The organism is Paenibacillus enshidis, from assembly GCF_042136365.1.
Classification (GTDB): domain Bacteria; phylum Bacillota; class Bacilli; order Paenibacillales; family Paenibacillaceae; genus Paenibacillus; species Paenibacillus enshidis.
This window is the reverse complement of sequence record NZ_JBHHMI010000023.1, coordinates 1-57,671: the sequence shown is the minus strand read 5'-3', so window position 1 is coordinate 57,671 and position 57,671 is coordinate 1. Positions and strand designations below refer to the sequence as shown.

Genomic DNA, 57,671 nt, shown 5'->3' with positions numbered 1-57,671 from the left:
CATCAACAGCAGGGTGCCAACTGCAATAATGGCCAGCAGGCCCGTCACCAGGATTAGAGGGGGAGATGCCATCTTTGTCATTTTCACGCTGATTTTCATGTCATTCATCTCTCCATCGCAGCATAGACAAAGAGGAGCAACGCGGATTTCCGGCTGTTCCTCTTTTACTTTAATATAGTGCTGCCGATTATTCCGTGGTACGGTTGCGCATATGCGGGAACAACAGGACATCCCGAATCGACGCCGCATCCGTCAGTAGCATAACCAGACGATCCACGCCGATTCCCAATCCGCCCGTTGGCGGCATTCCGTATTCCAAAGCACGGATGAAATCGTCATCCATCTCATGCGCTTCGTCGTTGCCATGCTCTCTTTCAAGCAGTTGAGCCTCAAACCGCTGCCGCTGGTCAATCGGATCATTCAGCTCCGTAAAGGCATTGGCATGCTCACGGGCTACAATAAACAGCTCAAAGCGGTCCGTAAACCGCGGGTCCTGCTCATTCTTTTTCGCGAGCGGTGAAATTTCTACCGGATGCCCTGTCACAAAGGTCGGTTGAATCAGCGTTTCCTCTACAAATTGCTCGAAGAAGGCGTTCAGGATATGACCGAAGGTCATATGCGGCTCCACACCCCCGACTTTATGTTCCTTAGCCAGCCGATGCGCCTCTTCGTTCGTCATTTGCACACTGAAATCAACACCTGTCACTTCCTTCACTGCGTCAACCATCGATACCCGGCGCCATTGTGGAGTCAGATCAACTTCCTTGCCCTGATACATGATTTTATGCGATCCAAGCACTTCTTTCGCAATGTGAGCGATCAGATTTTCAGTCAGCTCCATAATATCCTTATAGTCGGCATAGGCCTCATAAAGCTCAATCATGGTGAATTCCGGATTATGACGGGTGGAAATCCCTTCGTTCCGATATACCCGGCCGATTTCATATACTTTCTCCAAACCGCCTACGATCAAACGTTTGAGGTGCAGCTCAATGGCAATACGCATATACAACTGCATGTCCAGCGCATTGTGGTGGGTAATAAACGGCTTGGCCGCGGCCCCGCCTGCGATCGCATGTAATGTCGGCGTTTCTACCTCCAAGTATCCGAGAGAATCCAGATAACGGCGCATGGACTGAATAATCCGCGAACGGGTGATAAACGTCTTCTGCACCTCCGGATTCATGATCAAATCCACATAACGCTGACGGTAGCGCAGCTCGACATCCTTCAAACCATGGTACTTCTCAGGCAAAGGGTACAGGGACTTGGAGAGAACCTCCAGATCCAGCACCTTCACGGTGGTTTCACCGGTTTTGGTTTTAAAGAGAACTCCTTTAACTCCAACAATGTCACCCAGATCCAGAATGGTGAACGCTTTATATTTTTCCTCGGCAACGGTATCCTGGCGAACATAAATTTGAATGCGTCCGCTCAGATCCTGAATATGGGCGAAGCTGGCTTTCCCCATACCCCGTTTAGCCATAATGCGGCCGGCAATGCTGACTTCGATATTCTTTTCCTCAAGCTCTTCCTTGGTCAAAGCATCATACTTATTCAGAAGCTCGCCCGCTTCACCTGTTCTGATATATTTGCGGCCAAACGGGTCAATCCCGAGCGCCCGCAGCTCGTCCAATTTGGCACGGCGAATCTGCAGAAGCTCACTTAATTCCTCGCGGCTTTCCTGCGGTTCCTGGTTCATGTTTTCATCCGACATTGTAAGCTTTCATCTCCTTCTTCTAAGTAGCGGAGCTATCCGCTATATATCCTAGAGAAAAAAGCTTCCCTAAGGAAGCTTTTTTTGTTAACTAAAGTCAGTTGCCTTATTTCTTGATATCCACGATTTTATATTGGATGACGCCTGCAGGCACATTTACGTCAACGATGGTTCCTTTTTTCTTGCCCAAAATCGCTTTACCGACGGGGCTTTCATTGGAAATTTTATTTTGAAGCGGATTGGATTCGGCGGTGCCGACAATCGTATATTCCACGATATCCCCGAACTCCAGATCTTCAACCGTAACGATTGCACCGACTCCTACGGTATCCGTGTCAATCTCATCGCTGTTAATAATGCGTGCGTTGCGCAGCATTTTCTCCAACGTAATAATACGGCCTTCGATAAACGCCTGCTCATTCTTGGCATCTTCATACTCGGAGTTCTCGCTGATGTCGCCGTATCCGATGGCTATTTTGATCCGCTCCGCGACTTCGCGGCGCTTAACCGATTTCAAATTCTCAAGTTCATCTTCGAGCTTCTTGAGACCTTCCTGTGTCAGAATGACTTCTTTATCGCTCATCTCAACCGATTCTCCTGTCATGGAAAAAGTTAAATGTGCACGAGCATGCACGCTGTTTACACACTATATGCCGATCTGGAAGAATGAGAACATCCCCTCTGTTGATTGGGTGATCCACGTGCATCAAAGCAGCGCAATCAGAATTTTATACTGAACGATTATATGGCAAGCATATGGAAAAGTCAATTAAACCCAGATGTTTGCTCTATCCGATTACACAATCAGGATACAAGGATCGCCGGGTTGTCGAGCTCTGCAACGAAATTTTCCAGAATTTTCACCATTTCATCACGCCTTGTCTCTTCCATCACCATGTCTTTAACACGCGCCGAGCCCTTTAGCCCCTTGAGGTACCAGGCCAGATGCTTGCGCATTTCCCGTACTGCCACCGCTTCGCCCTTCAGTGCAACGAGACGGTCCATATGCAGGATAGCCACGCGGATTTTCTCTTCCGCTGCAGGGTCTGGCAGCAGTTCACCGGTCTCCAGGTACTGAATGGTGCGATACAGCATCCACGGATTGCCGAGGGCGCCCCGCCCGATCATAACACCGTCGCATCCGGTTTCGTCCAGCATGCGGCGGGCATCCTCTGGTGTAACGACATCGCCGTTACCAATGACCGGAATGGAAACCGATTCCTTCACCTGCTTGATGTAGCTCCAATCCGCATGACCAGTATAAAGCTGCTCACGGGTGCGCCCATGAACGCTGACAGCCTTGCCGCCCGCACGCTCCACCGCTTTGGCGTTTTCAACCACATAAATATGCTCGCTATCCCAGCCGATCCGCATTTTGACGGTGACCGGTTTATTTACGGCATCCACTACAGCAGACACCATTTCGTAAATTTTATTCGGCTCCAGAAGCCAGCGTGCGCCAGCATCACATTTGGTGACTTTGGGAACAGGGCAGCCCATATTAATATCGATAATATCGGCATTGGTCTCCTGATCGACCACTTTGGCAGCTTCCACAAGCGATTCCCGGTCACCGCCGAAAATTTGCAGGCTGAGCGGCTTTTCCCGCTCATCCACGAACAGCATCTCACGAGTGCGCTTATTGCCATGAACGATGGCCTTGTCGCTGACCATTTCAGCGCAGACAAGACCGGTTCCGAATTCCTTGGCAATCAGGCGGAAAGCCGGGTTGCATACACCGGCCATCGGCGCAAGCACAACCTGGTTTTTCATTTCAATATCGCCGATTTTCAGCATGATTCAATATTCACTCCTTTTTACATGATCCGTTTGAGGTTGAAGCTCTTGAGTGGTCACTCCCAGAGCTTGTGCAATTGTGTATAATGTATCTTGACCGGCCACCCGGTTGCCTCGCTCTATGGATCCCAGCACTGCGAGGGAAATGCCTGTCTTGTGGGCCAGCTCCTGCTGGGTCAAGCCCTTCAGTTTCCGGAAGGCGCGAAGGCGGTGCGCCAGCTGCAAGTTTTCCAACGCTGTATGCCGTCCTTTCCATCCAGTTTTCTCATCGCTGACTGTACGATATCTGTGAAACCAGACAGATCGTTTTCCATCAAAATATCAGCTAAAGGGATCAGGACAAAAGCCCGCTCCTCCATTCTGGGATGGGGCAACACCAGCTCAGAGGTCTGAAGCGTAACCCCCTCCATAAACAGCAAATCCAGGTCAATCGTCCGGGGACCCCAGCGTACACTCCGTACACGGCCAAGCTCCTGCTCAATAAACAGCATGTAACGAAGCAGTTCCAGCGGGCTTAATGTGGTTCTTACAGCAATAGCCATATTTATAAAAGAAGGCTGATCCACATATCCCACCGGTTCCGTTTCATAGAGATCAGAGCAGCGCTGTACCTGAATATCCGGATGAGCATCCAGACGCCCAATCGCATCGAGCAGGGTTTGCTCCCGGTCTCCCAAATTAGCCCCTAAAGCAATATAAGCCTCTGATGGCTCAGAGGTCGTATGAGCGTTCATATCGTCCACCTTCACTTTCTTGTCCGATGGAGCTCCACAGTGACACCCTTGAAGTGAATATCAAAAGGCGGATGCGGCTTCGTGACTTTAACTGTCAGTGCATTGACACTAGTATAAGTGTCCAGTAGGGAAGATGCAATATGCTCTCCTAAAGCTTCAATTAATTGGAACGATTGCTTTTCCACGATTCCCTTGACCAGCTCATGCACTTCCGCATAGTTCACAGTTTTGTCCAAATTGTCGTGTTCACCGGCTTCCCGCAAATCCAGGTTTAACTCCAAATCGATATAAAACCGCTGGCCCAGTTTGCGCTCTTCGGGGAACACCCCGTGATACCCGTAATATTCCATGCCTTGGAGTATGATTTTATCCATAACACGCCTCCGCCTTTTAAAGGTTCGATTATTTTGCACGACTGATCTTTTATTCATACATATTTTTCTATGTCTATCTTCTCTGCAGGTCGGGAGATGCATACAGCATGGCATCACACATTTGTACCGTGCGCCGGATCAGACGGACATCATGTACCCGGACGATCTGGCAGCCCTGGGCAATGCCGAAGGCAACCGTAGCGGCTGTTCCTTCTACAACGTCATCAACCGGGAGATCCAGTACGGTACGGATAAATTTTTTGCGGGATGTCCCCAGCAGCAGTGGGTACCCCAGTCCGGCCAGCTTGTGCAGAGAGGCCATTGTCTGCAGATTCTCATTAAAATCTTTGGCAAAGCCGATGCCCGGATCCAACATGATCTGTTCCGGCCTTACGCCGGCTTCTTCAGCGATTCGAACGCTCTCCAGCAGATCGGACTGTATGTCTGCCATTAAATCCGTGTAATCACGGTTGGTGCGGTTGTGCATCAAAATGACCGGACAACCATAGGCAGCCGCCACTCCCGCCATATCGGGATCAGCCTTGAAGCCCCATACATCATTAATGATATGGGCCCCTGCTTCGAGCGATCGGCGGGCCACTTCCGCCTTGTAGGTATCAATGGACAGCGGAATATGCGGCGCCTCACGGCGCAGTGCCTCCACGACGGGGATCACGCGCGACAGCTCCTCATCCAGACTGACCGGTTCATGCCCCGGGCGGGTCGATTCCCCTCCAATATCGACCAGATCAGCTCCGTCCTCCATCAGTTGCAGGGCATGCCGAACCGCCTGTTCTACCGTATTGTGCCGCCCTCCGTCGGAAAAAGAGTCTGGCGTTACATTGAGAATGCCCATAATTAGCGTCGAGTCACCCAAGGAGAGCGGAATATCCCCACACACGTAGTTGCGCTTGTAGATCATTGGATTCATACTTTAACCCCTGCTTTCTGATGATAGGTCTTGAGAAGACGACCTGTAACCGGACCATATTCCCCGCTTCCGACATGCCGGACCTCCCCGTACGGTTCAACCAGCCTCGTCACAGGTGTGATCTCCTGAACCGAGCCTGTCAAAAATACTTCATCCGCTTCTAAGAGATCATTCCAGACGTACAATCCCTCCAAGGCATGTATTCCACTGCTGCGCGCCAGTTCAAGAACGAATTCGCGGGTGATGCCGCCCAGTGCTCCTGTCGACAGCTCCGGTGTATGCAATACTCCATCCTTGACAAAAAAGACGTTGCTTACAATACCTTCGCATAAAAAACCATCAGCCGTCAGCATCAGACCCTCCGCCGGAAGGGGAGGAGCTCCCTCATATCCGGCCAGCTCACGTTTGGCCATAATATTGTTCATATAATGCAGTGATTTCAAGCGCACTCCGCTCTCCGGAGTGCTGCGGCGGGTATGAAGCAGGTACAGCGCTTTGCTGCGCTTACATGGGTCCGGCGAAAGCGGCGGTAATGCCCGGGCAAACAGAACGTGATTCGGGCGGCTATAGCCTCCGGCGGGCAGGCCAAACGCCTCTTCTCCCGCCGAAACCGTATACCTTATATAGGCATCCACTAACCCGTTGGCTTTCATTAGGCGGCTGATCAGATCTGCCAGTTCTTTTTCATCGGCTTCAAATGAAATGCCAAGCATTCTGCAGCCCTCGGACATTCTGCGCAAATGCCGGTCGAGCAGAAATGGCAGACCGTTGTACGTACGAAAGGTCTCGAACAGGCCCATGCCGTACAAAAAGCCGTGATCACTTACGTGAACCACGGCAGCGGCGGCTTCGGTCAAAACGCCGTTCATTCCGATATATTTCATTCAGGCGCCCACTTTGCGCTTCAAGAAATTGCGCAGAATTTGATGGCCGTGATCTGTAATGATAGACTCCGGATGGAACTGCACGCCTTCCACATCAAATTTTTTATGCCGCAAGCCCATAATTTCGCCTTCCGCCGTTTCGGCAGTGATCTCCAGGCAATCCGGAAGACTGCTTCTCTCCACCAGAAGTGAATGGTAGCGGGTGGCGGTAAACGGAGACGGAAGCCCTTCGAAGACCGAACTGCCTTTATGCAAAATCGGTGATGTCTTGCCATGCATCAGCCGTTCCGCCCGGATGACATTGCCGCCGAATGCCTGTCCGACGGCCTGATGTCCAAGACAAACACCGAAGATCGGGATTTTGCCCTTAAAATGCGAGATGACATCCAGCGTAATTCCTGCCTCATTGGGCGTACATGGCCCCGGGGAGAGCAAGATATGATCCGGAGCCATATCCTCAATTCCCTGCAGATCAATTTCATCATTGCGCTTGACGGTAACTTCCTCGCCCAGTTCACCCAGATACTGCACCAGGTTATACGTAAAGGAATCATAATTGTCGATCACCAATATCATGTTCCGTCATCTCCCTGTTCATGTCGCTTGCTTAAAGCGGATTCTTCTTCACTGTACTGCACAGCCTTCATGACAGCTTTGGCTTTATTGCGCGATTCCCTGTACTCCCGGTATGGATCAGAATCGATGACAATGCCGGCGCCGGCTTGTATATATGACATGCCGTCCTTGACGGCGAGCGTTCTAATAATAATATTTAATTCCATATCGCCGTTATAGTCAATCCACCCGATCGATCCGGTATAGGGGCCACGGCGGACCGGCTCCAACTCCTCGATAATTTCCATCGTGCGGACCTTGGGAGCTCCTGTAATCGTTCCGCCGGGGAACATGGCCGCAACGACATCGAGAGCATTTCGTCCCTTGGCCAGCCGGCCTTCCACCTGTGAAACGAGATGCATAACATGCGAATAGTATTCGATGGTCATCAGCTCGGGAACGTGAACAGTGCCATACTCGGCGATCCGCCCGATATCATTGCGCTCCAGATCCACAAGCATAATATGCTCGGCCCGCTCCTTCTCGCTGCTCAACAGCTCTTCTGCCATCGCCGCATCCTCGGCAGCCGTTCGCCCGCGCCGCCTTGTTCCCGCAATCGGTCTGGCAGCTACCCTGCCTCCGTCCAGCTTTACAAGCAGCTCGGGCGAGCCGCTGGCCAAGGTGAACTCGGGGGTCCGCAGCATTCCCATATAAGGAGACGGATTCAACAGACGCAACCACTCATAGATGTCTTCAGGCGCGGCTGTCAGCCTGCGCTGCTGGCGGAGCGACAGATTCACCTGAAACACATCGCCCTGACCGATATACTCCCGAATGTGTTGTACCGCCTGTTCGAATTTGTCCTGCGGAAAGGCCGCTTCCCAATCCTCCAGCCTGCCATGGCCGCCGGCGTCCGTGTCTTCGCTAATCCGCAGAAGACGGGTATCTCTGCGCAGCTTCCCGCTCTCGCTCCTGAACAGCTCCTTCCATAAGTCCAACATCCGTTCCGTTCGTTGCTCCGCTTCATGATACAGCTCCGGCAGCCGGGCTTCCTGTGCGGCGGGCGGAACCTGGATATGAACGGCACAGTAAAGCTTCCGCTCCTGGTGATCATAGATCCATACCTCATCCATCCGCATCCACACATAATCCGGTAAGCCGGTATCATCAGCGGCCGATACAGGGAGACGCTCCAGGGAACGGGCTACGTCATAGGCGAGAAAGCCCGCGAAACCGCCATGGAAAAACGGAAGACGCTCCAGACGGGGCGTTTTGAAGGGGGACGTCCATGTCCCCAGGACATGCAGAGGCTGGCCTGTCAGCCTGCCTTCCTTTCCGTCGTCCAACTCAATCCACTTCGCTTCCTCGTCCTTGCCGGTCAGAACCGCCGCAGGTCTCAACCCTAAATAGGTATAACGCCCCTCTTTCCCGCTCTCCAGCACAAAAGAATAGGAAGAAGCCGCCTGCCACGCCTTCATCCATTCCGCAGGTAGCCCTTCCTGCCAATCGGTTTCCATAATCAACGGCAGCATGGTCCAGCCTTCCTGCTGCCATGCCTGCCAGTCGGTGATAGGTATGGTCATCTTTTTTGTCATTCAGATAAATCCCCTATTCTGCATTGCTTCTTGTAATATGGTATGTCCCGCTTTTGAATATCTAAAAAAATCCCCCGCCCCTGCCCTGCAGGAGTGAGGGATTTCATTAGCATTTGCTGATTATGCTTCAAAATTGTATAGAGGAGTGCTGAGATAACGTTCGCCGTTACTTGGAACAATGACAACAACACGCTTGCCTTTGCCCAATTGTTTAGCCAACTTCAAGCCTGCGAAAATAGCTGCTCCCGAGGAGATGCCGGACAGAATGCCTTCTTCCTTGGCAAGCTTGCGGGCCGTTTCAAAGGCCTCCTCATTCTCGACATGAATGATTTCATTATAGATATCCTGATTTAAAATTTCAGGGATAAAGTTCGCTCCGATACCCTGGATTTTATGAGGGCCCGGTTTGCCGCCCGCCAGAATCGGGGAAGCTGCCGGCTCAACCGCTACAATTTTAACATTAGGAAATTCCTGCTTCAATACTTCCCCGGCACCGCTGATCGTACCGCCTGTACCGATACCTGCTACAAAGGCATCCAGCGTTCCGCCGATGGATTGAATGGCTTCCACGATCTCAGGGCCTGTAGTTTCCCGATGAATCTTGACGTTCGCTTTATTCTTGAACTGCTCTGCGGCGAAGTAATCCGGGTTCTCCTTCAGAATCTCCTCCGCTTTCTTAACCGCACCGTTCATGCCTTCAGACCCTGGTGTCAGCACAAGCTCCGCTCCGTAAGCACGCAGCAGATTGCGGCGCTCCAGGCTCATCGTTTCAGGCATAACAATAATGGCTTTGTAACCTCTGGCTGCCGCTACCATCGCCAGACCGATGCCCGTATTGCCGCTGGTTGCCTCAATAATCGTTCCGCCCGGTTTAAGAAGACCTTCCTTCTCCGCTTCATCAACCATGCTGAGAGCGATGCGGTCCTTTACACTGGATCCAGGATTCTGATATTCCAGTTTTACATAGATTTCCGCACTGTCTTCCGGCACGATGCGGTTCAGACGGACAAGCGGTGTTCCTCCGATAAGTTCTGTAACGTTATTGACGACTTTAGGCATACTAAGTACCTCCTTGGCAGATGGCTATATTTTCACTTCTGATTTCCGAGTAAAAAGGTAGGTTTTACTAGTAATCATATCAATCCCACCCGGATTTGTCAACCATGCTTCTTGAAAAAACATACTGCTGACCGGGATGAGACCGGCACAGCTTGCGTTCATCAAGAAGACGGGAAATCAGCCGTGATCCGTGCGCCATACTTTGAACGGAGGTTCTTTTCCAGCTCCTCAAGCGGCCCCGCCTGCTGCAAAGCGAGCTCCTGCCGGACCTCCTGACGGATTTCCTGCGGAGGTTCGGAGTCCTCTGTTCGTAGATCCTGGACATACACGATGGCATATCCATCAGGCACCTGCAGCGGCCCGGCGCTTTCGCCGGCATTTAAGCTTCTGGCTGTTTCCATGACGGTCACAGGGAGAAAGGGATCATCTTCGTCTGTCCAGCCCAAAGAGCCGCCGTTATCCCTGGAGAATTGATCTGTAGAGTAAGAACGCGCGAGCTTCGCGAAATCCTCGCCTTTATCAAGACGGTCCAATATTTCTTCCGCCTCATCCTGCTTGTCCACCGTGATCCAGGCCAGATCCATTTGCTTGCGAGAGCTGTATTCATCCGGATGTTCCCGGATATAGCTATCCACCTGCCGTTCATCAATATGAATTCCCAGAGTCGCAATCTTCTCCAGACTGATCCTGTACATCGCTTCAAGGGTTAAATCGTCCCGGGAAAGGCCGAACTGGTTTTGCATTTCTTCATAATAGGCTTCTTCCGACACGTATCCTTTCATCTGCTTTTCCAATCTTTCCTGAATTTCTTTCTGTGTAACCCGAATGCCTTGCGATTTGGCTTCCAGAGCGATCGCTTTGCGGTTTAGCAATTCCAGAAGCATATTTTTCCCATATCTCTTTTTTAACTCTTCTGCCCATTCCTGTTCAGATATCGTGTCGTCACCGATGATGGCAGCAGCATGCGACCCCTCATCCTTGAGATCCGCATCAGTCTCGCCGTTATCCCGGTCGGGCTGCAGTCCTTTGTAACCTATTAAACCGCCCAACACCAGAACGCTGATGGTCAAGACAACGACAGCCGCCAATAATCCCTTCTCCTGTCTTGTCATCCCAATCGCTCACTCTTCCCCGAGTTATTGTACTTCTTTACGCTTTAACTTGATCCAAAAGCCGCTGCAAATGATCTTTATCGAAACGGTAAGCCTCATTGCAAAAATGGCAAACGACCTCTGCCTGTCCATCTTCAGCAATCAGTTGTTCAAGTTCATGCTGTCCCAGGCTGATCAGCGTCTTCTCTACCCGCTCTTCAGAGCACTGGCACTGAAAACGAATATCCATGCTGTCCATAATCTGAACATCAGGCAGCATCCAGCGCAGCATTTCTTCCAGATCCAAGCCCTGGTCGAGCAAAGAGGTTACCGGCGGAAGAGCGCCTACAGCGTTCTCAATCGCCGTAATCTCATCATCGTTCAGCCCTGGCAGCAGTTGAATGATAAATCCGCCCGCAACAATCACGGAATTGTCGGTATCAACCAGGACGCCCAAACCTACGGCAGACGGCGTTTGTTCCGATTTTGCAAAATAATAGGTGAAATCTTCCCCCAGCTCGCCCGAAATGATAGGAATGCTGCCCCTATAAGGCTCCTTCAGCCCCAAATCCTTTGTGATGTGGATGAAGCCACTTGTACCTACAGCGCCTGCTACGTCCAGCTTGCCCACACTGTTGCTGGGCAGATGTACATGAGGTTCTGCCACGTATCCGCGGACCTCCCCTTTGGCATTCGCATCTGCCACGATCTGACCGATGGGGCCATCGCCTTTGACCTGCACTGTCAGCTTCTCTTCACCTTTCAGCATGGCTCCCATCATGGCAGCCGCCGTAACCGTCCGGCCCAGCGCGGCAGTCGTTGTAGGGTAGGTGTCGTGTCTGCGGCGCAGCTCTTCCACAAGTTCTGTCGTGCGGATGGCAAAAGCTCTGACTCGGCCTTCCATCGCCGTTCCCCGGATCAACCGGTCCTGTAGTTTCTCCATTATGTGTTACAGCTCCTTTTTATGTGAAAAGCCATTCCGGCTTTTACGTATTGTTATTCTTTTTCCAATTATAGACGAAAAACGCCGCCAATCCAAACCGGGCACAGGCCGGCAGGTTTGAGCGGCAGCAAACTTTCCTTCATGCACACTAATCCTGATTCCGTTCGTAGATAATTCGCAGTCCTTCCAGGGTCAGCAGCGGACAAACCTCCTGTATGGACTTCGTTTCCCCGGCGATCAGTTCTGCCAGCCCGCCGGTCGCGATGACCTTCAGCCCACCCCCCATCTCCTGTCTGATCCGCTCTACAATTCCGTCCACCTGCCCGGCATAACCGAAAATAATCCCGGCCTGCATCGCATGTACGGTATTGCGGCCGATCACCTTCTTCGGCTTCTCCAGCTCAATACGCGGCAACTTGGAGGCCCGCTGATACAGCGCCTCGGTAGAAATCCCGATCCCGGGCACAATGACACCGCCCAGATAATTGCTCTGGCCATCAATGCAATCAAAGGTTGTGGCCGTACCGAAATCAACAACCACCAGCGGTCCCTTAAATTGATCCACCGCCGCCACGGCGTTTACAATCCGGTCAGCGCCTACCTCGCGCGGATTTTCATACTTAAGATTCAAGCCTGTCTTAATGCCGGGACCCACCAGAATCGGTTTTTTCCCAATGTATTTTGCACACATTTGCTCCAGCACCCTTACCAGGGGAGGCACGACGGAAGAAATAATAACTCCTTCGATCTGATTGACGGAGATGCCTTTCATGTGAAACAAATTATAGATCAGCACACCATACTCGTCCTCCGTTGCCTGTCTGGACGTACTGATCCGGTAATGTTGAAGCAGCTCGCGGCCGCGGTATACACCTAGTACGATATTGGTATTTCCTACATCAACTACAAGAATCAATAGGGATCACCCTTCTTTCTTCCCGTTCTAACAACAGTAAACCTAAACATCCTTCAAATGTACACAACGTTACGCAGTCTGTCAATTTCTTCAGTGCGTTCATAAACCGCAAAAAAGGAGTCCCAGGTCAATGGACCTTTTGGGACTCCTCTGCACCCAGAGAGCCTGGTTTATGCGTTGGTTGGTGGTGTTCCGCCGCCCGAATTACCTTGATTGTCAGGATTTTGACGGTTAGGCAGATCATTCGGAATGCCGTTCGCATTTCCGCCTGCCTTCTCATCCTGGCCTTGAATTCGTATGCGGACATCTCCGATGCTGTCGATGGTTGGCTGCCCGCTTTCAGGCTTTCCACCCTCGCCTCCATTTCCGTCCAGGGAACCCGTTTCAATCAGCTGCTTGATTTGATCCAGCTCCAATGTTTCTTGCTCAAGCAAGGTTTGGGCAATCAAATGAACCTCTTTGGAATGCTTGGTCAGCAATTCTTTGGCGCGTTCATAAGATTCCGTAATGAAACGGTTCATTTCCTGATCGATCTGGTAAGCGATCTGATCACTGTAGTTCTGTTCATGGCCGATATCGCGGCCCAGGAATACCTGGCCTTGGGATGTACCGAACTGCATCGGACCAAGCTTCTCACTCATACCGTATTCCACAATCATGCTGCGGACAATGCCGGTTGCCTGCTGGAAGTCGCTGTAGGCGCCTGTTCCGATTTCACCGATGAACAGTTCTTCCGATACACGACCACCAAGGAGGCCGGTAACCTTATCCAGCAACTCCTGCTTCGTAGTCAGCATGCGGTCTTCCTTCGGAAGCATGATCACATATCCGCCTGCACGTCCGCGCGGAATAATCGTCACTTTATGCACCATATCCGCATGCTCAAGGAAATAACCGACAATGGTGTGGCCCGCTTCGTGGTATGCGACAATCCGCTTCTCGCGATCGCTGATGACACGGCTGCGTTTTTCGGTACCGACGATAACACGGTCAATGGCTTCATCCACTTCGATCATGGAGATATCCTTGCGGTTGCGGCGTGCTGCAAGCAGCGCGGCCTCGTTAAGCAGATTCTCCAAATCTGCTCCTGTAAAGCCTGTAGTTCGCTTCGCAATGACGTCCAGCTTGACGTCCTTGGTCAGCGGCTTGTTGCGCGCATGAACCTTCAGTACCGCTTCGCGTCCTTTAACATCCGGACGGTCGACGGTAATTTGACGGTCAAAACGTCCCGGACGCAGCAGGGCAGGGTCCAGGATGTCAGGGCGGTTGGTCGCAGCAACGATGATGATGCCCTCGTTCGCTCCGAATCCATCCATTTCCACAAGCAACTGGTTCAACGTCTGTTCGCGTTCATCATGGCCGCCGCCAAGGCCTGCGCCCCGCTGGCGTCCGACAGCGTCAATCTCGTCAATGAATATGATACAAGGCGCGTTCTTCTTGGCGTTCTCAAACAGGTCACGCACACGTGAAGCACCGACACCGACAAACATCTCAACAAAGTCAGAGCCTGAAATACTGAAGAACGGCACGCCCGCTTCGCCGGCAACAGCTCTGGCAAGGAGCGTTTTACCGGTACCCGGTGGGCCTACAAGCAGGACACCTTTCGGAATACGTGCGCCCACCGCTGCGAATTTGCGCGGATCCTTCAGAAACTCCACCACTTCGACAAGTTCCTGCTTCTCTTCGTCTGCTCCGGCAACATCCTCGAACGTTATCTTTTTCTTCTCTTCGTTGTACAGACGGGCACGGCTCTTGCCGAAATTCATGACCTTGCCGCCGCCGCCCTGGGCCTGGTTAAACAGGAAAAAGAAGAGAAGGAACATAATGATAAGCGGAATGATAGATGTCAAAAAGGTCAGCCAGATACTCTGTCCTTCCATCGGCTTCATCACAAAACTAAAGTCGTTTTGATCACTCAAACCAATAAGTTCGTTGACCGCCGCTTCGGTAGGAGGAATATACACCGAAAAGTTCTCGGAAGTAGCATCAGCCGGCTTTTGTTTATACGTACCGGTTACGAGATAGGCATTACCGTCAAATTGAACTGTGACACTTTTGACGTTGTTGTCTTTTATTTCTTGCCGCAGTTCATCATATCTAGGGAGATCGGCAGCTTCGTTACCATTGCTGACAAAATGTACGATGCCCACCACGACTAAAAAAAGAATCAAATAAAAACCAGAATTCCGGATGAACCGATTCATCCCCTACCTCCTCTCAAGACGCTCAAGTTATTTTACCATAGCCTGTCAGGGCTTCTCAACAAACACTCCCCTGCCGGTCCTAGGACCTCAGGCCGGGTTAGTTGGTATAGATCTCCGGCTTCAAAATTCCAATAAAGGGCAGGTTGCGGTAACGCTCGCTGTAGTCCAGCCCGTAGCCGACCACAAACGCATCCGGAAGGGTGAAGCCGGTAAAGTCAGCCTCCAAATTGACTGTGCGGCGGGCCGGTTTATCAAACAATGTGACCACCGTCACCGAACTGGCATTGCGGTTCTTCAGCAGCTCGATCAAGTGGCTGAGTGTCAGCCCGCTGTCGATAATGTCTTCAACAATCAGGACATCGCGTCCTTCAACGGATTGATCCAGGTCCTTGATGATCTTGACGACGCCTGATGATTTGGTCGAATCCCCGTAGCTGGAAACAGCCATAAAATCAAGTTCAAGGGGGACAGTAATGGTTTTAACCAAATCAGCCATAAATATAAACGCGCCTTTAAGCACGCAAATGACCAGAGGGTTCCTGCCCTCATACCGTTTGCTGAGCTCGGCGCCCAGCTCCCTGATTTTATTTTGTATTTCTTCCTCGCTGATTAAAATTTCCTGAATATCATTGTGCAACTGAGTGAACCTCCTAAATGTATACTTATGAAATCCGCAACCGCTCAATCACCGGTCACCGTCCCACCTTCGGGTTGCCAAGACATATAAATAACCGAAGATGTATTTGCTTGCACGGCGGCATGAGACGAGCGCCGGACACCCGGAATCCACAATACAGGTCCGGAACCGTCACATACCAAAGGAATAAACGGCCGCAGGGAAGGAGGTATCTTGTCGTCGATAAAAATATCTTTCACCTTTTTCCTGCCGTTTAATCCCATCAATTGCATCGTGTCCCCCGGTGTGCGCGTTCGTATAGTCAGCGGAAAGGTCAGAGATGCTTCATCCAGCATGGCCTCGTAAGGACCTGCGGGAATGCGGAATTCAGACGAATCTGTAAGCCTTACCCAGGAAATCACACCTCTGGCCTCGGGAAGCCGGATAAAGCCGCTGTCCTGAGAACCATGGATTTCATGATGAAATACAGCCAAAGCTGCCATGATCTGCTTCCTGTCACGGGTAAAAAAACTCGCCGTATCATATTCCCTTGCCGCTACGGTCGTGCCACCCAAATCAAGGCTCCATGTCGTCGGATGATTTTGGATCATCCCTTGCCTCACCGCTTCAATTTTGTGAAAATCCACATTTTCACTGTCCGAAGGCAGGTAGTTTAATATTAGTTTAATCAACCTCCGTTGTAAAGCGACGGTTAAATCCCGGAATGCGGGCACCTTAATCGCTGAACGGCCTCCCTCTTTGTGAACAAGCGCTTCATAGGCCCGGTAAGCTTCAGTATCCATATGTTCGTCCTCGGCACTCATGATTTCAGCCAGACGGTTCAGGGAAGGCACCAACTGCTCATTATATTGCCCCAAAAAAGGCAGCACATCCAAACGAATGGCATTGCGCCTGTATTTTCGCTGCTCGTTGCTGCTGTCGATGACATAGGGGAATCGCTTCTCCTCACAGGCCCGGATCAAATCCGTCTTGTACATACGAAGCATTGGCCGGATGAGTTGCACCTTTTTTTCGCGGCGTACAAAACGCATTCCGGACAGCCCCCCCGGCCCGCTTCCCCGCAACAGATGCAGGATGACAGTTTCCGCCTGGTCATCCGCATGATGTGCAAGAGCAATACTGTTCGCCCCGTAGCGCACCGCGATCTCGTGCAAAAAACGGTATCTCAGCTCACGTGCCGCCTCCTGCGGCCCTTTGCCGGTGTCCCTCATATACCGGGGAACATCCACCTGCGCCAATTCGAACGGGATGTTCAGCCCGTCCGCCAAGTCCCGGACCAGTTCCGCCTCCCTATCGGATTCCTCCGGTCTGAAGCCATGATGGACATGCGCGCAAATCAGGCGCAGCGGCATATGCAGCCGCGAGATTTCCTCCATGGCATGCAAAAGAGCCACAGAATCCGGACCGCCGGAAACTGCGACTACAATGCTGTCCCCAGGAGCCCACATCATATGCTCTGCTGAGGTATTCAGCACATGTTCAATGATGCTATGCCACGATCGTCCTTCCATTCCTAAATCCTCATTTCTGCCAATCGGTTATGTATTCAGCGCTGTCAGCGCAGCGCCATCCAGATTGCTCCAGCAAGTAACACCAGAGAAGCTGCGAATGCGAAGCCAAGCCAGTGCGGCTTATTTTTACGCCCTGCCGCCTTCTGTCCTCCGGCTCCGGCTCCGGCCAGCTGCGACCAGGCCAGCGCAGCCCGCCTGGTATTCTTATGCTCACCGCGCAGGGCTGAGCTCAGCCAACCCGCGTAGGGCCGCAAGGCGCGGCTGCGGGCAATGATGCCCGTCAGCTCCGAAATACTGCGCAGCTGCGGCAGCTTGGCGGCCGCAGCCTTCAATGCATCCCCTTCAAGGATATGAAGCGTAAGCAGGGCAAAGGAGAAAAGATCGTACTGCGGATCGGCGCTGCGGCCTCCCGCATTCCAGTACCCGCGGTCGTACCACTCCGTAAACTGCTTTACACTGTTGCCTGTTCTGGTAACTCCCCCGTAATCAATCAGCTCGGTTTCAGCGAAGGAAGCCACCATGATATTCTGAGGCTTCAAATCCCCGAACACCCAGCCGCTCTCATGAAGCTCTGCCAGCCGGTTCAGAACGCCGAGGCCGGCCACGCCATACCACTGTGCGCCATGTCGCGCGATGAAAAGATGCAACGGCTCCCCTTTGACATATTTCATTACATAAAAAGGAACATCCCTGTCCTTCAATATGAAATCGTCAACCTCGTAAAGATAGGACGGTACTCCGTTGGTTTGAAGAGCAGCCTGCTTCCCCTGGTTTTGCAGTGTAGTCAGCACATTGATTTCGGACTGAAGATCAAGCGCATCTTTCCCCAGCTTAAGCGCATACTGGCGGCCTTGTCTGGCATCCCTTACCAGGTATACGGTTCCGTTTGCTCCGCGTCCCAGCATCCGCTGAATCACATAGCTTCCCCGCTTCCATTTGCCCAAGATGACTGTGCCGGGTGCCAGACCAGGATCAGACGACGTAGTCACCGGATATCCTTTCTCCTTTGCCGTAAGTTTCTGCCAATCTTTGTTCTTTTTCTAGTGTAACATATCGGAAATAATCAATCACTTCCAAAATCGCAGGCCCTGTTGGCGTAGCCCCTCTCATCGGAAGGCGCCCGAACAGGGATTTTATTTTCCCTAAATCGTCCGTCCACTCCACATCACAAACTGCGCCATCTCCATACGGAGAGCCCGGAAAGTGAAAAACCGCGATACGGCTAGGTCCCGTTCTGGCCTGCAGGCTGAGCATCAAATCCCGAATCGCCTCCTCAACCGCAGGCAGCTTCGGTTTCATGCTTGCACTGGCATCAATGACAAGCGCTACGTCCAGCTCACTCGTCTCCGTCAGCTCATCAACCACTTCCACCACCCGCGCCCGGTCATCAGGAGGCAGCTCCTCGATGGTCCCCGCGCCTCCATTGCCAAGAATGTTCTTTAACTCTTTGTTTACCGCATGCTGAATGGTCTGAACCACGGTTTTCCGTGTCATCATCTGCATCGTGTGAGCAAGCTGGCGTGTACCGACAATGCGGCTGAAGCCGCCCCCTGCCTTGGCGATGTCCTCAATCTCCCGGCTCCCCCATTCACCGATCGTACCGTAGTCAATAACACCGGCCACATTAACCGTAATGCCTTGCTGAAGGGCTTGAGCCGCCGCTGTCACCGGACTCGGACCGACATTGGAACATCCGTCAGTGATGATTAGCATCTGTTTCATACAGATCAGCCTCCCGTTTGAACTCGATTCTTCCTCTATGACTCTATCATTGCCTGGTTGAATCGATCTCAAACGGGAATTTCTTTATTTATGCGTCAGCTGATCACCATTTCCCGGGTAATGGACAATATGACGGTGTGGGTCAGCTTACTGTCCGTGGTCTTTCCATTCGCTGCAGGCCAGGCATATGAAGGGTTGACCATTCCGGCAGGAAATGATGGACCTGGCTGACCACCACGGTCATATCGTCGTGTACTTGATGCTGCTGCTCCCGAAGCACCTTGTCCAGCAAGGCATCGGCCATTTCCTGCGGGGTATCATCCTCCAGTTCCAGAATCAGCCGCTTCATCCACAGCTCTTTATTTACAGCATAACCAGGGGCATCATACACGCCATCCGTCATCATAATCAGAATATCTCCCGCCTGCAGTTGAACCGTAATTAAATCAACATCAATGTCCTGAATAATGCCGATCGGAAGATTGCTGGCGGATATCGGTATCACCTCTTTCCCCCGCTTGATGAAGCTTGGAGTAGAGCCTATTTTCATAAATGTAGTTTTCGCGGAATACTGATCTATTAAGGCCATATCCACGGTGGCATACATCTCTTCCGGCGAACGCAGCATCAGCACGGAATTGACGGATTTGATCGCAAGCCGCTCATCCATTCCGGACTGAAGCAGTTGCTCCAATATATTCAGCGCAGCACTGCTCTCCTGCCGGGCCCGCTCCCCGTTGCCCATGCCATCGCTGAGCGATACGGCAAAGCTACCGTTGCCAAGCTCAACCGTACTGAAGCTGTCCCCCGACAGCAGATCCCCTTCTTTGGCAGTATAAGATACTCCCGTACTTACTTCGTACGTTTTGGCCGAGCCGAACGTTACCGTCGTAAGCCCCTGTTTTGAATGGGCGGGCGCTTCGTGCAGAACGGTAATATGCTCATCCAAAATATCTGAAAGCAGAGGTGCTATAATTTTTCGGCATTCATCATATCCCTTCGTATAAGCGTGAATAATCTCAATTTCTACTTGCCCGGCATCAAGACTGACAATTTCAATACCGCAAATGGACAGTCCGAGCTGCTCGAGCGCTTCACGAATCTGGTCCTCCTGCCGGTGCATGGCGCGGTTCTCCCGTTTGATTTCCCTCGCCAGGTCGTCCATCACCTGGGAGACACCCGACAGCTGTTCTGCAACCAGCAGCCGGCTGTCATATATCTGACGCTTCCACTGTATATTATGCTGATGCAGTCCGTACTGCTGTTTCATGACATTCAGCACCGCATCCGTCTTGGCACAGGTCCTGCTCCAATGTGCAGGTATTTCCTGCGGTTGGATGTCAGGTTTCTCTTCGATGGAGCTCATCATTTCAGTCATATATTGATAGGTTTGCATAAACTTTTTATCCCAGCACTGCTCTCTCTTGAAGCAGGAGGCACAGGTGCTTTCGGCCACCGCGTTCATAAAATGCCCCATCTCCCCGTCCCCGGTGGCCCCCGCTCTGGTTGATACCTGCTGAAAGCTGCGCGCCAGCTGTCGGAATACCTCTGAGAACTGACTGACACGTTCGGCTGTAAGGTCCCGGATTCGCTTCGCATATTCATGCTGGGAACGGGCATGCTCCTGCGTTCCGGGAATGTACCTTCCAATGCGAAGATACAGGCTTTTGGGGGTCAGCAGAAATAGAAGGATCGCGGCACTGCTTTCCCAGGTTGAGCGCATGACATCCCCGCTGCCATCCATGTAAATGGAGAGTATGGAGGAGCCAAGCAGCATTCCCAGCGCCACCGCAGGCTTGCGGCCGTCGCGCAGCATACCGGCCAGCAACCCGGAAAAACCGAGCAGACTCATCTGCATTACGGCACCCATGTCGGCAAGGCTCAGAATAAGCCCTGTAATGACACCAACAGACGCCCCAAGCGGCGCTCCTCCTACCAACGCAAAAACGAGAATCAAATAACGGGAAAGAATATGATCCACCGACAGGCCCTGAAGGCTCCATCCTACCGCTCCAGTCATCATCGAGGCAAGCAGGATGATAAGACACAGAATCTCTTCATTCTTGAGCTGGCCTGTCCGCTTCGAATGCGTAAGCAGCGGAATCGCCTGAATGAACACCAGGGTAAGCATAAAGCTTAGCACAGCGTCGGTAGTCATCATCATCACAGAGTACCAGGTAAAAGACGGGCCTATCACGACACGGAACAAGTTCACCATAAACACGGAGATAAAAACCATAATTGGAGTAAAGGACAGATCAAGCTTGCCATATACATTGAGCCCCCGATGAACCAGGAAAAAGAGCAGCAGCTCGCCTCCAATGACAAAAAAAGCAGGATAAGGAGCAAATAAACTGCCAAGCAGCACGGAAGCCGCGACAGGGAGCATTAGATCCCGGCGTAAAAATGATATGACGGCAAAATAAGCGGCGGCAAAAGGAGCCAGTTCATTCAAAATGGTGGCTCTGCCGAGAAGAAATCCCATTGCAGAGAACATGAGAATCCATCTTTGTGCGTACACTGCCTGAACCGCTTTATTGGATTGTATGCGTTCTGATAATCTGTTCAGCCAGCTTGCGCGATGGCCGGCTTTACGCTTGTCCGATTTGGTTCCAGGAAATTGTACGACATTCCACTTACTCATTGTCAGGCACCCCATTCATCAATTTGATGCTTCCTATCTTACCCTGCCTTTCCGGGAAAGTTTGTCAGAACCCCGCAGCCGCAAATAAAAATATTCCGACAAAAAAGCAGGGTCCGCGAAACAAGGAGGAAAGCATGGCGAAGCATTGCCAGCGCCGCATTTCATCGCTCCAGGGCCCTTGCCAAAACAAAACGGTGGCCTCCTTCCTCTGACTCTCTTAAACTATTCATGCTAGCGATTGGCCCCATGTTTACTGGAAATGAGTTGGAAGTTGTCGGACGGTTTTGCCAGCACGACAAAAAAACCGCAGCCGCCTTTCGGCGCTGCGGTTCTTCGCTATATATTCATCGGGACACCTAGCTACAGAAGGTCATTAAGTGGTTAGACGCGTTTGGCACCTCTACCGCCGCGTTTGCCTTCCGTATTCTTCTTCAGTGAAGAAATGCGTTCCTCACTATCTTTCAGGAAGCGTGACATTTTATCCTCAAATGAAGGTTTACTTGCTGCAGGCTTAAATGGTCTGCCTCCACGATCACGGTTAAACCCGCCACGTCCTTGACTGGAACCTCCGCTGCCAAACCGATCTCCACCACGATCCGGCCGTGGACCTCTCGGTGCCGGAGCCTCCGAAGCCGGTTTGTCTACAGCCTGCTTAATCGAAAGACCGATCTTGCCGTCCTTGTCGACATTAATGACCTTAACCGTAACAACATCATTGATCTTCAGGTGGTCGTTAACATCTTTAACGTAATTATCGGCGATTTCCGAGATGTGAACGAGACCCGTGACACCTCCAGACAAATCCACAAATGCTCCAAAATGCGTGATGCCTGTCACTTTGCCCTCTAACTTGGTGCCCACTTCAATTGCCATAGAATAAAATGATCCTCCCTTAAAAATATACAACCCGATTTTTCGCAAAAAAATCCCGCTGTGGTGATTTGATTATACAGAAAGGCGCAAATAAGGTCAACTAAGCAAATGCCTTATTCCGCTTATTCATCACCGCTGATAATAGGCGTTTCTTCAGGCAGGTAGAGACCGTATTTGCTGCGGGCCATCTCACCGATGTATTCAGGGTCCTGCAGGCGGTTGACTTCATATTGAAGCTGCTTGTGGGATGCATCAGCCGCTTGCCGTTCCTTCTCCTTCTGGGCAAGCACTTTATTCTGTTCCGCCATGCTGACGGCCTGAGTGAAAAAAGTGATAATCGCCCAGATTGAGAACAGCAGCACGACAATCAGCCAAATCATGACCCGTCTCCGCCCGCCGACTTGCGGATTAGACGATGAAGAGACCGATGAGTGATTTGCAGACGAGTAGCGCATGATTTACCTCCTAACGAACCAACGATCTATAATTCCTTTGACAAACCTGCCTGCACGGATAAACCAGGCGGGTGTTTTCCAACGGGAAGCAATCGGCCTTAACATCCACAGAAGCAACCGGCCGAAGGGCCTTAGCAGAATGAGGACCATTTTCCCCAAATATAATAGGAGCGTTCCGATTCCAACCATGCAGGCTAAAATGAATCGGTAAAGCCCGAACAGCGGCAGAAAAACCAAAACTCTGAATATATGATAAACAATAGCTGTAAGCTTGCGAACAATCTCTATTAACTTTACCACAATTAGCTGTACTATAGCACTTAGAGTCCAAAAATAGAGCAATGCTCCTAAAATCAGCCCCAAAAATACATAAAACCGCAATTCACCGTGATTGCTGGCATACAGCATACGGAAAATGAACACAGCCGAAAGCACCCAGTACAGCAGATCAATGAGATGAATGGACCAGCGGGTTAACCGCAAACGGTAAGACAGCACCCGGTAACTGTCAAACACCGCCCCCATGGCCGCTCCGGAGAACAGCATGTACATCAGTGTAAGCCACTGGCTGTGGGGGCTCATTTAAACAGCTTGCCCAAAAGACCTTTGCCGTTTTTGGTCTGTGATCCGGGATCCAGATAAGCAAGAGAGCTGATCAACCCTTCAATAGAGAGCAGTCCCTCTTCCAGATTAAGATTTTTGATATGCAGGTTCTGTCCGCGGATCGTCAGATGACCGAGCTCGGTTTGCAGCAGAAACTCTTCACTGTCGAAGCTTTCTACGTTTAAAACCCCGGTAAGGTCGAGCTGTTTCCGATTTTGCATCCGCAGATCATGCTGTTTCGGCTTCCCATAGTCCGTCATGGCATGTACCCCTCCTTCTGTTAGATAGCTTATGAAGCAGGGTACAAAATAGAACTGTTTTATTACGCCGGCCCAATTATGCAAAAAAGCATTCCTTCACCGGAATGAAGAAATGCTCCTTCTTGGAGTCATCGGTTGAGGATGCAGGGCTACCACCCAAGGCCGTTGTCCTTGGGAATCGGCTCTTCCTTAATCAGGGTATACATGCCTGCAGACTCATCTTTCCGTGTCGTATCCGCAAGCTTCTCGACCCGGACCGTTACCAGCTTCTGACCAAACTGAACGGTAATCTCATCGCCCACTTTAACTGCACTGCTAGGTTTGGCTTCACGGCCATTGACTACGACTCTTCCCTGCCCGGAAACATCCTTGGCCACCGTACGCCGCTTAATCAGCCGTGATACTTTCAGAAATTTATCTAGACGCATTAATTAACGGCTTCTTTAAGCTTGTTGCCAGCTTTGAACGCAGGCACTGTGGATTCAGGAATTTCAATGGTGTTGCCTGTTTGCGGGTTACGTCCTGTACGGCTGGAGCGCTTGCGTGTTTCGAAAGTGCCAAAGCCGATCAGTTGAACCTTGTCTCCGCTAGCCAGAGCATCGGTGATTTCACCGATAAAGCCATTCAGTACGTTCTCCACGTCGCGCTTGCTCAGACCGCTCTTGCTGGAAATGTTGTTGATCAGATCTGTCTTGTTCATAAATTAAAAGCCTCCTAGAATTCAAAAAATAAGGTTTGCACAAGAGACATGCTTCAAAAGCATTAATCTTGTATTCTTGCTGGCCAAAGAAAATCCTGCTAAACACCATACTTTTTTTGCAATTTGCGGGTAAAAGCAGCCCATTTCTCTTATCTACAGCATGGACCGCTGCAAATATCCCCAAACATGTGATAGAGAAAATATTTTTTCAGCCGTTCCCCAGAGCCTTCTTGGCCTCCTGCCAGTACAACTCCATTTCATCAACCGTGCTGTCCTGCAACCCCCGCCCCTGCTCCCGCAGGCGGTCTTCAATGTAACGGAACCGTTTCGCAAATTTGCGGTTGGTCATCGTCAGCGCTTCTTCAGGATCAGCCCCGATGAAACGGGCCGCATTGACGGACGCAAACAGCAGATCTCCCAGCTCCAAAGCCTGATTCTCAGGGGACTGCTCTTCCCGTACCGCCTCCTGCAGCTCTTCCAGCTCCTCACGGATTTTGTCAAACACCCCATCGATGCTGTCCCAGTCAAAGCCCGTTTTGGCCGCTTTCTTCTGCAGCTTGTACGCCTTCATGAGCGCCGGCAGATCACGCGGAACACCGTCCAGCGCCGATTGCTGCGCAGTCTCAATCCCCTTAAGCCGCTTCTCCTCCGCCTTCATTTGCTCCCAATTTTGCAGGGCAGCTTCCGCGTCCCCCGCCTGCTGATCCCCAAAGACATGTGGATGCCGGAAAATAAGCTTGTCATTCAATCCTGCCAGGATATCATAGACCGTGAATGTGCCGAGTTCCTCCTCCATCTGGGCATGGAGCAGGATTTGCAGGAGCAAATCGCCCAGCTCTTCCTTCATGTGGTCCGGATCGTCATCATCAATCGTTTCAAGCACCTCGTAGGTCTCTTCGATCAAGTTTTTACGAATGGACTGATGCGTCTGTTCACGATCCCACGGACAGCCCTCGGGGCTGCGCAGAATCGCCACAATCTCATGCAGACGGTCAAACGAATGCCTGCGCAGCCGCTCGTCCAAGCTCCGTGGTACGTACACCAGGGAGAGATTGCCGTAGCCTTTAACACGATCCAGCTCGTACAGCGGCACCTTATGTATGGCTTCTTCTCCCGCTACGCCCAGCGCGTGGCCCACAATGACCTCGTAATCATCGGGATAACGCTCCATCAGGCAGAGCTTCACGTCCGAGGCAGTAAAACTGTCATAGACCTGTCCGATCAGGGTGTGAAGCTGCGGCTGCAGCCAGTCCGGCTTCAGGTTACCGGCATCCAGCAGCTGAAAGCCTTCAATGGGATCAAAGCCGAGCCTGACGAACGCCTCATCCAGAAAGCTTTCCCCGCCCAGGATGCTCAAAGAGATGCCTTGCTCACCGCATTGCTGCTTGAGCAGCCCCACGGTAGCTTCAGCCACCATCGGGTGTCCGGGCACAGCATAGACAATCTCCTGCTCCGGTTGTCCAGCCGCAGCCATACCCACCAGACGGGCGGCAATCTCCTGATACACTTCCGGAAAGGAATCCTTGGCCTCGTAGATTTCATCAAAGGATTCAGCCTGCACGCCGTACTCCTCAAGAGCAGCCAGTACCGGGTGCTGCTTTGTGCGCAAATACAGCGTATCCGCCTTCCGCAGTTTATTTAAAATACCGACTGTAAGCTGGTCCAGATCTCCCGAACCGAGACCGACCACTGTCAGGGATGCGCTCATCCTAAACCCTCCGTTTCGCGGCATGTAATCTGCCGCCTGATCATCGGCTCTACTATAACATATCGGAACTATTTACACGAATCCGGCGCTGCTTCGGCAGTCCATTAGCCCAACAGCCGCACTTTGCGCAGCAGCTGCACCAGCGGCGGCCCGAGCTTCGGCAGGGCGGCCAGTTCCGCCTCTGTGAGCAGCCGCAGCCATACGGCGGCGAGCATGAACACGGCGGCGCCTGCGAGCACGCCGAGCAGGCTGGCCGCCGCCGCGGATGTACGCCCGCCGTCCGCGGCCCCCAGGGCGCCGAGCACAGCGCCGGCGCCCCAGGCCGTGCCCGCCGCCGCCACAGCCATGGCGGCGAGGGCGAGCGCCGGCTTCAGCACGGCGGCGCTCCAGGTCAGGCGCAGCCCCGCCAGGCGGGCGAGCAGCGCGATATTGAGCGCAGCCGCCAGCAGGTAGGCGGCGGCGCCCGCGATGGCGGCGCCGGTCGTGCCAAGCGAGGGCACGAGCAGCCAGTTGAGCGCCGCCTTCGCCGCCGCGGCGGCAAGCATGTGCGCCGCCGGTGCGCGCACGGCGCCCAGCCCCTGCAGGAGCGCCGCTGAGATAATGCTGACTGAGCCACCGGCTGCGGTCAGCGCCATCCAGCTCATCACCATACTGCCGCTGTTGTCGGTGTAAAGCATAATATTAATGGGCTCGGCCAGTACGGCAAGCCCAGCCGCAGACGCCAGCCCGAGCAGCCAGAACCAGCGCAGCGACAGCTCACATTGCTTCCGGATCAGTTCGTGTTCCCCTCTGAGCTTCGCTTCTGCCAGCGAAGGAATAAAGAGCGCCGACAGCGTGGTTGCAAACATCATGACCAGCTGCACGAGCGGCAGACCACGGTTGTATACGCCGAACAAGACCATAACCCCAGCCTCATCCAAGCCTTCCCGTTTTAAAAGGCGGGGAACGGTAAAGGAATCGACCAGATTGATCAAGGGCACCGCCAGAGCGCCAAGGCATACCGGGAGCGCATAACGAAACAGTGCAGCGGTGAGCTCCCGGTTGCCCGCCGGGCGTGAACGTTCCCCGTATTCGGATTCGGCTAAACCGACCGTAATTTCTACCCGTGCGGCAGCCTTTTCTGCCAACGTTACGGCAGGTTCCCCTCCAGAAGCCGCCGTCTGATGAACATCCGCAGCTAATCGACCAGGCCTCCTGATATGTGCTTTCCAGTAAAGCAGCATCACGCCTAGACCGGCCGCTCCTCCTGCCGCCGAGCCGAGAATGGCTCCCGCTGCAATCCATTCAGGCCCCCATCCCTGCCTGACCATAAATAACAGCAGCACGATCATCACCGCTACCCTGACCATTTGCTCTGTCACCTGGGAAACGGCGGTCGGCACCATATCTTGCAGCCCCTGAAAATACCCGCGCAGCGCCGACATCACGGGAACAAACAGGAAGGCGGCAGCAGCAGCCCGGATGGACGGAACAACATGCGCATTGTCAATGAGTCTCCCCAACAGCGGAGCTCCTGTGTAGGTAAGCAGGCCGATTAGCAAGCCGAAGCACCCAAGCAGCAGCGAGGACAGCTTGATGACCCGTCGGCCTGTCTCCCTGTCCCCTGCCGTCTCATACTCTGCCACAAATTTGGAGATCGCTGCGGGGAAGCCTGCTGCCGCAATGGTAATAAGTATGGTATAAAAAGGGTAAACGGTGTTATATATCCCGAATACACCGTCCCCCCCAATGTTCTGCATCGGGATTTTCTGCAATGTGCCGATCAGCTTCGTAATAACTGCCGCCGCGCTTAAAATCAATGCGCCCTTCAGCAGTCTGCCCGCCGTATCCCTGTCTTTTATGATAACCACCCGATTCCCATCATCCATTGTGCCAACCCGAAAAGCATCCTTTTGCTACCGAGCCGTCCGATAATTATTGATTATCTTACTATACCCGTTCCCCTGCGGCAAACAAAACTCCCGTGCGTCCGCGTGCTTTTAGCACCTTGCAGACACTCCGGGAGCGCGATTTTACTTCTTACTGTTCCATCTGCTTTCCAAGGAAAGCTGCAGCGGTTTCCGACATTTTCGTTTCCATTTCAGACATGGTTACCTGATCATCCTTATTGAAGAGGACAACGGCACCAATCGGGTCTCCTCCCGAAATAATCGGCGCTGCGACAAAGGATGAGATCTTTTCGGCATGATCTTTGGTAATTTCATAACTTCCGCTGTTGGTTTCCAGGACCGTTTTACGGTTATCCATGCAGCTCTCAATAATCGAACCGATCGATTTTTCGAGATAATCCTTTTTGGAGCCCCCAGCCACCGCAATGAAGGTATCGCGGTCAGAAATCAACGTTATATGGCCTGTCCCCTCATACAAAGATTCTGCATACTCCTTCGCAAAGTCGCCCAATTCTCCGATCGGTGAATATTTCTTCAAGATGACTTCGCCATCCCGGTCCACAAAAATCTCCAACGGATCTCCCTCACGGATTCGTAATGTACGACGAATTTCCTTAGGGATAACCACGCGACCAAGATCGTCAATGCGGCGAACAATACCAGTAGCTTTCATTTCACAAGTTGCCCCACTTTCTCTGGAAGATTTGTTAAAACTACTGATTCTGCGGCCATAACATCCTTTCTGAAGCCCGTTAAAGCGCCAGCCGGCCTATGCATATCAGCGTCAATGAAGGGATCCGCTTCATCCATATACCGTAAAACGGCGAGTATCATTTTACCATAAACGCCGCTGAGAATTATGGTTCCGGCCTCCTACGGAGGAAAAGGACGTGTTGCTCAAGACCATTGTTGTGATTTCTGACCATAGTATTCATCGCCTCCCATTTTCTTATTCATAAGCCGGGGAGATTCTGGGACAGCGCAGTGGATAGGACATAATATTTGCAGAAATTTTTCCTTCGATAATATAATTAACCATAAAATATGATAATATACAATTTTTATAATACAGAAAAAAAGACGCTGATTTCAGCATCTTTTCCCTGGTTCCTGATTTTATTTGCCGTCTGCAGTGCCGGTGCTGCCTTCCGAGTTGCCTGATTTCTGATCTGCCGGTCCGGTCGATGAATCCGTACCCGTATCTGCTGCTCCTTTATTGTCCGCTGCAGGCGCTTCCGGGGAAGTTGTGCCTTCTTTGGTGCCATCCTTGCCCGTCTCAGCGGCAGGTACAGCCGGAAGATCAATTTTGGTAATCAGGGCATCCAGATCTTTCGTCATGAAATTCGTAACATTGTTGGAGACAATGGAACTCATCAGGCTGTCTTTCTGCTCGGCTGTCAGCTTCGCATAATCAGCTATCGTACGGGATTCCACTTTAATGATATGATATCCGTACTCGGTTTCGACCGGATTGCCAATTTCATTGATCGGCTGTGTCTTGGCGGCCTCTTTAAACGCATCAACCCATTGACCGACAGGGGTATCCTTATACAGCCCGCCCTCCGAGGCAGAACCCGGGTCCTCCGAATATTTCTTCGCAATCTCGGCAAAGTCCGCCCCGTTCTTCAGCTTGGCTTCCACATCCTTGGCCAGCTTCAGGGTTGCTTCCTTGGTCCGTTCTTTATTGGTTTTCGGATCTGTAAAGTTAATCAGGACATGGCGGACGGTAGCCGTTGTAAACTGATCCTTGTTTTTCTCGAATTCGGCTTTCGACTGCTCGTCCGTCACTTTCGCCTTTTCATTTTCCGTAACGGTCATGATGTTGGTCAAGTAATTCTTCACATCATTTTCCGTCAGCTTTTGCTGATCCAGCATCGTTTTAAATTGGTCAGCCCCCACCGAGCTCTTGAACTGGTCAAATTGTTCCTGTCCGCTTTTTGCACCGGCTGTCTTGGCAGCGTCTTCAGCTTGCCCAGCCAGATACTCATATGCGATTTCCTGCTTCACAATGGTTTCTCTGACATCTGCCGTGTCCAGCATTTGCGCGTAGTTGGGATACAGCAGCTTCATCATGCCGATCTCTCGGTTGAATTCATTCTCCGTAATTTCTCCGCCCTTATAAGTAGCCACCACCTTGCTGGTATCCTTTGGCTTCTCATCGGCGGACTGTTCGCCGTTCTTGCCGCATGCCGCGAGCAGAGATACAGTCAGCACCACCGCCAGGCTCAGCAGCAGCGTCTTCCAAGATCCGGCTTTATTTGGCAACATCCTGAAGTTCCTCCTTCGATTTAAAAGCATCCTTCAATGCTTCCAGAAATTGCTCAAGCAATTCCACAAGCTGAGCATCCTTGAGACCCCGGCCCTGGATACGAGCTGTTATTGGCGTCCCTTGTTCAAATTGTACACGTCTTTCAAACCGATTGCCAACCTGCGCCAGTTTGGAAGTTTGCACCGCCTGCTGCCGGCCTTCGTAAAAGCGGAGGATGACTTCCTCCTTGCGTTTCGTGATCGATTCGATTCCATACATTTTGCCATACACTTTCATCCGGGCCACAGCCATCAGATTGCGCACCGCCTCCGGCAGGTCGCCAAACCGGTCAATAAGTTCTTCCTCAAGCTCCGCAGCTTCTTCAAAAGAGGCGATTACCGCCACTTTTTTATAAATTTCTATTTTCTGGATGCTGTCATAAATGTAATCCGCAGGAAGATAGGCGTCAAAATGAATATCGATGGACGTTTTCCAATGCTCTGCAGGAACGGTTCCCTCACCAAACATCGTGATTTTCCGCTTGTTGATCTCCTCGGCCAGCATTTGCGAATACAGGTCAAAGCCAACAGACGCAATAAACCCGTGCTGCTCAGCGCCCAACAGGTTGCCTGCACCGCGGATGGACAAATCGCGCATTGCGATCTTGAAGCCGGAGCCCAGCTCCGTAAACTCCTTGATGGACTGCAGACGCTTCTCCGCCACCTCGGTCAATACCTTATCCCGCTGATAAGTAAAATAAGCGTAGGCAATACGATTGGAACGCCCCACTCTTCCCCGCAGCTGGTACAACTGAGAAAGCCCCATCTTATCCGCGTCATGGACGATCAGTGTGTTCACGTTCGGAATATCCACGCCGGTCTCAATAATGCTGGTGCTCACGAGCACATCGTATTCACCGTCCAGAAAATCAAGGATCGTCTTTTCCAGCTCGGATTCCGTCATCTGTCCGTGCCCGATTCCCACCTTCGCATCAGGGACAAGCGCGTTGATTTCGGCCGCCATTTCCTGAATGCCCTGGACCCGGTTATATAAATAATATACCTGTCCTCCGCGTGCCATTTCGCGCTCTATAGCCTCTCTGACGAGAGACTGGCTGTGTTCCACGACATAGGTCTGCACAGGAAAACGATTTTCCGGCGGTGTCTCGATGACGGACAGATCACGGACGCCCAGCATGGACATATGCAGGGTACGCGGAATCGGGGTGGCTGTCAGGGTTAGCACATCCACATTCGATTTCAGCCTTTTCAGCTTTTCCTTATGGGTTACACCAAAGCGCTGCTCTTCATCTACAATCAGCAGTCCGATATCCTTGAACACCAGGTCCTGCGACAGCAGACGATGGGTACCGATGACGATATCAACCGTTCCCTGCTTGAGTCCTTTTGTGGTTTCATTTTGCTCCTTGCGCGAGCGGAAACGGCTTAACACCTGAATGTTGAACGGATATCCCGAAAACCGCTCGCGGAACGTCTCATAATGCTGCTGCGCCAATATGGTGGTCGGAACGAGCACAGCCACCTGCTTGCCTTCAATCGCCGCTTTAAATGCCGCCCGGATAGCTACCTCCGTTTTCCCATAGCCTACGTCTCCACATAGCAGACGGTCCATGGGACGACCCATTTCCATGTCCTTCTTGATTTCTTCAATGGCACGAATCTGGTCCCTCGTTTCCTCATAAGGAAACATGGCTTCGAATTCCTGCTGCTCAGGTGTATCCTTCTCAAATTTGTATCCAGGCGCAGACTGGCGCTGGGCATAGAGCTTGATCAAATCATCGGCAATATCCTGCACCGAGCTGCGGACCTTGTTCTTCACCCTCGTCCATTCATTGCCGCCCAGCTTGTAAATTTTCGGCTCCTTCTCTTCCGAGCCTACATATTTCTGAATCAGATCAATTTGTTCGATCGGTACGGACAGCTTGTCACCGCCCGCATACAAAATATGCATATAATCTTTGTGGATTCCCGCCACTTCCAGCGTGCCAATCCCCATGTATTTGCCGATTCCATGATTCTGGTGTACGACATAGTCGCCGACTTTAAGCTCCGTATAGCTCTTGATCCGTTCGGCATTGTCCATTTGCCGTCCCTGCTTGCGGGTTCTGCGCTGCTTCTGCGAGAACATTTCCCCTTCGGTAATGACGGCAAGATGAATGGATGGCAGCTCAAAACCGCTCTGCAGGCCGCCGATCATCATCGTCGGCTCAGGGATATCATAGTCCTGCAAAACTCTTCGCATGCGGTCAAGCCGCTCCTCCCCGCCCGCCAGCATAATGACCCTTGTTCCCGCTTTGGTCCATCTTTCCATCTCCGATTTCAGCACATTCATTTGACCGTGAAAATCCTGCATTCCCCTGCTGATGAAGTTTAGAATATTTTGCGGCTGGGTATGAGGAACCTGACGCAGGAATAGGGACATAAACAGCGTCTGGAAAGAACGCTGGTACAAAATTTTCTCCGAATCAGCCGATAGCACAAGCTGGGGCAGTGTCTTTCCGTTCTGCAGAAGATGCAGATTCCACTCCGACTCATCCCGTTCAAGCTGCTTGGCTGTCTCCAGCATACGTGCAGGCTCGTCGATGACCAGGATCGTATCCTCGGCCATGTAATTCATAAGCGTTGTGCATTCAGGATATAAAAGTCCGATATATTTATAGATTTCATCAAAATAGACATGCTCACGCAGCATTTCGAGCTCACGCTGAATTTCTTCCTTCAGCCGCAGTTTCGCCTGCCGGTCCGTCGTTTTCGCAATCTGCTCCTCCAGCAGCTGGGCCGCTGCGTCGGCCGCCTTATCCATACGGCTGTTGTCAGCAATCTGCTCTCTGCACGGGGTTACCGTAATCTCTTTTATTTTCTCCACCGAACGCTGGTCCGCAGGATCAAAGGTACGGATCGAATCAATTTCGTCATCAAACAGCTCCACACGGTAAGCCAGGTCCGTCGTCATCGGGTAGAAGTCGATAATGCCGCCCCGTACGCTCAATTCCCCCCTGGACTCAACCCGCTCCACCCGCTGATAGCCCAGTTCAATCATACGCAGCAGAAACGGCTCTATCTCAATCGTTTTCCCTGTCTCCAGATGGATTTGGCCGTTAACAAAAACCTGGGGATCGGGCAAGTAACGGCGCACACCCGAAAAAGGCGTTATGACGATACCGCGAAAGCCCTGTGCGCATTTGACCAGCACCTCGATACGCTGTGACACCGTTTCAGGGCTGGATACCGCTGCTTCTGCCGCGACCAGCTCATTGGCAGGGTAGAGCAGCACCTGATCAGAAGAAAGCGCTTCCTGTAAATCATCCGCGATCTTCTGCGCTGCAAACATATTATGTGTTAACACCAGAAGGGGCCGCTGCGTTTGCTCTACTACCGCAGCCATCAATACTTGGCGCGCCGAACCGGACAAGCCGGAGATCAGCTGCTCCTTCATACCCGATGCGATTCCCGCCGTGATCGAACCGAGATCGGCATCCTTGGAAAATTCCTGAATAAGTGCTTGTAACAAAAAAGGCACCCCTTTTGCTTTTCTTGATTTCAAAAACCATTCTATGTGTAAACTGCAAAAGAAGCCTCAGCAACGTGCCAAGGCTCCGAAAGGCCAATGATATAGTACTAACAGCCTATATTACTGTAGCGGATTTGCCAGCAAGCTAAGCTCCGGATGGGACTTCAGCGCCTCCGTGCAGTAGTCGCAGGTAACCCGAACCGTAATCTCTCCGCCTGAATTATAGGCTATTATATCCCGCCGTTCGTCGGGGGTCAAGAAATGAAAACCGAGCTTTTCCTCACTGATATGATCCGACTCGATCCGGCCAATGAAGGTCCGACAATGCCTGCATACATAATTTACTGCCATCTATATGCCTCCCGAAAGTGGTCTATTCCTCTCAGTATGTCCCCGTCAGGCTGTATTTAGCCCTGTTCAGGGAAATTCTTCCGGGAGTTGTCCTTTATTTATTAAACTTGGCCATCGTTCTTTCAAACGTATTGTCCAGACTGTACTCCAAGGCGTCACACGTTTCGCTGATCATGCTCTCCAGGGCTTCCTTCTCCATTTTCGGGAAAACACCCAGCACATAGTCCACGATGGCGTATCCGGGCTCCGGTCTCGATATGCCCATGCGAATCCGGTTAAATTGCTGGGTTCCTGTATGCTGAATAATTGATTTGATCCCGTTGTGGCCGCCGGCGCTGCCCTGGTAGCGGAGCCGGATTTTCCCGACCTCGGTATCCAAATCATCATATACGACGATTAAATCGTTTAAGTCGGCTTTATAATAATCCATATAGGCGCGTACCGATTCACCCGATAAATTCATATAGGTCATGGGTTTGATCAGCACCGTTTTCACACCGCCAATAACGCCTTCACCGATCAAAGCCCTGCATTTGCTCTGATTTATGGCAATCCCGTGCCGTGCGGCCAACTGATCGAGAGCCATAAAACCGACGTTATGTCTCGTTTTCTCATATTGGGGACCCGGGTTGCCGAGACCAACAATCCATTTCATCGCGGTTCACCTCGCTGTGCAATTTTCATTTTTTTGTTAAAATAATTGTAAAAATAAAAGTCCCTTGCTATTGCGCTGTTCTGAAATGAGGAAGGTGAAACCGATCTATGCGTGATCAGGGGGATGTACTAGTTTACGACAGCCACTTTCTGTACCACTTAAAACAGACCGTTCCTGTACAGGTGTACGATCAGACCGGTGCGCACGTCGGTATCGGGCTTGTCGCCCGTTTTAATGAGCATTTCGTCGAAATTGACAATACCTTGTACAATCGGCTGCGCTTCACCTTTGTGTCGTGTCCGGGATATTGAGGAAAAGACCGGACATGCCGACAGGGGTTACTTTTTCCACGATGGAAAAGGTAACCCCTTTATGTCTTTGCCGGCAGGTTATTCTATTTCAAACAGCTTGCTGATCGACAGTTCTTCATGGACGCGAATAATAGCCTCACCCATCAAAGGTGCTACGGACAGCACTTTCAGTTTGCTTGTAGGATTAGGATGTACAATAGGAATCGTATCGGTAACAACGACTTCTTTCAACGGTGCATTCTCCAGACGCTCCATGGCTGGTCCGGACAATACCGGATGCGTACAGCATGCGTATACTTCCTTCACGCCGCCTTCCTTCAAGGCATTGGCCCCCAGCACGATGGTTCCTGCCGTATCGATAATGTCGTCAATAATGATTGCTGTTTTGCCCTCAATGTTACCGATGATGTTCATAACTTCGCTGACGTTCGGCTCCGGACGACGCTTATCGATAATCGCCAGAGGGGCATTCAGGAAATCCGCCAGCTTCCGCGCACGCACCACACCACCGTGGTCAGGAGACACGATAACGGGATTCTCGATCTGCTTGGAACGGAAATACTGAGCCAGAATCGGAACACCCAACAGATGATCCACCGGAATATCAAAAAAGCCTTGAATTTGCATAGCATGCAGATCCATTGTAATGACCCGGTGGGCGCCCGCCGTCTCGATCAGATTCGCCACCAGTTTGGCGGTAATCGGGTCGCGGCTACGGGCTTTACGGTCCTGCCGCGCGTATCCGTAGTACGGTATGACTACGTTTATGCTTTTGGCGGATGCCCGCTTGAGCGCATCCACCATAACCAGAAGCTCCATCAGATTGTCGTTCACCGGAAGGCAAGTGGACTGAATAATGTATACGTGACAGCCCCGCACACTCTCTGACAATTTAACCTGAATTTCACCGTCGCTGAAGGACGTCGTATGGGATTCCCCCATAGGGATTCCGATATAGTCCGCAATCTGGTGGGCTAATTTCGGATTGGAGTTACAGGTGAAAATCTTGAGTTTGGAATCACAATAAGTCATTAATAGAAACCCTCCGTGCTGGTTCGTCCCATGGGAACCTTATTACCGCTTCGTGGACGGCATATCCGGGAAATCCGGGTAAATAATATAAATAAGATGAATACGGTGCCTGCTAACCGTTCAGCCCGTCTTTCTTCGCTTTCGCCCGTGCCCTGATTTTATCGGCATAGTCCGTCTTGTTCTCCTGACGGGGTCTGGCAATGGCCATATCATTTTCAGGAACGTCTTTCGTAATGGTTGAACCAGCAACGACGTACGCGCCCTGGCCGATTTTGACAGGAGCAACGAGGTTTACATTGCTGCCTACGAACGCATTGTCTTCGATTTCGGTAATGGATTTATTATAACCATCATAATTGACCGTTATTGCTCCACACCCTATATTCACATGTTTACCCACTCTGGCATCGCCGATATAGCTCAAATGGGAAACTTTAGAATTGTCGTCAATCGTGGCGTTTTTCACTTCCACAAAATCACCGATTTTTACGTCGTTTCCAAGTTTTGTTCCCGGGCGCAAGTAGGCAAATGGGCCTACAGAGGTGTTCATACCAACTTCAGCCTCTGACAGAACGGAATATTTGATCTCCGCTCCGCTATGAACGATGGTGTCCGTCAACTCTGCATTTGGTCCAATTTTGCAGTCCTCGGCAATCTTGGTGCTGCCTGATAAAACGGTACCGGGAAAAAGGACAGTATCTGAACCGATGATGACATCGCTGTCGATATATGTCGATGACGGATCAATCACGGTCACTCCGTTCAGCATATGACGGCGTACGATACGTTCCCTCATTAAGCGCTCTGCTTCAGAGAGGGCAATCCGGTCATTGACACCAATGGATTCAGCAGGATCATTCGTCATATAAGCTTCGATACCATCTCCATCACCACGCATGATGCCGATGACATCCGTCAGATAGTATTCCTGCTGTGCATTTTGGTTGGTGATTTGCTCCAAGGCGCTGAACAGCTTGGCATTGTCAAAGCAGTAGGTTCCTGTATTAATCTCCTGAACGCGCTCCTCTGCGGGAGTGCAGTCCTTCTGCTCCACAATTTTGGTTACCGAGCCCGACGCATCCCGGATTACCCGGCCGTACCCTTGAGGCTGATCAAGGTGTGCGGTCAAAATCGTGGCTGCCGCGCCGCGCTCCTCATGCAAGCGGATCAGGCTTTCCAGCGTTTCTGTCGTCACAAGCGGCGTGTCTCCGCAAATGACGATCGTTGTCCCGTTCTCCTGGGCGAGCAATTCCTTTGCCATTTTTACCGCATGACCGGTTCCCAGCTGCTCCGTTTGCAAAACATACTCAGCCGCATTGCCCAAATAAGCCTGAACAGCTTCCGCCCCGTGGCCTACAACAGCAATGCTGCGGGATACACCCACTTGACGAATGGTGTCGCTGACATGTCCAACCATCGGTTTGCCGCATACCGGATGCAGCACCTTATAAAGTTTGGATTTCATACGTTTTCCCTGCCCTGCGGCAAGAATCACTGCCAACCTTTTCAAAAGAATTACCCTCCTATTCTGAAAACAACCGGCATCTCTTGTTCAGCGTCGCCTGGTTTTCAGACCAGCTTTGTGCTGGACCTCCTGCTAAATAAGAATCCGCATTGATGTGCCGGATTGCTGTCTTTGCCGCCCTCATCGTGCTCGATGCCAGCGGCAACTTATGTCGTCACTGCCTTGCGGCATTATTGAAATTTGCAATGGAGTTTACAACTCCATTAAGAATATATCTTATTCTAGGGAAAAAGAAAAGAGAGCCACAGTTAGTGGCTCTCTTTTCTTTAAAACCCCAATCGCGTCCCAAGTTAACCTTAAGCGCCTTCTTCAATCACTTCTTCTTCGACGGCAGCCCGTTCGTACTCAGCGAGCACGGCATCCTGAATTTTCTCACGTGTACCTGAAGAAATCGGATGAGCAATGTCGCGGAACTCTCCATCCGGGGTCCGTTTGCTTGGCATCGCTACGAACATTCCATTATTCCCGTCGATAACCCGTATGTCGTGTACGACAAACTCATTATCAATGGTAATGGAGGCTATCGCCTTCATTCTTCCTTCGGAGTTTACTCGGCGGAGTCTGACATCCGTAATTTGCATGTGTGTATCACCACCTTTTTCCATTGAGGACTTGGTGTATAATTCCACACAACAAATCAAAATCCTTCTTTTTTTGTACAATTTGTATCCTGAATTAAGGTAATTTTTTCAATACACTAAATTTTTATTGGATTCATGCGGTTTTTTTCAAATATGTCAACATATTGTCAGCCGAAGTAGTTCCCAAGCTTTACTTTAATCTGCTTGCTTTTGGAGTCGACCGCTGTTAAATTCGCAAGCGATACATAATCATGCAAAAGTCTTTCCTCTGTATCGACCTCGCCTGATTCTACAAGCACCCCTACTCCTGATACCGTAGCATTAAACTCCACCAGCAAATCGACCATGCCCTGAATGGTTCCTCCCGCTTTCATGAAATCATCCACGATCAGAACCTTTGACTTCTCCGGGAGTGCTCTTCTCGAAAGCGACATCGTATGAAGGCTCTTCTGTGACCCCGATACATAGTTAATGCTCACAGCCGAGCCCTCTGTCACCTGATGGTCGCGGCGTACAAGAACAACAGGGAGGTTCAACTGTGCGGCTGTTGCGTAAGCTAAGGGAATCCCTTTCGTTTCCACCGTCATAACCACATCAATGGCACGATCCGCAAAGACGGTAGCAAAAATTTTCCCCGCTTCATTCATCGTGGCAGGCTGCCCGAGCAAATCGGACATGTATAAATACCCGCCCGGCAAAATCCGGTCAGGCTGCTCCAGTTGCTTGCAAAGCGATTTGGTAAATGCCAGCGCGTGCTCCCTGGACAGTCTGGGAATCAGCTTTACCCCTCCGGCCGCTCCGGCCAGCGTCTGCAGCTCTCCGGTTCCGTCTTCTTCGAATACTTCCTTGATAATGGCCAAATCCTCGCTGATGGATGACTTGGCTGCCCCATAACGGTCAGCGAAATAAGTAAGAGGCACAAGTGTATGCGGCCTGGCCAGTAAAAATTGAGTCATCTCAATCAGGCGTGCGCTTCGTTTTAATTTTTTCACAGCAATTCCTCGCGATCTGTTACATCCGTACTTGTTCGTCTGGCGTGTCCAACGAGTTGTCCCGAAATTCTCGGCTGTTACGATACCGATTGTTCAAAAACCGAATATTCACAATAAAATATACCATTTTTGTACGTATATACACAAGGTAATCCTAAGAAAACCTACAAATCCACTTAGTTTTTTTTCTTATGTTAAAAGCCGTACTGCATACACTTCCTTGCAGAAACCACGCAGCCCGTTGTAAATGCGCGGAATTTTTGCCTCCTTCGAGACCAGACCGAATACAGTAGGGCCGCTGCCCGACATCAGCACACCGTCCGCTCCGAGCCGTACCATGGACTCCTTTAGCCGCTGCACTTCCGGATACAGCTTCAAGGTCACATCCTCAAGGACATTGCCGAGCTCTCTGCAGACATCCGTAAACGAGTTTCCGCGTATGGCCTGTTCCATTCTTTTCGCAGACGGATGATGCGGTATTTTGTCAGCCCTTATTCTTCCGTAGACATCTGCCGTGGATACGTTGATCGGAGGCTTTGCCAGTACAACCCAGCATTGCGGCGGATTAGGCAGCGGGGTCAGCACTTCTCCACGGCCTGTCGCAAGCGCCGTACCTCCGGTTACGCAGAAGGGCACATCCGACCCCAACTCGGCGCCAAGCTCACACAGCTCTTCATCGGAAATGTCGAGCTTCCATAAACGGTTCAGGCCGCGCAGTGTTGCGGCAGCATCGCTGCTGCCTCCTGCAAGGCCTGCGGCAACGGGAATCTTTTTATCAAGATGAATATAGACACCTTTATTTACGTTATAGCGGTCTTTAATCAGCCTCGCAGCCTGAAAGGCCAGGTTCTTCTCATCCAGCGGTATGTAACCGGCCTGGCTTGATATGATAATGGTGTCGCGCGGCAGCTCGGACATTTCCAGCCTGTCCGCAAGATCGACCATGGTCATGATCATTTCCACCTCATGGTATCCGTCGGGGCGTTTTTGCAGCACATCAAGCATTAAATTTATTTTAGCCGGAGCCTTCTCGTATATTCTCAAGGAGTTCACCCATCCTTACCCTTTCGCTCAAGACAATTTAACATATTATATCAAACCGAGCGTGTCAAGCATAGAAACAGGTAAAAAGCGGAGGAATCCGGCAACCTGCCAAATCCCCCCGCTTCAGGAGCATGCTGCTCTGTTACTGCCGCGGATTGCGTGAAGCTGCTTGTTCTGCAAGCTGGATCGCTCTTTTCACCATGTTGCCCGCATCCTTGGCCTTAATACCGCCCCAGCCTTCCTCACGCACGGTATCGTAAAACCCCAAATCCTTGGCGAGCTCGTACTTCAGCTCCTCTGACATGACTCCTCTTCTTCTTCGGCTCATTCGTAAACCGCCTCCTTGCAAATGGAAACAGGATGAATATTCCCGTCCATAGTATGTGCCCTGGTGCGGTATCCTATCCTGAGCATACAAGCAGCAAAAAACGGCGAAGCCATGAGCCGCGCCGCTTGCGTGTGAAATTAAGCATATATGGAGCGCTACATTAGTGATACTCGACAACCATCGGTCCATCGGCATCATAAACAGTAACTTCCACGGATTCTGTAAGGATGTCCGCATAACTGTAAGAAACACGCTTACAGCTTTGCTGCTCCTGGTCAAGCTTTACAATAAAAACAGAAGGGTACGTTTCTTCCAATACACCAGTTCGTTCAACGGTCTTGCGTCGACCGCCGTTAGCCTTCAGCAAAATCTTTTGCCCTACATGTGCATCGAGACTGCGTTTGATATCCAATAGCGAATTTTTAGCCATTGTTAACGACCACCTCTTTCCTGACCCATTATAATGGATTTGGTGGACATTGTCAAATCGAAGGAAATATTATAGCAGCAGACAAATTGTGTTGTCAATTTAATTTTTCATGAAAAATGATGCACAAAAAAACCCTGCAAGCAGGGCGGCACATAACCAGTTTCAATCTATACATGTGTTATATTGCGGATGGTGTCACCTTCAATGTTGAAAGATTTTCCAGTCGGGGCAAACCTATTCGATAGCTTCCCCGGGTCTCCACTCCCCCGACCCCCTGGCTTCCGCTGATCGTATGATTAAAAATATCTCCCATACTTACCGTGTCCTTTATCGACGTAAAGGAGGCTTTGGCCGCAATATATACCGGATCCAGCGCATGGATCAGGATACGGCCGGGAGAACTGGCAAAATTCGCTCCTGTACGGAGCAGCGCCTCAAAATGGGACTGGCATGCCCCTGCTACAATCGTAAGCGAGTCCAGATTCCTGTCATACTGTCTTGCCACCTGAATGGCGGAGACGAAGTTTTGTGAATTTTTATAGCTGGACAGACTGTACAAATCATAAGGCTGACGCTTTTTGAGCACACCGTCATGCCCGGTGATGACGAGAATATCGGGGCGTGCGCGCGGCAGCAGCTTCAGCAGAACGTCCGCCATGGCGGACTCGTGTACATGATATCCCTCAGCCGGAACCCTGAGCTGTTCATACAGCTTCATGCTTTTATGCAGATAGTTGGCATCCCCGTCCAAATGGAGCACCTTGCCGGGCATTTCAAAATAGGATGCATTCGCGGCCTGGCTTTGGTTCAGCAGCTCATGCCCCCGTTCCGCCTGCTGCAGCCGTTCCTGCTTCAGGGAAGAGAGGGATTGATAAGCTTTAATTTGCGCTTGCTTGGTTATGCCGTTCATCGGATCGGTCGGCACTTTGATCAGATCGCTCATAGGGGAGTCTGCCAGCAGCCGGAACTCTGTCCCTTTAATGATGGCATTATCGCGCCAGACTTCCTCTACGCGGAACGTCACGTCCTTGCCGTACGATTTACGAACGACCAAGTCTCCAATGATCATCAATGTGTATCACCCCTGCTTCATCGTATGGGCAATACCCCGCTTTGGTTCCGGCCGTCTGAAATCAAGCATGGCAGAACTGATGTTTATTTATAGCCAGCTTCCAGCAACAGCGTGCTCAGACGCGCGAACTCTTCGATGCTGAGCGTTTCTCCCCTTCTGGAGGGTTCAATGTCTGCGGACCGCAAAAGTGGCTCTAACGCATCCTTATTCTCTTTTGTGAAGAAGCGGCTCTTCAGGTTGTTGGCGATCGTTTTGCGCCGCTGCGCGAAGGCTGCCTGCACGACTTCAAAAAAATGCTTTTCGTCCGGAACCTGGACCGGCGGCTCCGGTCTTACACGCAGCCGGATAACCGCCGATTCCACATTGGGCTGCGGAATGAATACAGTGTGCGGCACAATGCATACCAGCTTCGGCTCACTGTAATACTGCACCGCTATGCTCAAGCTGCCATACTCCTTGGAGGCCGGGGCGGCGGCCATTCGTTCAGCCACCTCCTTTTGAATCATGACGACGATATTCTCCAGAGGCAGCTTGTCCTCCAGCAGCTTCATCAAGATGGGAGTTGTGACGTAATAAGGCAGATTGGCTACCACGCTGACCTTTTCCACATCCGCAAAGTCCTCTGCAAACACTTCTTTAAGGTCCAGCTTCAGCACATCCCCGTGACGTACGCGCACCCGGTCGTACGGTGCCATAACCTCGTCCAGAATGGGCAGAAGCCGCTGATCGATCTCCACAGCCGTTACGCACTTGGCCGAACGGGCCAGCCGCTCCGTCAGCGCTCCAATGCCCGGCCCGATCTCAAGCGCTCCCTTGGTCTCATCCAAGCCGGCGGCAGCCACGATTTTTTGCAATATATTCTGGTCAACCAGAAAATTCTGGCCCAGACTCTTCTTGAACGAGAAACCGTGCCTCTGAATGATCTCCTTGGTCCGGCGGGGAGTCGCAATATCTTCAAGACCCTTCATGTCCATCACAATCCTTCGCTTTCAATTTGCTGTAATGCCGCCGCGAACTCCTCGCGGCTGATTTGGAACATCGTCAGCCGCTTATGAAGCTGCTTGCCGTTGCAATAACCGATGCCCAGGATGTTGCCTAACGCCATCCTGCGGGAGGCCGCCCGTGGATGTGTGATCATGCCCGCGTCAATAAGGTCCTCCCAATCGATCAGGGGGCGCGCATCCTCTACCGTAGTATGAACTCTGGCGAGTGCGTGACGGATCGCTTCAGGAGAAGCATTCTCTACCCCGATATCCCCTTTCCGGGTCGCTTCCGCCTCCGGAATAAAGGCCTGCTTGCACCCCGGTACCCTGGAGGCAATAATCTTGCGTATCCGCTCCCCGGCGTGATCCGGATCGGTCAGGATAATGATCCCCCGCCGCTTCTGGGCCATGGCAATTTTGCGAATCGTCGTGGCATTGATGGCAGATCCGCCCGTTTCAATCGTGTCGGCCTGGACCGCCCTTTTGATGGCCACCGTATCATCCCGGCCCTCCACTACGATGACTTCCTTAATCATGAATCTATCTTCCTTCCCGATGCTCTCATCCCGAGCTTGGCTTTAGCACAAAATAAAAATAAGAAGAGGATGATCCTCCCCTTCTTAGCATGGCATCTTTATGATCTTAATACTATCCTAACCAGCGATTGAATTACAAGCTCTAACATTCCCGCCTGCGGTTAATTCAACTCCGGTCTGACCGGACCGATGACATACACCGTCATTCCTGATTTACGGCCAAAATTCATCGCCTGATTCAAACTCTCATAATACACATCGATTTTGTTGCCTTTTATGGCGCCGCCAGTATCCTCAGCACGACGGAAGCCCAGACCTTCAATATATACCCACCAGCCTATTGGAATGACATTAGGGTCCACAGCAATGGTGCGTCCTTCAGTAACACGTGTGCCGGAGGATGTCCGGGTGCCTATGCCAGGCTGCTGCGCAGAGTAAGCCGTCATGGATACATTGCTTAAAACTTTTGTATATTTAAATTCTACTCCTGCCCGGCTGATCGTATTGGCACTGGCCATCTTTGCGGAACCGGAAGGTCCGATAGATGCCGCCAGTACAACAGGTTTCTTCTTCGTACCTACTGCAATAACCTTGTCAACACGATTCGTAGCGACTTCTTTGTTTACCATACGCTTTGAAACCAGTTTCCCGTCATGATACACCTTCTCAATATTCTGGACCATGACTCCATCCTTGCCGCTCACCAAGGTGCGGTTATCTCCCTTGTACAAGCTTGGATCAGCCGTCTTGACGACTCTGAAAGGAATCTCTGCCTTTTGTTGAACCTTCTGCTTCGTGACACGAACAATTTTTATATCCATGTTAGAAGAGATTTTGGTATCCGGTGAGGGGGAAACCTTATCTTCCGGTGACAATTCGTAGCCCAAGGTTCGAATAGCGTCTTCTACTGTATTTTCGGTGGTGTACAGCTGCTTGGTTTCATAGCCTGCGGATACGTTCACTGGCGCAGCCCGTTTAATGACTACCCGGTCCCCATTCTGTACAGCTCCGTTCACCGGCATGGAAATCTTGTCATGAGGTGCCAGTGTAATAGAATGCTCCTCCAGAACATCCTGCAAACTTTCTCCGCGGGTCTCAACCGCTTGAGGCTGACCGTTGATGACCAGAACTACTTGTTTCTTTGTCTGCGTGTACACCAGAATAGAGATTGTGACTGTTAGTGCGATTAGAAAAATAGCGACCAATGATGCGTGGCGCAATTTTTCATGCTTCCATCGCAACGCGTAAGACATGCTGGATGAGCGTGACTCATGGGTCTCCCCTTGTTGGAAAATTCCCACTTCTCCGTCCTCCTTCATAGCCTCGCCGTCTGAGAGTAATACATGATTGAAGTTGACGCGACTATACCAGATTTTCTACAAGACAAGCCTGACTGCAGCCTGCCCTGCATCATGTTCCCGTCTTCGCAGCATGGCGCCCCCCTTTACTGGTCATAACTCCGTTATGTAACAGTATGTGGGCACACTCTCCCATATTCATAAACTAAAAAAGTCAAGAAAGAGTTAAGAGAGCTCTTTCGTGACTTCCGTCAATGACATATGCGGAAAATCCATACACGAGGTAGCTTCTCTCTTGATACGCTTACGGGGTTAGCTGTCGGATTCGGACGTAGAGAGTCGCCCTAGTTCAGGTCACCCGCTCATGGCGGCTGCCTTCACATTCACCCCTAAGACCCAGAAAAGAAATCGAACTATGACGTCCGGCATAAGCGAAGGTACATGCACACGACAATACGTCTATGTCTGTACGCTCTCCTTATGGCCTGCCACCATATCGGTTCCCCCGTTCTCCATAACAGAGATTAAGCGAGACTGGTTCATGAAATGAACTACTGAATTTGCCACTTTACATAGCATCAATAATTCACTGAAACGATGATATCCTGTTTACATGCATGTTGTAAAGCAGCTTTCAAGTGCTTTTCTCTAAATAATCGGTTAAAATATTGTAATAATCGCGGTTTTCCCGGAACATTTTTATGTTTAGCTCCGTATAGGATACTTTTTTAATGATTTATCTCTCATTTTCTCCGTATGTAAAATCGTTCCAGCCCATTTTTGGTGGTGATCGCCGCCAATTCCTCCACGGAAATTCCCTTAATTTGGGCAGCTGCCTCAGCCACCAATCTCACATAGGCCGACTCGTTTCGTTTGCCTCTGAAGGGATGGGGAGTCAGGTAAGGGGAATCGGTTTCAATCAATAAGCGATCCAGCGGCACCTGCGCCAAAACCTCTTTCGGCTGACGCGCATTTTTGAAGGTAATCGGGCCTCCAAAGGACAAATGAAATTCCATATTCAGACATAATTTAGCGATTTCCCAGCTGCCAGAGAACGAATGCATAATTCCTCCAACCTCATGTGCTTTCTCTTCACGCAAAATTTTCACGATATCCTCGTGCGCATCCCGGTTGTGAATGACAATCGGCATCCCCAACTCCCGGGCAAGTCCGATTTGCTGGCGCAGCACCCGCTGCTGAACATCCTTCGGAGAAGTATCCCAATGGTAATCCAGCCCAATTTCCCCAATGGCCACGACCTTCTCATGCTTGCAAAGCGATGCAATCCATTCCAAATCCCCATCCTGCATGGTGATGGCATCAACAGGATGCCATCCGACAGCAGCATAAATAAAATCATAAGTTTCGGCAAGCTCCATTGTACTGGGAATAGTTTCTCTATTAAACCCGACATTGACCATTCGCGTAACTCCGGCTTCGACGGCGTTTGATATGATTTGCTCTCTGTCTTCATTAAATGACGGCGAATCAAGATGGGTATGCGTATCAAATAATTCCAAGGATTGTTCCTCCTTAATTGGTTTTAATTTAGATTAATTTCTTTCTTTGGCAATTTTCAATTTTTGCAATCTTCTATATCATGATGCTTAGATTAAAAAGAAATGATTTGAAGGCTATTTAACAAACAATTTCTGGATGTCGGGCGGCAGCTTATCCTTAATTTGCTCCAATTTATTTTGCGGGTAATACAGATGGTATTTCCCCCGGTGAATACCGCTGATTGAGCGTACGATATCCGACACTTCGGATATTTCGCGCACACCGCCCTCCCGGTCAAGCAGCAAAATCTGATTCTCTGTCGATCCGTCCTTCCGGAATACATCATAAGGAAGGTCTGTCGGAAAATCAATTTCCAGGTCATAGTCGGGGTGAAGTCCAGCCTTCGCGAGGGCAGCCCGCAAATCGTCAATCATACTCATATCCATAGAGTCGATTTGCACATATTTATATAGCCTGCGATCCATAAAACGCGAACACAGGTCGCTCAGAACAGGGTCCTCTTCCTTCTTCCATAAATTAAATACAGTTTGTATCAGGGATTCATCCAGCATTAAATACTGGCTGACTGTCAGATCTCCACGGATTAAGTCGGGAAGAGGATCAAGCAGAAATCCGAAGGTATACCCCTGATTCATTAGCTCCTTGGCTCTCCGGAAAATGAGCCGCAGTATAATTTCCGAGCTGCGGGTCACCGGATGAAAATAAATTTGCCAGTACATTTGGTAACGGGACATCAGGTAGTCTTCCACGGCATGCATTCCCGAGTCCTTGACGACAATACGGCCCTTATGAGGGCGAAGCAAGCGCAGAATGCGGTCAAGGTCGATGGTGCCATAATTAACGCCTGTCTGGTAGGCGTCCCGCAGCAGATAATCCATTCTGTCCGCATCAAGCGGACTCGTTACCAAATTGACTACGATCGGTTTATCGTAGGTTTTTGAGATCACGGCAGCGACCTTTTCCGGAAACCCGGGTTCAACCTGACAAAGGACCGTATTGATCTCCGTGTCTCCCAAAATAATACGGCAGGTCCAATCCTCATGATTCATGCCGAAGGCTTCTTCGATGGAATGGGAGAACGGGCCATGCCCCAAATCATGCAGCAGGGCGGCACATAAGGCGACCAGTTTTTCTTCCTTGGGCCAGTCTGTATATTCACCGCGTTCAAATTGGGAAATGATGCGGCGTGTAATCTCATATACGCCCAGGGAGTGGGAGAAACGGCTGTGTTCAGCACCATGAAAAGTTAAATAGGAGGTTCCAAGCTGACGAATCCGGCGCAGCCTTTGAAACTCAGAAGTATTAATCAAACGCCAGATGACAACATCTTGAACGTGAATGTAATTGTGGACCGGGTCTTTAAACACTTTCTCTTCCGTAAGCGGCTGCTGCATCAGATTCATTTGGCCTTAGCTCCTTGAAAATATGATATATGTAACCGATGTAAAACATGGGCACGTGTCGCAGGAATTCGACATACTTTGTCGAATTATGTCTTATTTTATATTATTGATAATTTCCAAATCGACATATTCATTATAATATATTTTATAATATTAATTGTTGATTCCTAGTCATATTAGCAGGTTTGATTTTGAAAATTTAGGTTTCATGCCTAACTTTTAGGTTGACTGATTTGGGAATCGTTGGTATAGTTAAATTCAGAAAACAGAAAATAATGTCGAATGATGACAATTGAAATTTTCTATATGGCGAGAGGAGCCTGATTTATTATGATGAAATCTACTGGTATTGTAAGAAAAGTTGATGAGCTTGGACGTGTCGTTATCCCGATCGAGCTGCGCCGCACACTGGGCATTGGCGAGAAGGATGCCCTGGAAATTTACGTTGACGGTGAGCGCATTATGCTCAAAAAATACGAGCCTGCCTGCATCTTTTGCGGCAATGCGGAAAACGTTACTTACTTCAAAGGTAAAATTGTTTGCAACGAATGTATTTCCGAAATCCCAACACCTGTGACAAAATAAGATTTATAGTATATAATTAAAAAAACAACAAACTAACTGTTAATTCTAACCTTTTCATATCTCCTTGCTGCCTTCCGCGTTGATTTCTATCGCTGGAAGGTTCTTTTTTTACATAAATTTGGACAAAATTCATTTGTCCCCCGAAGTCAGCAGCTCATTATACACATCCCTTTTTGAAAGCGAGCGATCCGCAGCCGTGCGTTTCATGGCTTCTTTCCTGCTGTTTCCCTCCGACTCATAATGTTTTACATGCTCTTGCAATGTTAGCTCTTTCCACCATGCTTGTCTTTCCTCAGCTTCTTCCCGGGCGCTTTTCCCTTCAACAACCAAACAATATTCTCCAAGTGGCGGATGCTCCTCCAGCCAGGCCAGACAATCCGCGACAGATCCCCTCACCCATTCCTCATGAAGCTTTGTAAGCTCCCTGGCAAGCACGATTTGACGGGTTCCATAGGCCTCCTGAATGATGGCCAGTGTTTTGACAATCCGGTGCGGGGATTCATAAAACACGAGCGTACCATGCGAGGCTTCAAATGTATGCAAAATAGAGAGCAGTTCCTTCCGGTCCCGGGGCGGAAACCCGGCAAAGGTAAATCGTTCCGTATTCAATCCGGAGGCAATAAGCGCCGACAAAGCGGCATTGGCTCCCGGTATTGGAACAACAGCAATTCCCGCATCCAGCGCAAGCTGAACCAGATCAGCTCCCGGGTCCGAAATGGCCGGCAGGCCGGCATCACTGACCAGTGCCAAATTTTTTCCTTCCATTATATAACGTATCAGTTCAGGCCCGCTTGCCGCCTTATTGTGCTCATGGTAACTAAAGAGCTTGTTCGGAATAATGTCGAAATGAGTAAGCAATTTGCGGGTTTGCCTCGTATCCTCGGCGGCAATGATGCTGCACTCCTGCAGTGTCTTTACAGCTCGGAAAGTCATGTCCTCCAGATTGCCGATTGGCGTACCTACGAGAAATAAAGTTCCATATTCGTTGGGCCGGTCCGAGTAGCTTTTTTGTACAGCCAATTTCATATCCAAATGTCTCCTTGCCGTTTATAATTAAGCGCCTACCCTTCAATGTCAGGTTTGCTTTCCGTTGGTGTCCCTGAATCCTGGCCAAAGTATATTTCCTGCATTTCAGCTGTGTATTGATTGCGCCCGTTGCCTTCGTACACGATCAGCGGCGGCAGCAGACGTACATCCGGCTTGGCATCCCGCATGGCCTCAATAAGCACCATATTGGCTTCCAGATGAACTCGTGGGTGCACGAAGCGGATACGCTTAGGCTCCAGTCTGTGTATACGCATAAGGGATATGATCTCACCAAGCCGCTGCGGACGATGCACCATGGAAACCTTGCCCCCGGTCCGGATCAGGCGGGTACAGGCCAAAATCACTTCCTCAAGCGTGCAGCTCAGCTCATGCCGTGCTATAGCCTGATGAGGATTGAGCTTGATATCACTGCCATTCAGCGGCATATAAGGCGGATTGACCGTTATCGCATCATATCCTCCATGCCCTGTGATTTCAAACAGACTTCTCAGATCCCCTTCACGAATCGTAATCCTGTCCTCTAATCCATTCATGGCTACGCTGCGGCGCGCCATATCCGCCAGACGGGGTTGGATTTCAATCCCCTCGATGGCCGCCTTCGTTCTTGTCGTCAGCAGAAGAGGCACCACGCCGTTGCCTGTACATAGATCGAGTATTTTCCCTCGCATAGGTATGCCTGCAAATCTGGCCAGCAGCACGGCATCCATCGAAAAGCTGAACACTTCATCACTTTGTATAATGCGCAAATTATGAGTTAAAAGATCGTCAATCCTTTCAGATTTATGCTTTTCTTCCATCATTCCGGTTTATCCATCCTTTTAAACGATATGGCTAAAGAAAAAGCCGCAGGCAAGTGCCCTACGGCTTTGTATTTATTTATTCAAAAATGACAAGCAGAACAGGCAGTCGCCCTCTGTCCGCAAATGTCCGTAATACACATTGCATATATGAAATCCCTCATGATACAGCCTTGCCAAATTATCATAGCCTTCACCCACAACCTCTCCTGCCTCCGACGCTTCAGTCTCCACGTCGTTTGCAGAAAGGGGCGCGGGCTGCTCTATTGCCGTCTCTTCCGCTCTTGTATTATCGCGAATGAGCATTTTGCGCAGCTGTTCGTTTTCAATTGTAAGTCGCTGATTCTCTTCCAGTAATTCCTTCACTGCAAGCTTCAGCTCACCCAGATCGCTATACATCTGTCCCATTTGCGTTTCCATCTCGTGAATACGCGCAAAAACACTTTGTTTGTTATCCAAGATTCCACCCCGAAGCAACCTAATGGTTTACTTGACGACAACGTCGTCCATTGGAAGTTCCTTGACCTTGCTAATCTCAAATAGCTGCACATGTACCGTACGCTGCTCTGCATTTATAGCGACAACCTTGCCCTCCCCTAGAGAGGTAATGACCAGCTTGCCAACCTGCGGCAGCTCTTCCCTGGCACTCTCATAGTTATCATGCTCGAACTTGAGGCAGCACATCAGCCTGCCGCACAAGCCGGAAATTTTGGTAGGATTCAGGGACAAGCTCTGATCCTTGGCCATCTTGATGGACACGGGTTCAAAGTCACCCAGCCAGGAGGAGCAGCATAACACACGTCCACACGGCCCTATACCGCCAAGCATCTTGGCTTCATCCCGAACACCGATCTGCCTGAGCTCAATACGCGTACGGAAAATGCTGGCTAAATCCTTCACAAGCTCACGGAAATCAACTCTTCCCTCCGCCGTAAAGTAAAAGATGATCTTATTGCGGTCAAATGTAAACTCAACGTCAACAAGCTTCATTTTAAGGCCATGGTCTTTAATTTTATTTAAACAAGTACCGAATGCTTCCTGTGCCGCTCGTTTATTCTCCTCAACAATTAGCGCATCCGCATCTCCGGCAATACGAATTACTTTCTTTAGGGGCAGCACGACGTCCGAATCATTTACTTCCTTCTTGCCTACAACCACCTTGCCATATTCGATGCCACGCGCCGTCTCCACGATCACGCAGTTATCCTGCTCCAAAGGAAGCTCCAGCGGATCGAAATAATACGTCTTACCCGCTTTTTTAAAGCGGACACCCACTACACTATACAAAAATAAACCTCCTTGTATGCCACTAGAACCTTAACTGAAGCCGTAACGTAATGGCGCCCTGGAAAGTTTAACGATGCCTTTTATTAACTGCTCCGTCACATACGAAGAGTCCGCTGTCTTTAGGCGGTAATCGTACCGCCTGAATCCGACATCCCGATCAGAAGCTGCTCCACACACAGCTGACCGTTCACATTGTAGCGGAGCTTCTTCCTGCATTCCGCCGCCAAAGCCATATACGAGACCCATTGTTCGGTGCTGCGGGTGATTGCCAGCTTGGAGATACTCTCCAAGTGATCTATGAAAACAATGCTTTCGTGCCTTCCGTACCGGAAGTGCAGCATATCCTTGAATAGCAAATGAAACAGTTGAAAAAAAGCGTCCAGATGCTCGGAAAGTCCTGTTTTAAAAATCTTCTGTTGAGCTAGTATAATAGACGAATTTCCTCTGCTCATGGACTCCTTCACTAATTGTAACACTACATTTCTAATTTCTGCAAACCAATTCTGCTGGATAACTTCCCGGCTGGAATCCAGTCCTGAAGCAAGATGAACGGCACTTCGAACCAACGCTGCAGGATGCCCCTCCCGACTCAACTCCTGCATTAATACTTCAGGTGACAACGGCGAAAACGGTACACGCTGCGTTCTCGATTGAATCGTGGGAAGGAGAGCCTGTCCGTTATCCGAAATCAAAATGCCGACCGCCGGCACCTGGGGTTCTTCCAGAAATTTCAGCAGACTATTGGCTGCCTGAACGGTCATGGTATCCGCTTGGCGGATAATATAGACCTTCGGATTTTCAGCCTTGGAACGGTATGAAAAAAGCCGCTGCAGCTCTCGTACCTGATCTATTTTTATGCTCGCACCATCCGGTTCTATAACATAAAGATCAGGATGGTTGCCATGCTCTATTTTTCTGCATTCCAGACATTTTCCACAAGCATCATCCTTGAGTTCCCTGCAAAATAAAGCTTGGGCAAAAGTAAGCGCCACCTGCATCTGCCCGCTTCCCGGCGGGCCGCTGAACAGATAGGCATGGCTTACCCTGCCAGTACGAAGCGCATTTTGCAGCAGCCGCTTGGGCACGTCCTGTCCGGCAATGTGTTCAAAAGACATATCGTTCCTCGCTTTCCGCGACCGGATCTGTGATCCGGTATCCCGGCAAAAAATAATCTGCCGACCGACAGGCAAGCAGATTGTACTGTATCCGGTCTAAGCCGGCCGCCAAACAAATATAAGGGGAATATCCCTAATGCAGATGACCTGGAGTACTGAACATCTAGAAGGACAGATTAATCAGCAGTCCACGAATTTCTCCAACTCCCTGCAATAGTTCAATTTTTCCCTGCTCGGTCTCTAATAATTCTTCGGCCAAACGCAATAAGATGGAGTCAACCTCATCAATCAATTTGTAGCGCTTGCTGCGTCCGCGCCGGTCCCAGCCACGCGTATCCTTCATCGCTACTCCCCGTCGAACTGTATCCTCCAGAAAGCGTTTGACGAGCATTTTGTAAGCCTTCAACTCGCGCACGGTCATGGATCGGGCCAGCCGTTCTCCCTGCATCTGTATTTCTTTGAACCGCCGGTTCAATTCTTCTTGAGTAGCATGCTCCCCCTGATAGTGCATAATATCGGAAAAGCTTTTACTTTGAACAGGCTTGGAGGTCGAGTCGCCGGATGACAGACCGCTATGCAACGGACGGTAGCCTGGATTGATTTTCATAAATGACCTGCTTTCTCCCTGCTTCATTTCATCGCAGCAACAGCGTGAGATTGGAAATTCAACCGCAGTAAACTTGTAGATTAGAAATGCTCGAAACGATCAACAGGCATGACGAACACGGTAGCTCCTCCGACCTGAACCTCTACAGGAAGCGGCAGATAGGAGTCGGTGGTTCCGCTCATCGGTGTCACCGGTGTAACCAGTTGTTCTCGCACCTTGCAACTGCTGCGGATGACCTCCATTACGGCTTCAACCTGGCTGTCATCCACACCGATCATGAATGTAGTATTCCCAGCCCGCAGAAAACCGCCGGTACTGGCCAGCTTCGTTGCACGGAAGTTCGCCTTAACCAGTCCACCGGACAGTCTGTTGCTGTCTTTATCCTGTACAATCGCAATGATCAGTTTCATCCTGTTTTCCTCCTTAAATTCGTTAAAAGGAACGAATCAGCCGCATTTTGTCCCTTATAGCTATATAATTAAACATTGATGCTCAATAATCCTCCAGGACCCGTTGGGCAAGGATTTCTTTCATCTGTTGCAGGACCTGTTCAGGCTGCCGTGCTGCGTCAATAACAACGATGCGTTCCGGATACTGATGAACCAGGTGCAGATAACCTTCTCTGACTTTATGGTGAAACGATATATCCTCCAAATCGAGCCGGTTCACTTCATTTCCCCGGTTAGCAGCTATTCTCGCCAACCCAAGCTCCGGTTCAATATCCATGTAAAAGGTTAAATCAGGCTGCCAGGAATCGACGGCAAAACGGTTAATAGAGTCCACCTCTTCCATCCCCAGTCCACGTGCATAACCCTGATACACCAGACTGCTGTCTACAAAGCGGTCACACAGCACAAGCATCCCGGATTCAACGGCAGGCGCGACCTTCTCCACCAGGTGTTGGCGGCGGGCTGCCGCATATAGCAGAGCTTCAGTACGTGCATCCATATGGGTATGCGCTTTGTCCAGAATTACGGACCGGATTTTCTCCGCTATTTCAATACCGCCCGGCTCCCTGGTTGACATATAAGGCAACCCCCGACTTTCCAGATACTTGGCCAGCCGCCCGATCATCGTTGTTTTTCCGGAACCCTCGCCCCCTTCCAATGTGATAAATCTGCCTCTGGCCTTCATATGTTCCCTGCTTTCTTTATCTTTAGGTGTAAGAAAACTCTTATTCTATGCAACATTGTAAATCATACAATTGTGCTTGTTCTTATTATAGTATACATTTGTCCTGTCTTACATCAAAGATATACTCGAATCGTGTTAAGCTTCTCATCGGCCGCCCCCTGGCATTTGGCTCCCTGATCACGCAGCAGTTGAAGCCGTGCAGTAATTTCTTCTCCGATCTGTTCCCCTGGATAAAGAAGCGGAATGCCTGGAGGATAGGGGATAATCATTTCAGCAGATACATATCCGGCACAGCCTTCAATGGGGACTGTTTTTATTTTTTCTGAGGATAGAGGAGCTAGACGAAACGGTACCGGTTTGGAAACCGTAAATGCGGGTACATTGTTCCACGTGGAAACCTTTTTGGAGTAAAAATGTATACCTGGAAAATCACTGGGTATTGGCGGATTTTCATCTTGCTTATGTATATGCACTAATGCCTGCACCAGGTGATTAGCGTCCGCTTGAGTCGTGCCCAGTGTAAATAACAGGACGACATAACGCTCATCGCTCATCTCCGGTACGCATCCTTGCTCTTCAAGCCGGCGCTGCAGTTCATATCCGCTCAAGCAGCCGTAGCTATCATAAACAACAATCTTAAACGGGTCCTGCAGGGTATAACCTTCATTATTCGGCCCGGCTTCCGGCTGCAGGAGCTGAAACCTCGGTATCTCCCTGATCCCCTCCTTAAAGGCTTGTACGGCCAAGAGACCTTCTGTAAAAGCGTAGGGACCGTTCATATGAAGATGCCAGCGTGCCAGGTCAAGCGATGCCATTAAAGGATAGGATGGACTTGAGCTCTGAATCATCGCCAACCGTTGACCGATCATTTGCCGGTTCAAGTACTTTCCTTGAATATGCAGCATCGCTCCCATGGTCATAGCGGACAGCATTTTGTGCGTAGATTGTACAACCCCGTCCGCACCGTACGATAACGCCGATGGAGGTAAGTCAGGATGTTGACCGAAATGTGCCCCATGGGCTTCATCCACCAAAAGCGGAATACCGGCATGATGGCAAAGTTCAACGAGTGGTGCCAGCCCGGCTCCCATGCCGTAATAGTTGGGTGAAGTGACAAGTAGCCCCTTCGCCTGCGGATAAGCAGCTATGGCTGCAGCCACCGTCTCTACTGAAGGCAGCGTAGACAATCCACTCACCTCGTCTACATAAGGTTCCAGAAAAACAGCATCCGCACCTGCAAGCATTAACCCGTGCAGCACCGATTTATGAACATTTCTTTGCACCAGCAAAATATCTCCCGGTGCTGTGCACACCGTCAAAATTAACGCCAGATTGCCGCTCGTGCTGCCTCCGACGAGAAAATAGCTTTCCTCAGCCCCGAAACAATCCGCAGCCAGCTCCTGTGCCTGCCGAATTACACCTTCAGGATGATGGAGATCATCCAGTCCTGTAATCTCCGTGGCGTCAATCGTCATAACTTGTGCCAATACACCCGCTATATCGGTATGCTCATACAAATGGCCATTTTTATGCCCAGGAACGTGAAATGATATTTTTCTTTGCTCCCTATATCGAACAAGTGCCTCCATTAACGGCGCTGACTGTTTATTGATACTGAACATCATGCATTCCTTCCATCTGAAAATATTCGTACAGTGTACTACCTCTCATTTTAACGTATACCTTGGGGAAATCCTATTCTGTTGCTGAATTCATCCAACAAAAAAAGGCCTCGGAAGGCCTTGATCAAACGTTTTTCTCCATCCAAATCTGCTTTAATTGATGAATGAAAAAATGATATTTGGCATCTGTTGCATCTGTCCGGATCATTTCCGCCTCACAAGCATCACAAATATATTCCGACAAGATTAATATACCTTCTGTCTTGTAATGCTCACAAATAATACACCGCTGCCCTTCCTCTTGCATATGGAATCCCACCTTGATTCATTTACTATCAGTATTTACTATAAGTATGGTGCAGTTTCTATTATTTTATACCTTTTCATAGCTGCAGTCATATTTGTATACCTTATTCAGAGGCGGCAAAAGAGGTGTTTGTACCTGTAGAGCAATTAAAAAAATTCATACTTTTTCCGATAATAGAAGAAAAGCGTTTCAATTTTTGGGGATATCCTGAACTAGAATGAAGGGAATGAACGGTTTCCAATGATGGAAGACAATGATGCCAAAACTACGTACTATCATTACAAATTAATTAAAAAGGTAAACATTAACCGGCCCATGCTATGGAGCTATCTATCACTGCCTGTAATTATGCTTATTTTTCTAATGTTCGCCTTGCACTGGACGAGCCTTTTTCTTTTTGCACTTGCCCTTCCCGTGATGATGTGGACTCATTTTGTGATTATCCGTTCCTTTCTGGTTATAAAGGGCTCTCATCTTCGTAAACGTTGGTCCTACAACTGGAGGTTGCCTTGGCAAGGATACATGCCTGAGCAATATGTCGGCTATTCAACATTCAGCGCCATACAATTTCATGTCATGTGGATCGGTTTTTGCTTCACCATCGTTTTCCTGTTCTTTTCTCCCCCGGCCTTTACCTTTTCCCTGCTGTTCTGGCACATATGGCTGGCCGTGCCGCGCTTGTGGACCCTGTATCTCCTGAAACGGGAACGCAAAGACGGTATGATCAAATTCAATAAGCAGGACGTGTCCTATTATCAACAATAATATACTTTCTAACATTTCAAAAAGAGAGCTCTTAATCAGGGCTCTTTTTTCGTGTAATAGTCTGTGAGCAGAGTCCAGCACTTTTTCGTTAGTTGGTTTCAATCGTCTTCACATTGGCTGTAGGCTTCTTATCCTTCGGGACCAATACCGTGAAATAATCATCGTATACCAATAGGTGAACAATCTGACCGTCCTTTAAAAACACCTTCTGGCTTTCCGAGGACTGGGAGGTCTCTTCCTTCCATCCCCAGGCGGCAATCTCCTGCAAATAAGGTTCCGGAATGCTATCACTCTCTTTAATCCCCGGCAGAGTGTAGCGTACATAATCTATCTCAGAGCTTTGACTCGCACGTTCTGTTTTATTTGCTTCCTTAGGTACCGGAAATGTCTTTTCATTGGCTGCACCTTCAAACGCCGTCCATGAAGGTTCCCTGGGGCCGCAACCGGTAAGAATCACTACAGCGATACTCAATAGCATTGTAATCACAAGCCATCTATTTCGCCGCATGCTCTTCCCTCCTTCTCAGCCTGACTGAACAAATGATCTTCCTTCCAAATTTTAAAAAAGCTACAGCCGTCTGATGTGATTAGTAAATTGAACCATAGTAAATTATAGCTGTTTTACATAGCCTTTCCGTAACAAAAATGTTACCTGCATTCAAATAAAAAAACCACCATCGTTTACGACAGTGGTTTTACATTTTGCCTGGCAACGTCCTACTCTCCCAGGACCCTTCGGTCCAAGTACCATCGGCGCTGGAG

The 57,671-nt window shown here is 50.3% G+C and carries 61 protein-coding genes and 1 riboswitch (1 of these 62 running past the window's edge); of the genes, 3 read left to right on the top strand and 58 right to left on the bottom strand.

Annotated elements, in window-relative coordinates; genetic code table 11:
* From ACE41H_RS20010 to pth, 34 genes are all read right to left on the bottom strand, one after another.
* A protein-coding gene (locus tag ACE41H_RS20010) for a TrkH family potassium uptake protein (protein WP_375357323.1) crosses the window boundary here: on the bottom strand, positions 1–99 show its beginning. Its footprint begins 1,239 nt before the window's first position; 99 of the gene's 1,338 nt are visible here — the first part of the coding sequence; its start codon is at positions 97–99; its stop codon lies beyond the left edge, outside the window.
* 88 nt (positions 100–187) lie between these two features.
* The gene (gene lysS / locus ACE41H_RS20005) at positions 188–1,717 is read right to left on the bottom strand and encodes a lysine--tRNA ligase (RefSeq protein WP_375357322.1); all 1,530 of its coding nucleotides are present in this window, start codon (positions 1,715–1,717) and stop codon (positions 188–190) included.
* Between the two features lie 106 nt (positions 1,718–1,823).
* Positions 1,824–2,300 carry a transcription elongation factor GreA gene (greA, locus tag ACE41H_RS20000; protein ID WP_355325948.1) on the bottom strand — a complete coding sequence of 159 codons (477 nt, stop codon included), beginning with the start codon at positions 2,298–2,300 and terminating at the stop codon, positions 1,824–1,826.
* Between the two features lie 221 nt (positions 2,301–2,521).
* Complete coding sequence (dusB, locus tag ACE41H_RS19995) at positions 2,522–3,514, bottom strand: tRNA dihydrouridine synthase DusB (protein WP_375357321.1); 993 nt, start codon at positions 3,512–3,514, stop codon at positions 2,522–2,524.
* A gap of 3 nt (positions 3,515–3,517) precedes the next feature.
* The gene (locus ACE41H_RS19990; RefSeq protein WP_375357328.1) at positions 3,518–3,694 is read right to left on the bottom strand and encodes a helix-turn-helix domain-containing protein; all 177 of its coding nucleotides are present in this window, start codon (positions 3,692–3,694) and stop codon (positions 3,518–3,520) included.
* 5 nt (positions 3,695–3,699) lie between these two features.
* Positions 3,700–4,248, bottom strand: coding sequence for a 2-amino-4-hydroxy-6-hydroxymethyldihydropteridine diphosphokinase (gene folK, locus ACE41H_RS19985; protein WP_375357320.1), 549 nt, complete (start codon positions 4,246–4,248; stop codon positions 3,700–3,702).
* An 11-nt stretch (positions 4,249–4,259) separates the two neighbouring features.
* Positions 4,260–4,622, bottom strand: coding sequence for a dihydroneopterin aldolase (gene folB, locus ACE41H_RS19980; protein WP_375357319.1), 363 nt, complete (start codon positions 4,620–4,622; stop codon positions 4,260–4,262).
* A 73-nt stretch (positions 4,623–4,695) separates the two neighbouring features.
* On the bottom strand, positions 4,696–5,553 hold the full coding sequence (folP, locus tag ACE41H_RS19975; RefSeq protein ID WP_375357318.1) for a dihydropteroate synthase: 858 nt from the start codon (positions 5,551–5,553) through the stop codon (positions 4,696–4,698).
* Positions 5,550–6,437 carry an aminotransferase class IV gene (locus ACE41H_RS19970; RefSeq protein WP_375357317.1) on the bottom strand — a complete coding sequence of 296 codons (888 nt, stop codon included), beginning with the start codon at positions 6,435–6,437 and terminating at the stop codon, positions 5,550–5,552. The genes folP and ACE41H_RS19970 overlap by 4 nt, the downstream gene beginning before the upstream one ends.
* Positions 6,438–7,013, bottom strand: a complete 576-nt coding sequence (gene pabA, locus ACE41H_RS19965; protein WP_375357316.1) for an aminodeoxychorismate/anthranilate synthase component II — start codon at positions 7,011–7,013, stop codon at positions 6,438–6,440. It abuts the gene before it with no gap.
* Positions 7,010–8,587, bottom strand: a complete 1,578-nt coding sequence (locus tag ACE41H_RS19960; RefSeq protein ID WP_375357315.1) for an anthranilate synthase component I family protein — start codon at positions 8,585–8,587, stop codon at positions 7,010–7,012. Before ACE41H_RS19960 ends, pabA begins: the two co-directional genes overlap by 4 nt.
* Before the next feature lie 120 nt (positions 8,588–8,707).
* A complete protein-coding gene (gene cysK, locus ACE41H_RS19955) occupies positions 8,708–9,646 on the bottom strand; it encodes a cysteine synthase A (protein WP_375357314.1) in 939 nt (312 codons plus the stop codon).
* A 161-nt stretch (positions 9,647–9,807) separates the two neighbouring features.
* A complete protein-coding gene (locus ACE41H_RS19950; RefSeq protein WP_375357313.1) occupies positions 9,808–10,734 on the bottom strand; it encodes a peptidylprolyl isomerase in 927 nt (308 codons plus the stop codon).
* 61 nt (positions 10,735–10,795) lie between these two features.
* Entirely contained in the window at positions 10,796–11,680 is an 885-nt protein-coding gene (hslO, locus tag ACE41H_RS19945; protein ID WP_375357312.1) for an Hsp33 family molecular chaperone HslO, read from the bottom strand.
* A gap of 148 nt (positions 11,681–11,828) precedes the next feature.
* On the bottom strand, positions 11,829–12,596 hold the full coding sequence (locus ACE41H_RS19940) for a type III pantothenate kinase (RefSeq protein WP_375357311.1): 768 nt from the start codon (positions 12,594–12,596) through the stop codon (positions 11,829–11,831).
* 170 nt (positions 12,597–12,766) lie between these two features.
* Positions 12,767–14,800, bottom strand: a complete 2,034-nt coding sequence (gene ftsH / locus ACE41H_RS19935; RefSeq protein WP_375357310.1) for an ATP-dependent zinc metalloprotease FtsH — start codon at positions 14,798–14,800, stop codon at positions 12,767–12,769.
* A gap of 97 nt (positions 14,801–14,897) precedes the next feature.
* Complete coding sequence (hpt, locus tag ACE41H_RS19930; RefSeq protein ID WP_375357309.1) at positions 14,898–15,437, bottom strand: hypoxanthine phosphoribosyltransferase; 540 nt, start codon at positions 15,435–15,437, stop codon at positions 14,898–14,900.
* Between the two features lie 44 nt (positions 15,438–15,481).
* On the bottom strand, positions 15,482–16,948 hold the full coding sequence (tilS, locus tag ACE41H_RS19925; RefSeq protein WP_375357308.1) for a tRNA lysidine(34) synthetase TilS: 1,467 nt from the start codon (positions 16,946–16,948) through the stop codon (positions 15,482–15,484).
* A gap of 44 nt (positions 16,949–16,992) precedes the next feature.
* Positions 16,993–17,937: a serine/threonine protein kinase gene (locus ACE41H_RS19920; RefSeq protein ID WP_375357307.1), complete on the bottom strand. Its 945-nt coding sequence runs from the start codon at positions 17,935–17,937 to the stop codon at positions 16,993–16,995.
* On the bottom strand, positions 17,921–18,670 hold the full coding sequence (locus ACE41H_RS19915; protein WP_375357306.1) for a vWA domain-containing protein: 750 nt from the start codon (positions 18,668–18,670) through the stop codon (positions 17,921–17,923). Before ACE41H_RS19915 ends, ACE41H_RS19920 begins: the two co-directional genes overlap by 17 nt.
* 142 nt (positions 18,671–18,812) lie before the next feature.
* A complete protein-coding gene (spoIIE, locus tag ACE41H_RS19910) occupies positions 18,813–21,314 on the bottom strand; it encodes a stage II sporulation protein E (RefSeq protein ID WP_375357305.1) in 2,502 nt (833 codons plus the stop codon).
* 381 nt (positions 21,315–21,695) lie between these two features.
* Positions 21,696–22,187 (bottom strand): S1 domain-containing RNA-binding protein, encoded by a 492-nt coding sequence (locus ACE41H_RS19905; RefSeq protein ID WP_375357304.1) that lies wholly within the window; start codon positions 22,185–22,187, stop codon positions 21,696–21,698.
* Between the two features lie 122 nt (positions 22,188–22,309).
* A complete protein-coding gene (locus ACE41H_RS19900) occupies positions 22,310–22,642 on the bottom strand; it encodes an FtsB family cell division protein (protein ID WP_375357303.1) in 333 nt (110 codons plus the stop codon).
* Positions 22,643–22,645: 3 nt separating this feature from the next.
* On the bottom strand, positions 22,646–23,224 hold the full coding sequence (gene yabQ, locus ACE41H_RS19895; RefSeq protein WP_375357302.1) for a spore cortex biosynthesis protein YabQ: 579 nt from the start codon (positions 23,222–23,224) through the stop codon (positions 22,646–22,648).
* Positions 23,221–23,505 (bottom strand): sporulation protein YabP, encoded by a 285-nt coding sequence (gene yabP / locus ACE41H_RS19890; protein WP_375357301.1) that lies wholly within the window; start codon positions 23,503–23,505, stop codon positions 23,221–23,223. Before yabP ends, yabQ begins: the two co-directional genes overlap by 4 nt.
* 149 nt (positions 23,506–23,654) lie before the next feature.
* A complete protein-coding gene (locus ACE41H_RS19885) occupies positions 23,655–23,933 on the bottom strand; it encodes an RNA-binding S4 domain-containing protein (RefSeq protein WP_375357300.1) in 279 nt (92 codons plus the stop codon).
* Positions 23,933–24,205 (bottom strand): HU family DNA-binding protein, encoded by a 273-nt coding sequence (locus ACE41H_RS19880; RefSeq protein WP_375357299.1) that lies wholly within the window; start codon positions 24,203–24,205, stop codon positions 23,933–23,935. The genes ACE41H_RS19885 and ACE41H_RS19880 overlap by 1 nt, the downstream gene beginning before the upstream one ends.
* 208 nt (positions 24,206–24,413) lie before the next feature.
* Entirely contained in the window at positions 24,414–25,913 is a 1,500-nt protein-coding gene (yabN, locus tag ACE41H_RS19875) for a bifunctional methyltransferase/pyrophosphohydrolase YabN (RefSeq protein WP_375357298.1), read from the bottom strand.
* A gap of 104 nt (positions 25,914–26,017) precedes the next feature.
* Complete coding sequence (locus ACE41H_RS19870; protein WP_375357327.1) at positions 26,018–27,754, bottom strand: putative polysaccharide biosynthesis protein; 1,737 nt, start codon at positions 27,752–27,754, stop codon at positions 26,018–26,020.
* Between the two features lie 178 nt (positions 27,755–27,932).
* Positions 27,933–28,475 (bottom strand): stage V sporulation protein T, encoded by a 543-nt coding sequence (spoVT, locus tag ACE41H_RS19865; RefSeq protein WP_375357297.1) that lies wholly within the window; start codon positions 28,473–28,475, stop codon positions 27,933–27,935.
* A 443-nt stretch (positions 28,476–28,918) separates the two neighbouring features.
* Positions 28,919–30,070 (bottom strand): peptidylprolyl isomerase, encoded by a 1,152-nt coding sequence (locus ACE41H_RS19860; protein WP_375357296.1) that lies wholly within the window; start codon positions 30,068–30,070, stop codon positions 28,919–28,921.
* Entirely contained in the window at positions 30,057–33,581 is a 3,525-nt protein-coding gene (gene mfd, locus ACE41H_RS19855; RefSeq protein ID WP_375357295.1) for a transcription-repair coupling factor, read from the bottom strand. Before mfd ends, ACE41H_RS19860 begins: the two co-directional genes overlap by 14 nt.
* Before the next feature lie 120 nt (positions 33,582–33,701).
* A complete protein-coding gene (gene fin / locus ACE41H_RS19850) occupies positions 33,702–33,932 on the bottom strand; it encodes an anti-sigma-F factor Fin (protein WP_375357294.1) in 231 nt (76 codons plus the stop codon).
* A 94-nt stretch (positions 33,933–34,026) separates the two neighbouring features.
* Entirely contained in the window at positions 34,027–34,587 is a 561-nt protein-coding gene (pth, locus tag ACE41H_RS19845) for an aminoacyl-tRNA hydrolase (protein WP_375357293.1), read from the bottom strand.
* A gap of 107 nt (positions 34,588–34,694) precedes the next feature.
* Between pth and ACE41H_RS19840 the strand changes: the two genes are divergently transcribed.
* Complete coding sequence (locus tag ACE41H_RS19840) at positions 34,695–34,898, top strand: hypothetical protein (RefSeq protein WP_375357292.1); 204 nt, start codon at positions 34,695–34,697, stop codon at positions 34,896–34,898.
* Between the two features lie 78 nt (positions 34,899–34,976).
* On the opposite strand, the gene ACE41H_RS19835 is transcribed toward ACE41H_RS19840, so the two are convergent.
* From ACE41H_RS19835 to ACE41H_RS19775, 13 genes are all read right to left on the bottom strand, one after another.
* Positions 34,977–35,930 carry a ribose-phosphate diphosphokinase gene (locus ACE41H_RS19835; protein ID WP_355325854.1) on the bottom strand — a complete coding sequence of 318 codons (954 nt, stop codon included), beginning with the start codon at positions 35,928–35,930 and terminating at the stop codon, positions 34,977–34,979.
* Between the two features lie 112 nt (positions 35,931–36,042).
* The gene (glmU, locus tag ACE41H_RS19830; RefSeq protein ID WP_375357291.1) at positions 36,043–37,440 is read right to left on the bottom strand and encodes a bifunctional UDP-N-acetylglucosamine diphosphorylase/glucosamine-1-phosphate N-acetyltransferase GlmU; all 1,398 of its coding nucleotides are present in this window, start codon (positions 37,438–37,440) and stop codon (positions 36,043–36,045) included.
* A gap of 311 nt (positions 37,441–37,751) precedes the next feature.
* Complete coding sequence (gene spoVG, locus ACE41H_RS19825; protein WP_305756792.1) at positions 37,752–38,036, bottom strand: septation regulator SpoVG; 285 nt, start codon at positions 38,034–38,036, stop codon at positions 37,752–37,754.
* A 167-nt stretch (positions 38,037–38,203) separates the two neighbouring features.
* The gene (gene purR / locus ACE41H_RS19820) at positions 38,204–39,028 is read right to left on the bottom strand and encodes a pur operon repressor (protein WP_375357290.1); all 825 of its coding nucleotides are present in this window, start codon (positions 39,026–39,028) and stop codon (positions 38,204–38,206) included.
* A gap of 189 nt (positions 39,029–39,217) precedes the next feature.
* The gene (ispE, locus tag ACE41H_RS19815; protein ID WP_375357289.1) at positions 39,218–40,072 is read right to left on the bottom strand and encodes a 4-(cytidine 5'-diphospho)-2-C-methyl-D-erythritol kinase; all 855 of its coding nucleotides are present in this window, start codon (positions 40,070–40,072) and stop codon (positions 39,218–39,220) included.
* Positions 40,073–40,214: 142 nt separating this feature from the next.
* Entirely contained in the window at positions 40,215–40,400 is a 186-nt protein-coding gene (locus ACE41H_RS19810; protein ID WP_375357288.1) for a small, acid-soluble spore protein, alpha/beta type, read from the bottom strand.
* A gap of 160 nt (positions 40,401–40,560) precedes the next feature.
* Positions 40,561–40,830 carry a biofilm formation stimulator Veg gene (veg, locus tag ACE41H_RS19805; protein ID WP_375357287.1) on the bottom strand — a complete coding sequence of 90 codons (270 nt, stop codon included), beginning with the start codon at positions 40,828–40,830 and terminating at the stop codon, positions 40,561–40,563.
* 178 nt (positions 40,831–41,008) lie between these two features.
* Entirely contained in the window at positions 41,009–41,899 is an 891-nt protein-coding gene (gene yabG / locus ACE41H_RS19800; protein ID WP_375357326.1) for a sporulation peptidase YabG, read from the bottom strand.
* Positions 41,900–41,985: 86 nt separating this feature from the next.
* Positions 41,986–42,870, bottom strand: coding sequence for a 16S rRNA (adenine(1518)-N(6)/adenine(1519)-N(6))-dimethyltransferase RsmA (gene rsmA, locus ACE41H_RS19795; RefSeq protein ID WP_375357286.1), 885 nt, complete (start codon positions 42,868–42,870; stop codon positions 41,986–41,988).
* 5 nt (positions 42,871–42,875) lie between these two features.
* Complete coding sequence (gene rnmV / locus ACE41H_RS19790) at positions 42,876–43,421, bottom strand: ribonuclease M5 (protein ID WP_375357285.1); 546 nt, start codon at positions 43,419–43,421, stop codon at positions 42,876–42,878.
* A gap of 161 nt (positions 43,422–43,582) precedes the next feature.
* Positions 43,583–44,722: a resuscitation-promoting factor gene (locus ACE41H_RS19785; RefSeq protein WP_375357284.1), complete on the bottom strand. Its 1,140-nt coding sequence runs from the start codon at positions 44,720–44,722 to the stop codon at positions 43,583–43,585.
* Positions 44,723–45,004: 282 nt separating this feature from the next.
* Positions 45,005–45,260, bottom strand: a riboswitch (cyclic di-AMP (ydaO/yuaA leader).
* A 202-nt stretch (positions 45,261–45,462) separates the two neighbouring features.
* Positions 45,463–46,239 carry a TatD family hydrolase gene (locus tag ACE41H_RS19780; protein ID WP_375357283.1) on the bottom strand — a complete coding sequence of 259 codons (777 nt, stop codon included), beginning with the start codon at positions 46,237–46,239 and terminating at the stop codon, positions 45,463–45,465.
* Between the two features lie 114 nt (positions 46,240–46,353).
* Positions 46,354–47,634 (bottom strand): HD domain-containing protein, encoded by a 1,281-nt coding sequence (locus tag ACE41H_RS19775; protein WP_375357325.1) that lies wholly within the window; start codon positions 47,632–47,634, stop codon positions 46,354–46,356.
* Between the two features lie 339 nt (positions 47,635–47,973).
* Here ACE41H_RS19775 and ACE41H_RS19770 point away from each other — a divergent pair, with 339 nt between their 5' ends.
* Positions 47,974–48,228, top strand: coding sequence for an AbrB/MazE/SpoVT family DNA-binding domain-containing protein (locus ACE41H_RS19770; RefSeq protein WP_018888060.1), 255 nt, complete (start codon positions 47,974–47,976; stop codon positions 48,226–48,228).
* Positions 48,229–48,357: 129 nt separating this feature from the next.
* Here the strand turns inward: ACE41H_RS19770 and rsmI are convergent, their stop codons facing one another.
* From rsmI to ACE41H_RS19720, 10 genes are all read right to left on the bottom strand, one after another.
* Complete coding sequence (gene rsmI / locus ACE41H_RS19765; protein ID WP_375357282.1) at positions 48,358–49,254, bottom strand: 16S rRNA (cytidine(1402)-2'-O)-methyltransferase; 897 nt, start codon at positions 49,252–49,254, stop codon at positions 48,358–48,360.
* A 35-nt stretch (positions 49,255–49,289) separates the two neighbouring features.
* On the bottom strand, positions 49,290–50,075 hold the full coding sequence (locus ACE41H_RS19760; protein WP_375357281.1) for a tRNA1(Val) (adenine(37)-N6)-methyltransferase: 786 nt from the start codon (positions 50,073–50,075) through the stop codon (positions 49,290–49,292).
* 72 nt (positions 50,076–50,147) lie between these two features.
* Positions 50,148–50,492 carry an initiation-control protein YabA gene (locus ACE41H_RS19755; RefSeq protein ID WP_375357324.1) on the bottom strand — a complete coding sequence of 115 codons (345 nt, stop codon included), beginning with the start codon at positions 50,490–50,492 and terminating at the stop codon, positions 50,148–50,150.
* A 66-nt stretch (positions 50,493–50,558) separates the two neighbouring features.
* On the bottom strand, positions 50,559–51,359 hold the full coding sequence (locus ACE41H_RS19750; protein ID WP_375357280.1) for a PSP1 domain-containing protein: 801 nt from the start codon (positions 51,357–51,359) through the stop codon (positions 50,559–50,561).
* Positions 51,360–51,478: 119 nt separating this feature from the next.
* Positions 51,479–52,474, bottom strand: a complete 996-nt coding sequence (gene holB / locus ACE41H_RS19745) for a DNA polymerase III subunit delta' (protein WP_375357279.1) — start codon at positions 52,472–52,474, stop codon at positions 51,479–51,481.
* A gap of 163 nt (positions 52,475–52,637) precedes the next feature.
* Positions 52,638–53,081: a YaaR family protein gene (locus tag ACE41H_RS19740; protein WP_375357278.1), complete on the bottom strand. Its 444-nt coding sequence runs from the start codon at positions 53,079–53,081 to the stop codon at positions 52,638–52,640.
* Positions 53,082–53,161: 80 nt separating this feature from the next.
* Positions 53,162–53,491: a cyclic di-AMP receptor DarA gene (darA, locus tag ACE41H_RS19735; protein WP_375357277.1), complete on the bottom strand. Its 330-nt coding sequence runs from the start codon at positions 53,489–53,491 to the stop codon at positions 53,162–53,164.
* Between the two features lie 82 nt (positions 53,492–53,573).
* Positions 53,574–54,215 carry a dTMP kinase gene (gene tmk / locus ACE41H_RS19730; protein WP_375357276.1) on the bottom strand — a complete coding sequence of 214 codons (642 nt, stop codon included), beginning with the start codon at positions 54,213–54,215 and terminating at the stop codon, positions 53,574–53,576.
* Positions 54,216–54,328: 113 nt separating this feature from the next.
* Positions 54,329–55,837 carry an aminotransferase class I/II-fold pyridoxal phosphate-dependent enzyme gene (locus tag ACE41H_RS19725; protein WP_445974749.1) on the bottom strand — a complete coding sequence of 503 codons (1,509 nt, stop codon included), beginning with the start codon at positions 55,835–55,837 and terminating at the stop codon, positions 54,329–54,331.
* A gap of 124 nt (positions 55,838–55,961) precedes the next feature.
* A complete protein-coding gene (locus ACE41H_RS19720) occupies positions 55,962–56,144 on the bottom strand; it encodes a sigma factor G inhibitor Gin (RefSeq protein WP_375357274.1) in 183 nt (60 codons plus the stop codon).
* 504 nt (positions 56,145–56,648) lie between these two features.
* Between ACE41H_RS19720 and ACE41H_RS19715 the strand changes: the two genes are divergently transcribed.
* Complete coding sequence (locus ACE41H_RS19715; protein WP_375357273.1) at positions 56,649–56,909, top strand: hypothetical protein; 261 nt, start codon at positions 56,649–56,651, stop codon at positions 56,907–56,909.
* Positions 56,910–56,997: 88 nt separating this feature from the next.
* On the opposite strand, the gene ACE41H_RS19710 is transcribed toward ACE41H_RS19715, so the two are convergent.
* Positions 56,998–57,417: a hypothetical protein gene (locus ACE41H_RS19710; protein ID WP_375357272.1), complete on the bottom strand. Its 420-nt coding sequence runs from the start codon at positions 57,415–57,417 to the stop codon at positions 56,998–57,000.
* Between the last annotated feature and the right edge of the window lie 254 nt (positions 57,418–57,671).

What these genes read in the sequence shown, in the direction of transcription:
- lysS (WP_375357322.1), bottom strand. Translation starts at nt 1,717, where the DNA reads ATGTCGGATGAAAACATGAACCAGGAACCGCAGGAAAGCCGCGAGGAA.
- greA (WP_355325948.1), bottom strand. Translation starts at nt 2,300, where the DNA reads ATGAGCGATAAAGAAGTCATTCTGACACAGGAAGGTCTCAAGAAGCTC.
- dusB (WP_375357321.1), bottom strand. Translation starts at nt 3,514, where the DNA reads ATGCTGAAAATCGGCGATATTGAAATGAAAAACCAGGTTGTGCTTGCG.
- folK (WP_375357320.1), bottom strand. Translation starts at nt 4,248, where the DNA reads ATGAACGCTCATACGACCTCTGAGCCATCAGAGGCTTATATTGCTTTA.
- folB (WP_375357319.1), bottom strand. Translation starts at nt 4,622, where the DNA reads ATGGATAAAATCATACTCCAAGGCATGGAATATTACGGGTATCACGGG.
- folP (WP_375357318.1), bottom strand. Translation starts at nt 5,553, where the DNA reads ATGAATCCAATGATCTACAAGCGCAACTACGTGTGTGGGGATATTCCG.
- ACE41H_RS19970 (WP_375357317.1), bottom strand. Translation starts at nt 6,437, where the DNA reads ATGAAATATATCGGAATGAACGGCGTTTTGACCGAAGCCGCCGCTGCC.
- pabA (WP_375357316.1), bottom strand. Translation starts at nt 7,013, where the DNA reads ATGATATTGGTGATCGACAATTATGATTCCTTTACGTATAACCTGGTG.
- ACE41H_RS19960 (WP_375357315.1), bottom strand. Translation starts at nt 8,587, where the DNA reads ATGACAAAAAAGATGACCATACCTATCACCGACTGGCAGGCATGGCAG.
- cysK (WP_375357314.1), bottom strand. Translation starts at nt 9,646, where the DNA reads ATGCCTAAAGTCGTCAATAACGTTACAGAACTTATCGGAGGAACACCG.
- hslO (WP_375357312.1), bottom strand. Translation starts at nt 11,680, where the DNA reads ATGGAGAAACTACAGGACCGGTTGATCCGGGGAACGGCGATGGAAGGC.
- ftsH (WP_375357310.1), bottom strand. Translation starts at nt 14,800, where the DNA reads ATGAATCGGTTCATCCGGAATTCTGGTTTTTATTTGATTCTTTTTTTA.
- tilS (WP_375357308.1), bottom strand. Translation starts at nt 16,948, where the DNA reads ATGGAAGGACGATCGTGGCATAGCATCATTGAACATGTGCTGAATACC.
- ACE41H_RS19915 (WP_375357306.1), bottom strand. Translation starts at nt 18,670, where the DNA reads ATGAAACAGATGCTAATCATCACTGACGGATGTTCCAATGTCGGTCCG.
- spoIIE (WP_375357305.1), bottom strand. Translation starts at nt 21,314, where the DNA reads ATGAGTAAGTGGAATGTCGTACAATTTCCTGGAACCAAATCGGACAAG.
- ACE41H_RS19905 (WP_375357304.1), bottom strand. Translation starts at nt 22,187, where the DNA reads ATGGCAATTGAAGTGGGCACCAAGTTAGAGGGCAAAGTGACAGGCATC.
- ACE41H_RS19900 (WP_375357303.1), bottom strand. Translation starts at nt 22,642, where the DNA reads ATGCGCTACTCGTCTGCAAATCACTCATCGGTCTCTTCATCGTCTAAT.
- yabQ (WP_375357302.1), bottom strand. Translation starts at nt 23,224, where the DNA reads ATGAGCCCCCACAGCCAGTGGCTTACACTGATGTACATGCTGTTCTCC.
- yabP (WP_375357301.1), bottom strand. Translation starts at nt 23,505, where the DNA reads ATGACGGACTATGGGAAGCCGAAACAGCATGATCTGCGGATGCAAAAT.
- ACE41H_RS19885 (WP_375357300.1), bottom strand. Translation starts at nt 23,933, where the DNA reads ATGCGTCTAGATAAATTTCTGAAAGTATCACGGCTGATTAAGCGGCGT.
- ACE41H_RS19880 (WP_375357299.1), bottom strand. Translation starts at nt 24,205, where the DNA reads ATGAACAAGACAGATCTGATCAACAACATTTCCAGCAAGAGCGGTCTG.
- yabN (WP_375357298.1), bottom strand. Translation starts at nt 25,913, where the DNA reads ATGAGCGCATCCCTGACAGTGGTCGGTCTCGGTTCGGGAGATCTGGAC.
- spoVT (WP_375357297.1), bottom strand. Translation starts at nt 28,475, where the DNA reads ATGAAAGCTACTGGTATTGTTCGCCGCATTGACGATCTTGGTCGCGTG.
- ACE41H_RS19860 (WP_375357296.1), bottom strand. Translation starts at nt 30,070, where the DNA reads ATGTTGCCAAATAAAGCCGGATCTTGGAAGACGCTGCTGCTGAGCCTG.
- fin (WP_375357294.1), bottom strand. Translation starts at nt 33,932, where the DNA reads ATGGCAGTAAATTATGTATGCAGGCATTGTCGGACCTTCATTGGCCGG.
- pth (WP_375357293.1), bottom strand. Translation starts at nt 34,587, where the DNA reads ATGAAATGGATTGTTGGTCTCGGCAACCCGGGTCCCCAATATGAGAAA.
- ACE41H_RS19840 (WP_375357292.1), top strand. Translation starts at nt 34,695, where the DNA reads ATGCGTGATCAGGGGGATGTACTAGTTTACGACAGCCACTTTCTGTAC.
- ACE41H_RS19835 (WP_355325854.1), bottom strand. Translation starts at nt 35,930, where the DNA reads ATGACTTATTGTGATTCCAAACTCAAGATTTTCACCTGTAACTCCAAT.
- spoVG (WP_305756792.1), bottom strand. Translation starts at nt 38,036, where the DNA reads ATGCAAATTACGGATGTCAGACTCCGCCGAGTAAACTCCGAAGGAAGA.
- ACE41H_RS19810 (WP_375357288.1), bottom strand. Translation starts at nt 40,400, where the DNA reads ATGAGCCGAAGAAGAAGAGGAGTCATGTCAGAGGAGCTGAAGTACGAG.
- veg (WP_375357287.1), bottom strand. Translation starts at nt 40,830, where the DNA reads ATGGCTAAAAATTCGCTATTGGATATCAAACGCAGTCTCGATGCACAT.
- yabG (WP_375357326.1), bottom strand. Translation starts at nt 41,899, where the DNA reads ATGATCATTGGAGACTTGGTCGTTCGTAAATCGTACGGCAAGGACGTG.
- rsmA (WP_375357286.1), bottom strand. Translation starts at nt 42,870, where the DNA reads ATGAAGGGTCTTGAAGATATTGCGACTCCCCGCCGGACCAAGGAGATC.
- rnmV (WP_375357285.1), bottom strand. Translation starts at nt 43,421, where the DNA reads ATGATTAAGGAAGTCATCGTAGTGGAGGGCCGGGATGATACGGTGGCC.
- ACE41H_RS19775 (WP_375357325.1), bottom strand. Translation starts at nt 47,634, where the DNA reads ATGCAGCAGCCGCTTACGGAAGAGAAAGTGTTTAAAGACCCGGTCCAC.
- ACE41H_RS19770 (WP_018888060.1), top strand. Translation starts at nt 47,974, where the DNA reads ATGATGAAATCTACTGGTATTGTAAGAAAAGTTGATGAGCTTGGACGT.
- rsmI (WP_375357282.1), bottom strand. Translation starts at nt 49,254, where the DNA reads ATGAAATTGGCTGTACAAAAAAGCTACTCGGACCGGCCCAACGAATAT.
- ACE41H_RS19760 (WP_375357281.1), bottom strand. Translation starts at nt 50,075, where the DNA reads ATGATGGAAGAAAAGCATAAATCTGAAAGGATTGACGATCTTTTAACT.
- ACE41H_RS19755 (WP_375357324.1), bottom strand. Translation starts at nt 50,492, where the DNA reads ATGGAAACGCAAATGGGACAGATGTATAGCGATCTGGGTGAGCTGAAG.
- holB (WP_375357279.1), bottom strand. Translation starts at nt 52,474, where the DNA reads ATGTCTTTTGAACACATTGCCGGACAGGACGTGCCCAAGCGGCTGCTG.
- ACE41H_RS19740 (WP_375357278.1), bottom strand. Translation starts at nt 53,081, where the DNA reads ATGAAAATCAATCCAGGCTACCGTCCGTTGCATAGCGGTCTGTCATCC.
- darA (WP_375357277.1), bottom strand. Translation starts at nt 53,491, where the DNA reads ATGAAACTGATCATTGCGATTGTACAGGATAAAGACAGCAACAGACTG.
- tmk (WP_375357276.1), bottom strand. Translation starts at nt 54,215, where the DNA reads ATGAAGGCCAGAGGCAGATTTATCACATTGGAAGGGGGCGAGGGTTCC.
- ACE41H_RS19725 (WP_445974749.1), bottom strand. Translation starts at nt 55,837, where the DNA reads ATGTTCAGTATCAATAAACAGTCAGCGCCGTTAATGGAGGCACTTGTT.
- ACE41H_RS19720 (WP_375357274.1), bottom strand. Translation starts at nt 56,144, where the DNA reads ATGCAAGAGGAAGGGCAGCGGTGTATTATTTGTGAGCATTACAAGACA.
- ACE41H_RS19710 (WP_375357272.1), bottom strand. Translation starts at nt 57,417, where the DNA reads ATGCGGCGAAATAGATGGCTTGTGATTACAATGCTATTGAGTATCGCT.